The 57,671-nt window shown below is 64.1% G+C and carries 44 protein-coding genes (1 of these 44 only partly in view); 22 read left to right on the top strand and 22 right to left on the bottom strand.

Annotated features, from left to right (window positions below; genetic code table 11):
- From IEX85_RS19175 to IEX85_RS19150, 6 genes are all read left to right on the top strand, one after another.
- Positions 1-1,303, top strand: partial view of an AMP-binding protein gene (locus IEX85_RS19175; protein ID WP_188862237.1) — the 3' portion only. The gene continues 122 nt to the left of window position 1, outside the view; the window shows 1,303 of its 1,425 coding nt (coding positions 123-1,425); its start codon lies off the left edge, out of view; it ends in the stop codon at positions 1,301-1,303.
- Complete coding sequence (locus tag IEX85_RS19170) at positions 1,282-1,938, top strand: iron-containing redox enzyme family protein (protein ID WP_188862236.1); 657 nt, start codon at positions 1,282-1,284, stop codon at positions 1,936-1,938. The genes IEX85_RS19175 and IEX85_RS19170 overlap by 22 nt, the downstream gene beginning before the upstream one ends.
- Positions 1,935-2,705, top strand: a complete 771-nt coding sequence (locus IEX85_RS19165) for an SDR family oxidoreductase (protein ID WP_188862235.1) — start codon at positions 1,935-1,937, stop codon at positions 2,703-2,705. The genes IEX85_RS19170 and IEX85_RS19165 overlap by 4 nt, the downstream gene beginning before the upstream one ends.
- Entirely contained in the window at positions 2,702-3,337 is a 636-nt protein-coding gene (locus IEX85_RS19160) for a tetratricopeptide repeat protein (protein ID WP_188862234.1), read from the top strand. Before IEX85_RS19165 ends, IEX85_RS19160 begins: the two co-directional genes overlap by 4 nt.
- A gap of 150 nt (positions 3,338-3,487) precedes the next feature.
- Positions 3,488-5,884 carry a Lon protease family protein gene (locus IEX85_RS19155; protein ID WP_188862233.1) on the top strand — a complete coding sequence of 799 codons (2,397 nt, stop codon included), beginning with the start codon at positions 3,488-3,490 and terminating at the stop codon, positions 5,882-5,884.
- Positions 5,881-6,630, top strand: a complete 750-nt coding sequence (locus tag IEX85_RS19150; RefSeq protein ID WP_188862232.1) for a hypothetical protein — start codon at positions 5,881-5,883, stop codon at positions 6,628-6,630. Before IEX85_RS19155 ends, IEX85_RS19150 begins: the two co-directional genes overlap by 4 nt.
- Positions 6,631-6,751: 121 nt before the next feature.
- On the opposite strand, the gene IEX85_RS19145 is transcribed toward IEX85_RS19150, so the two are convergent.
- From IEX85_RS19145 to IEX85_RS19125, 5 genes are all read right to left on the bottom strand, one after another.
- The gene (locus IEX85_RS19145; protein ID WP_188862231.1) at positions 6,752-7,183 is read right to left on the bottom strand and encodes a hypothetical protein; all 432 of its coding nucleotides are present in this window, start codon (positions 7,181-7,183) and stop codon (positions 6,752-6,754) included.
- 88 nt (positions 7,184-7,271) lie between these two features.
- Entirely contained in the window at positions 7,272-8,306 is a 1,035-nt protein-coding gene (locus tag IEX85_RS19140; protein ID WP_188862230.1) for a M14 family metallopeptidase, read from the bottom strand.
- Positions 8,303-9,793 (bottom strand): glutamate-cysteine ligase family protein, encoded by a 1,491-nt coding sequence (locus IEX85_RS19135; RefSeq protein ID WP_188862229.1) that lies wholly within the window; start codon positions 9,791-9,793, stop codon positions 8,303-8,305. The genes IEX85_RS19140 and IEX85_RS19135 overlap by 4 nt, the downstream gene beginning before the upstream one ends.
- Before the next feature lie 174 nt (positions 9,794-9,967).
- Positions 9,968-10,555: a CBS domain-containing protein gene (locus tag IEX85_RS19130; protein WP_188862228.1), complete on the bottom strand. Its 588-nt coding sequence runs from the start codon at positions 10,553-10,555 to the stop codon at positions 9,968-9,970.
- 61 nt (positions 10,556-10,616) lie between these two features.
- On the bottom strand, positions 10,617-10,976 hold the full coding sequence (locus IEX85_RS19125) for a hypothetical protein (RefSeq protein WP_188862227.1): 360 nt from the start codon (positions 10,974-10,976) through the stop codon (positions 10,617-10,619).
- A gap of 203 nt (positions 10,977-11,179) precedes the next feature.
- On the opposite strand from IEX85_RS19125, the gene IEX85_RS19120 reads away from it, so the two are divergent.
- Entirely contained in the window at positions 11,180-12,472 is a 1,293-nt protein-coding gene (locus tag IEX85_RS19120) for a DEAD/DEAH box helicase (protein WP_188862226.1), read from the top strand.
- A gap of 122 nt (positions 12,473-12,594) precedes the next feature.
- Here IEX85_RS19120 and IEX85_RS19115 read toward each other — a convergent pair whose 3' ends face one another.
- The 7 genes from IEX85_RS19115 to IEX85_RS19085 form a co-directional block, all read right to left on the bottom strand.
- Positions 12,595-13,119: a DUF3750 domain-containing protein gene (locus IEX85_RS19115; RefSeq protein WP_188862225.1), complete on the bottom strand. Its 525-nt coding sequence runs from the start codon at positions 13,117-13,119 to the stop codon at positions 12,595-12,597.
- Positions 13,120-13,587: 468 nt separating this feature from the next.
- Positions 13,588-14,766 carry an acetyl-CoA C-acyltransferase FadA gene (gene fadA / locus IEX85_RS19110; protein ID WP_188862224.1) on the bottom strand — a complete coding sequence of 393 codons (1,179 nt, stop codon included), beginning with the start codon at positions 14,764-14,766 and terminating at the stop codon, positions 13,588-13,590.
- Between the two features lie 17 nt (positions 14,767-14,783).
- The gene (gene fadB / locus IEX85_RS19105; protein ID WP_188862223.1) at positions 14,784-16,931 is read right to left on the bottom strand and encodes a fatty acid oxidation complex subunit alpha FadB; all 2,148 of its coding nucleotides are present in this window, start codon (positions 16,929-16,931) and stop codon (positions 14,784-14,786) included.
- A gap of 277 nt (positions 16,932-17,208) precedes the next feature.
- Entirely contained in the window at positions 17,209-17,955 is a 747-nt protein-coding gene (locus tag IEX85_RS19100; RefSeq protein ID WP_188862222.1) for an enoyl-CoA hydratase, read from the bottom strand.
- Between the two features lie 88 nt (positions 17,956-18,043).
- Positions 18,044-18,601, bottom strand: a complete 558-nt coding sequence (locus IEX85_RS19095; protein WP_188862221.1) for a DUF2889 domain-containing protein — start codon at positions 18,599-18,601, stop codon at positions 18,044-18,046.
- A gap of 19 nt (positions 18,602-18,620) precedes the next feature.
- Complete coding sequence (locus tag IEX85_RS19090) at positions 18,621-20,276, bottom strand: AMP-binding protein (RefSeq protein ID WP_188862220.1); 1,656 nt, start codon at positions 20,274-20,276, stop codon at positions 18,621-18,623.
- Between the two features lie 162 nt (positions 20,277-20,438).
- The gene (locus tag IEX85_RS19085; protein ID WP_188862219.1) at positions 20,439-22,238 is read right to left on the bottom strand and encodes an acyl-CoA dehydrogenase C-terminal domain-containing protein; all 1,800 of its coding nucleotides are present in this window, start codon (positions 22,236-22,238) and stop codon (positions 20,439-20,441) included.
- A gap of 493 nt (positions 22,239-22,731) precedes the next feature.
- Between IEX85_RS19085 and IEX85_RS19080 the strand changes: the two genes are divergently transcribed.
- The 5 genes from IEX85_RS19080 to IEX85_RS19060 all read left to right on the top strand — a co-directional run bounded on the left by IEX85_RS19080 (position 22,732) and on the right by IEX85_RS19060 (position 27,624).
- Entirely contained in the window at positions 22,732-23,853 is a 1,122-nt protein-coding gene (locus IEX85_RS19080) for a branched-chain amino acid ABC transporter substrate-binding protein (RefSeq protein ID WP_188862218.1), read from the top strand.
- 124 nt (positions 23,854-23,977) lie between these two features.
- A complete protein-coding gene (livH, locus tag IEX85_RS19075; protein WP_188862217.1) occupies positions 23,978-24,904 on the top strand; it encodes a high-affinity branched-chain amino acid ABC transporter permease LivH in 927 nt (308 codons plus the stop codon).
- Positions 24,904-26,157: a high-affinity branched-chain amino acid ABC transporter permease LivM gene (locus tag IEX85_RS19070; protein ID WP_308425667.1), complete on the top strand. Its 1,254-nt coding sequence runs from the start codon at positions 24,904-24,906 to the stop codon at positions 26,155-26,157. Before livH ends, IEX85_RS19070 begins: the two co-directional genes overlap by 1 nt.
- Positions 26,154-26,921 carry a high-affinity branched-chain amino acid ABC transporter ATP-binding protein LivG gene (livG, locus tag IEX85_RS19065; RefSeq protein ID WP_188862216.1) on the top strand — a complete coding sequence of 256 codons (768 nt, stop codon included), beginning with the start codon at positions 26,154-26,156 and terminating at the stop codon, positions 26,919-26,921. Before IEX85_RS19070 ends, livG begins: the two co-directional genes overlap by 4 nt.
- Before the next feature lies 1 nt (position 26,922).
- Positions 26,923-27,624: an ABC transporter ATP-binding protein gene (locus IEX85_RS19060; RefSeq protein WP_188862215.1), complete on the top strand. Its 702-nt coding sequence runs from the start codon at positions 26,923-26,925 to the stop codon at positions 27,622-27,624.
- A gap of 246 nt (positions 27,625-27,870) precedes the next feature.
- On the opposite strand, the gene IEX85_RS19055 is transcribed toward IEX85_RS19060, so the two are convergent.
- Entirely contained in the window at positions 27,871-28,254 is a 384-nt protein-coding gene (locus IEX85_RS19055) for a DoxX family protein (protein WP_188862214.1), read from the bottom strand.
- 225 nt (positions 28,255-28,479) lie between these two features.
- Positions 28,480-31,992, bottom strand: coding sequence for a S8 family serine peptidase (locus IEX85_RS19050; protein WP_188862213.1), 3,513 nt, complete (start codon positions 31,990-31,992; stop codon positions 28,480-28,482).
- 603 nt (positions 31,993-32,595) lie between these two features.
- Between IEX85_RS19050 and IEX85_RS19045 the strand changes: the two genes are divergently transcribed.
- The 4 genes from IEX85_RS19045 to IEX85_RS19030 all read left to right on the top strand — a co-directional run bounded on the left by IEX85_RS19045 (position 32,596) and on the right by IEX85_RS19030 (position 38,031).
- Positions 32,596-32,967: a response regulator transcription factor gene (locus IEX85_RS19045; RefSeq protein WP_188862212.1), complete on the top strand. Its 372-nt coding sequence runs from the start codon at positions 32,596-32,598 to the stop codon at positions 32,965-32,967.
- Positions 32,951-35,005: a 3'-5' exonuclease gene (locus IEX85_RS19040; RefSeq protein ID WP_308425666.1), complete on the top strand. Its 2,055-nt coding sequence runs from the start codon at positions 32,951-32,953 to the stop codon at positions 35,003-35,005. The genes IEX85_RS19045 and IEX85_RS19040 overlap by 17 nt, the downstream gene beginning before the upstream one ends.
- Positions 35,002-35,202: a hypothetical protein gene (locus IEX85_RS19035; RefSeq protein ID WP_188862211.1), complete on the top strand. Its 201-nt coding sequence runs from the start codon at positions 35,002-35,004 to the stop codon at positions 35,200-35,202. Before IEX85_RS19040 ends, IEX85_RS19035 begins: the two co-directional genes overlap by 4 nt.
- 63 nt (positions 35,203-35,265) lie before the next feature.
- Complete coding sequence (locus tag IEX85_RS19030) at positions 35,266-38,031, top strand: sensor histidine kinase (RefSeq protein WP_188862210.1); 2,766 nt, start codon at positions 35,266-35,268, stop codon at positions 38,029-38,031.
- A gap of 308 nt (positions 38,032-38,339) precedes the next feature.
- Here IEX85_RS19030 and IEX85_RS19025 read toward each other — a convergent pair whose 3' ends face one another.
- Both IEX85_RS19025 and IEX85_RS19020 read right to left on the bottom strand, forming a co-directional pair.
- On the bottom strand, positions 38,340-39,488 hold the full coding sequence (locus tag IEX85_RS19025) for a DUF294 nucleotidyltransferase-like domain-containing protein (RefSeq protein WP_188862209.1): 1,149 nt from the start codon (positions 39,486-39,488) through the stop codon (positions 38,340-38,342).
- Between the two features lie 197 nt (positions 39,489-39,685).
- Complete coding sequence (locus IEX85_RS19020) at positions 39,686-40,423, bottom strand: Mut7-C RNAse domain-containing protein (RefSeq protein WP_188862208.1); 738 nt, start codon at positions 40,421-40,423, stop codon at positions 39,686-39,688.
- A gap of 200 nt (positions 40,424-40,623) precedes the next feature.
- Here IEX85_RS19020 and IEX85_RS19015 point away from each other — a divergent pair, with 200 nt between their 5' ends.
- Positions 40,624-41,190: a hypothetical protein gene (locus IEX85_RS19015; RefSeq protein ID WP_188862207.1), complete on the top strand. Its 567-nt coding sequence runs from the start codon at positions 40,624-40,626 to the stop codon at positions 41,188-41,190.
- 8 nt (positions 41,191-41,198) lie between these two features.
- Here IEX85_RS19015 and IEX85_RS19010 read toward each other — a convergent pair whose 3' ends face one another.
- The 4 genes from IEX85_RS19010 to IEX85_RS18995 form a co-directional block, all read right to left on the bottom strand.
- A complete protein-coding gene (locus IEX85_RS19010; protein ID WP_188862206.1) occupies positions 41,199-41,714 on the bottom strand; it encodes a DUF4124 domain-containing protein in 516 nt (171 codons plus the stop codon).
- Positions 41,715-42,024: 310 nt separating this feature from the next.
- Complete coding sequence (locus tag IEX85_RS19005) at positions 42,025-42,231, bottom strand: cold-shock protein (RefSeq protein WP_188862205.1); 207 nt, start codon at positions 42,229-42,231, stop codon at positions 42,025-42,027.
- A gap of 417 nt (positions 42,232-42,648) precedes the next feature.
- A complete protein-coding gene (locus IEX85_RS19000) occupies positions 42,649-46,383 on the bottom strand; it encodes a translocation/assembly module TamB domain-containing protein (protein ID WP_188862204.1) in 3,735 nt (1,244 codons plus the stop codon).
- Between the two features lie 23 nt (positions 46,384-46,406).
- A complete protein-coding gene (locus IEX85_RS18995; protein WP_229722015.1) occupies positions 46,407-48,155 on the bottom strand; it encodes an autotransporter assembly complex protein TamA in 1,749 nt (582 codons plus the stop codon).
- 185 nt (positions 48,156-48,340) lie between these two features.
- Here IEX85_RS18995 and IEX85_RS18990 point away from each other — a divergent pair, with 185 nt between their 5' ends.
- From IEX85_RS18990 to IEX85_RS18980, 3 genes are all read left to right on the top strand, one after another.
- Positions 48,341-49,720, top strand: coding sequence for a sigma-54 interaction domain-containing protein (locus IEX85_RS18990; RefSeq protein WP_229722014.1), 1,380 nt, complete (start codon positions 48,341-48,343; stop codon positions 49,718-49,720).
- Between the two features lie 552 nt (positions 49,721-50,272).
- Positions 50,273-50,776 (top strand): SixA phosphatase family protein, encoded by a 504-nt coding sequence (locus IEX85_RS18985; protein ID WP_188862202.1) that lies wholly within the window; start codon positions 50,273-50,275, stop codon positions 50,774-50,776.
- A gap of 120 nt (positions 50,777-50,896) precedes the next feature.
- A complete protein-coding gene (locus tag IEX85_RS18980; RefSeq protein WP_188862201.1) occupies positions 50,897-51,859 on the top strand; it encodes an AEC family transporter in 963 nt (320 codons plus the stop codon).
- A gap of 194 nt (positions 51,860-52,053) precedes the next feature.
- Here IEX85_RS18980 and IEX85_RS18975 read toward each other — a convergent pair whose 3' ends face one another.
- Positions 52,054-52,986, bottom strand: coding sequence for a LysR family transcriptional regulator (locus IEX85_RS18975; protein WP_188862200.1), 933 nt, complete (start codon positions 52,984-52,986; stop codon positions 52,054-52,056).
- Positions 52,987-53,087: 101 nt separating this feature from the next.
- Between IEX85_RS18975 and metE the strand changes: the two genes are divergently transcribed.
- Positions 53,088-55,364: a 5-methyltetrahydropteroyltriglutamate--homocysteine S-methyltransferase gene (gene metE / locus IEX85_RS18970; protein WP_188862199.1), complete on the top strand. Its 2,277-nt coding sequence runs from the start codon at positions 53,088-53,090 to the stop codon at positions 55,362-55,364.
- Between the two features lie 131 nt (positions 55,365-55,495).
- Positions 55,496-56,569, top strand: coding sequence for an SO_0444 family Cu/Zn efflux transporter (locus tag IEX85_RS18965; protein WP_188862198.1), 1,074 nt, complete (start codon positions 55,496-55,498; stop codon positions 56,567-56,569).
- A gap of 118 nt (positions 56,570-56,687) precedes the next feature.
- Here the strand turns inward: IEX85_RS18965 and IEX85_RS18960 are convergent, their stop codons facing one another.
- Positions 56,688-57,617, bottom strand: a complete 930-nt coding sequence (locus IEX85_RS18960; RefSeq protein ID WP_188862197.1) for a LysR family transcriptional regulator — start codon at positions 57,615-57,617, stop codon at positions 56,688-56,690.
- Positions 57,618-57,671: the final 54 nt, after the last annotated feature.

Raw genomic sequence — 57,671 nt, 5'->3', positions numbered from 1 at the left:
ACGCCAGGGCGTGCGTCGCCTCGGCATTTTGCTCGACAACGGCGCGGACTGGGCAATCGCCGACCTGGCAGCGCTTCAGGCCGGAATAGCGGCGGTACCGATACCCGGATTTTTCACCCCCGCTCAGCGCCGGCACCTGACAGAAGACGCCGCACTCGATGCCATCCTGGCGGCCGCCCCCCTGCCCGGACTTACCGCAGGCAACCGTACCGCCTGCGGCTATCTGCATCGCCTGACGCCGCCAGCATCGGTATCACTGCCGGAAGGAACCGCGAAGATCACCTACACCTCCGGCACCACCGGTGAACCCAAGGGCGTCTGCCTGTCGCAGGACAATATGCTGGCCGTCGCCCGGGCCCTGCAGACTGCGACCACGCCGCTTAAGGTCCGCCGCCATCTCTGCCTTCTGCCGCTGGCGGTGCTGCTCGAGAACATCGCAGGCCTCTATGTTCCCTGGCTGTCGGGCGCCTGCGTCACCCTGCTACCGATGTCCGACCTCGGAATCCGGGGCGCTGCAGGCGCGGATCCAGCGGCGATGCTGGGGACACTGACGCAATGGCAGCCGCACAGCCTGATTCTGGTACCGGCACTGCTGCCGGTGATTCTGGCCGGCCGGCAACAGGGGCTGCCGGACAGCTACCGTTGCCTGGCACTCGGCGGCGGCCGGACGGCGGCATCGCTGCAGCAGCGTGCGCGGGCGCTCAGGTTGCCTCTGTACGAGGGCTACGGCCTGTCGGAAGCGGCTTCGGTCGTGGCCTTCAATCACCCGGGCGCGGAGCGCCCGGGCAGCGTCGGACGCCCCCTGCCCCACGTCGAGGTCAGTATCGGCCCCAACGGTGACGTCCGGGTACGGGGCAACCGCTTTCTCGGCTACCTTGGCGAGGCCGCCCCTGAGGATGACGGCTGGCTCGATACCGGCGATCGCGGCCATATCGACGCCGACGGCTATCTCGTGATCGACGGCCGGCGCAAGAACACCATCGTCACTGCGATGGGGCGCAACCTGGCCCCCGAGTGGCTGGAGGCAGAGCTGTGCGATCTGCCGGATGTCGATCAGGCCTTCGTCTACGGCGATGAGAGCATCGGCATTCAGGCACTGGTCGTAAGCCGCCAGCAGGACCCGCGTGCCCTGCAACGGGCACTGGATGACCGACTGCCGGATTACGCGCGCCTCACGAACCTGCATATCACCACCAGACCCTTTACCCGCGAGCGCGGCGAGCTGACGGCCAACGGCCGCCTGCGCCGCGCCGTTCTGACTCGCCGTATCAAGGAGGCATCATGGGATTTTTCGACCGCCTGAAGCTGGAAACCGAAACAGAGCGCCAGTACCTGCTCGGTGCCCCGGCGATCGTGGCCTGCATGCAGGGAGAGGTGACGCGCGAGCGCTACCTCGCCTTTCTGCACAACGCCTATCATCACGTGCGCCACACGGTGCCGCTGATGATGGCCTGTGGCGCACGGCTGCGGGATGACCAGGAATGGCTGTGCCAGGCGCTGACCGAGTATATCGCCGAAGAGTACGGCCACCACGAGTGGATTCTCGACGATATTGCCGCCTGCGGCGGCGACCGCGAGGCCGCCCGCCTGTCAGCGCCGAATTTCGAAACCGAAACAATGGTAGTCTGCGCCTACGACAGCGTGCAGCGCGTCAATCCACTCTGCCTGTTCGGCATGATCTGGGTCCTCGAGGGCACCTCGGTCAATCTGGCGACGCCGATGGCCGACCTGATCCGCGAAACGCTCTCTCTGCCCGCAAGCGCCTGCCGCTACCTCTACTCCCACGGCGAGCTCGATCAGGATCACCTGAAGTTTTTCGAGGATCTGATGAACCGTATCGAGGATCCGGCCGACCAGCAGGATATCCTGCATGCCGCCCGGCGCATGTACCGTCTGTACGGCGACATGTTCCGCAGCCTGCCGATGGAGGCCGCATGAAACGGATACTGCTGACCGGCGCCAGCGGCGGAATCGGTCGTGCCATCGCCGTCAGGCTTGCCAACGACGGTCACCGGTTGATACTGGTGGCCCGCGACGCCCGACGCCTGGAGGAACAGCTGTCGTTACTGCCGGGCAGCCACGAGATACTGACCCAGGATCTGGCCGCACCGGATGCCGGCATCCGGCTGGTCGAGGCACTTGGCGAACGCGTGCCTGACGTGCTGATCAACTGTGCCGGCGTGCAGGAGCTTCAGCGCTTCGACAACAGCGACTGGCTGGCGATCGAACGGCTGATGCGCATCAACCTGCTGGCACCGATGGCGATCATCCATGCCCTGGTGCCACGCCTGCATCCCGGCAGTCAGATCATCAATATCGGCTCGGTACTGGGTGAGATAGGCTACCCCGGCTATGTCGCCTACGGAGCCTCCAAGGGCGGCCTCAAGCGCTTCAGTGAGGCCCTGGGCCGCGAACTGCGGGATACCGGCATCCGTGTTTCCTGGCTTGCTCCCCGTGCCACCGATACCGCGCTCAACAGCCCCGAAGCTGTCGAGCTCAACCGAGCGCTCGGGAACAGGGTGGATGCCCCCTCGGTTGTCGCCGATGCCGTCGCCGGGCTCATCCAGTCCCCCCGAACCAGCAAGGTGCTGGGCTTTCCCGAATCACTGTTCACCCGCATCAACGCGCTGATGCCACGCCTGGTCGACGGCGCCATCGGCAAACAACTCGACACCATCAAGGCTCATTGCAAGGAGAAGTCATGAAAACCTGGTTGACAGCGGCCCTGCTGGCGCTCGCCAGCACCCCCCTGCTGGCGGCACCGCTGACGGAGTACCAGTCACGCTGGGCCGAAATCAAGTACCAACTGGAGGGCTCTCGCCAGGAAAAGGAATTCGAGGCGCTCAATGACGATATTCACCGGGAGCTGATACAGCAACCGGACGATGCCCGTTACCTGATCTGGTCCGCCATCATCGGCGCCAGCTATGCCGGCGCCCGGGGCGGGCTCGGCGCGCTCAAGTACGTCAAGGAAGCCCGCAGCGAGCTGGAACAGGCGCTGAAGCTGGACGCCGGCGCGCTGGACGGCTCGGCATACACTTCGCTGGGGTCTCTATACTACCAGGTACCGGGCTGGCCGATCGCATTCGGCAACGACAAGAAGGCCGAAGAACTGCTGCGAAAAGCGCTGGCAATCAACCCGGACGGCATAGACCCCAATTACTTCTACGCAGACTTACTGGTGAAGCAGAAGCGCTACGATGAAGCGGTCAAGTATCTGCAGAACGCCGAGCATGCACCTGACCGTCCCGGACGCTCGCTGGCTGATCGCGGTCGCCGGGAAGAAGTACGCCAGTTGCTGGAGAAAACCCGTCTCGAGCTTGGCGACGCCCGATGATAACGGCTGTGCCCGCGCCATCGCGCGAGCACAGCATTCAGCCCGGCCCCGTCACCGCGGCCAGGCGAATCAGGTGGAATTGGCGACCGCGCATTGCATGACGACCGCTGCGGGTCTACACAGTAGACAGTCAAAACTGGAGTCAGCCCCATGGCAGCCAAGCCACTCAGTGCCGAACAGCTCTACCACGCCTGCGATTTCGGTGATATGGAGTTTCAGACCACCGACGACCTGACACCCGACACTTCCGCCATTGGCCAGGAGCGCGCCGTCGATGCCATACGTTTCGGCATCGGCATCGGCCACGGCGGCTACAACCTCTTCATCAGCGGTTCCAGCGGAATCGGCAAGCACCTGCTCGTTGCCCGTATCGTCGGCGAGGAAGCCTCGAGGGGCGCGATTCCCTGCGACTGGTGTTACGTCAACAACTTCGACGAACCACACCAGCCCCGGGCGATGAAACTTCCGCGCGGCCAGGGCCACCAGCTGCGGCGCGACATGCTGCAGCTGATCGAGAACCTGCTCGCGCGGATTCCGGCGACCTTCAAGAGCGACGATTACCGCAGCCGGGTGCAGGAGCTGCAGGCGGAGTTCGAGGCGGAGGAAGAGAAAGGCTTCCAGGAGCTGGGCGAGAAGGCCCATTCTCAGCAGATCAGCCTGCTGCGCACGCCCCACGGCTATACGCTGGGACCGGTCCGCGACGGCAAGCTGCTGACGCCGGAGCAGTTCAGCAAACTGCCGCCGGAAGAGCAGGAGGCGATCAAGCAGCAGATCGAGGCACTGAACGAAGAGCTGACCGAAACCGTCAAGCAGGTGCCGAAGCTGCAGCAACGCAGCCTCGAACGCCTGCGCGACCTGGAGCGCGAGTTTACCCACCTGATCATCGACCCCGAAATCCAGCAGCTGCGCGAGCGCTACCGGGATCATCCGGCGGTGCAGCAGTTCCTCGACCAGGTGCACCAGGACCTGATCGAGAACATCGACGATTTTATGCCCGACGAAAAAAACGGCTCCCACCCGCCGTTGCACAAACTGGCGCGGTCGCCGGAATTTCGCCGTTACCGGATCAAGGTACTGGTGGGCAAAAGCTGCGAGGCGGGCGCGCCGGTGATCCTCGAGGACATGCCCAGCTACCAGAACCTGATCGGGCGTATCGAGTACAGCGCCCATTTCGGCACCCTGAGCACCGACTTCACCATGATCCAGCCCGGTGCCCTGCACCGGGCTAACGGCGGTTACCTGATCATCGATGCGCGCAAACTGCTGTCCCTGCCATTCGCCTGGGAGGGCCTCAAGCGCGCCCTGCGCAACCGTGAAATCCGCATCGACCCGCTGGAAAAGCTCTACGGCAGCGTCGCCACCCGCTCACTGGAACCCGAGCCGATACCGCTCGATGTGAAGGTGCTGCTGATCGGCGACCGTCGGCTCTACTATCTGCTCAAGGCCTACGATCCGGACTTCACCTCGCTGTTCAAGGTATACGCCGACTTCGCCGAAGAGCTGGACCGCGAATCCGAAAACCTGCGCCGTTACATCGGCCTGATCAGTGCCCTGTGTCAGGAGGAGCAGCTACGACCGCTGACCCGGGACGGCGTCGCCCGGGTGGTGGAACAGAGCTCGCGCTATGTCGACGACAGCACCCGCCTGTCTCTGCACCGCGGCCGCATCGTCGACCTGTTGCGCGAAGCCGACTACTGGTCCCGGCAACGCCACGGCGGCGCCATCGAGGCCGGCGACGTGGAACGCGCGGTGACCGCCGCGCGGCACCGCAACGGCCAGTACGCCGAGCTGATGCTGCGACAGATGGAGCGCGGCACCCTGATGGTCGATACCGACGGCAGCGTGGTCGGTCAGGGCAACGGACTGTCGGTGATTCAGATGGGCGACGAGCGCTTCGGGCGCCCCTCGAGGATCAGCGCCACCGCGCGCATCGGCAGCGGCAAAATGGTCGATATCGAGCGGGAAACCGAACTCGGTGGCGCCATTCACAGCAAGGGCGTGCTGATCCTGTCATCCTTCCTGGCCAGCCGCTTCGCCCGCAATGCGCCGCTGTCGCTCAACGCCAGCCTGGTGTTCGAACAGTCCTACGGCCCGGTCGACGGCGACAGCGCCTCGGCGCTGGAGCTCTGTGTCTTGCTGTCCGCCATCGCCGGCATCGGCCTCAGGCAGCAGTTCGCCGTCACCGGCTCCGTCAACCAGCACGGCCACATCCAGGCCATCGGCGGCGTCAACGAAAAAATAGAGGGTTTCTACGAACTCTGCGCCAGCCGCGGTCTGACCGGCGAACAGGGCGTCATCATTCCCGCTGCCAACATCGAGCACCTGACGCTGCAGCGGGACATCGTCGAGGCATGCGACGCCGGCCGCTTCCATGTTTATGCCGTCAGTGAGATCGATGAACTGCTGGCCCTGCTGACCGGAGAAACGGTGGGTGAAATGGATTGCGACGGCCTCTACCCGCCCCGCACCTTGAACGGTCGAGTGCAGCGCCAGCTGCAGGACTGGTACGACACCGCGCGCAAACTGAATGCCGGAGACCGGTCGTGAAACGGCTGGTGCTGACGCTGACGCCGGGCCGCGTCGATTTCGCGCGGCTGGACCCCTTTCTCAGGCTGGCCGCGGAACTCGGCGTCGAGCTGGAAGCACTGCTGATCGAGGATCAGGACCTGCGCACCGTGGCGGGCCTGCCGTTCTGCCACGAGGTCATCCGCGACAGCGCCCGCGCCAGGCCCCTGAATCAGGACAGCCTCGAGCAGGCAACCCGCGAGCTCTCCCGTGCCCTGCAGCAACACCTGCAGCGATTGACACTGCGACACCCGCTGCAATGGCAACTGCGGGTGCACCGCGGACACTGGTTCGACGGTTTCGGCGAAAGCTGGTCGCAGACCGAACTGCTGCTGCTATCCGGCCCTGCCCGGGCGCCCGCCGGCGCCCGCAACCAGACCCGCGCCGTGGCACTGCTCTGTGCCGGCAACAGCGGCTCCGCCGCCCGTGCGCTGCAGCTAGCCGCACGCCTGGCCGCGGCTCAGCGTCAGCCGCTGCTGGTACTGGCACTGCCGGACTGCCCGTACCGGCGCGCCGCCGACCTGCCCCCCCTCCCCCGGTCTTATCAGGGCACCGGTGCACAGCGCATCGAGCGGCTGGCGAACGCCGATCCTGCACTGTTGCGAGGCTGGCTACCGGGACTGGCCGATACTCTGGTGGTGCCTCAGGAGTGGATCTGGCCGGACGGTCGTCCGGCCAACGATCCGTTGCTGGAACTGCCGGGCATTCAGACACTGCTGGTGCGCTGACCGCCCCGCCAATGGCGTTTCTGCGCCCCGTCTCTGCGCCCCGTCGGGCGCTGGTTTGCACCGCTGTGGCCGGGTTGCCGACCGGCGCTTATCAAGCTGCGGTGCGGCTCCACCCATCCCGCTAACGATGCCGCTCGCCGCGAAAGAAGTCGTGGTGCCTTCCGCCATGATCGTCTCGCAGTATCCGGCGATCGGGTCTGCGCAGGGCGTCGCCTCGACGATAATCGCCGCGATAGTACCGATCCTCGCCGTGCCGGTAGCGATCGTGCCGGTGCGGCCGATGGCCATAGTTGCGGTAACCCGGGTGGTCGTACCGGCGGTACCGGGGATAATAGTCGCGGTAGTAGGGGCGCGGATAATCGTAACGATAGTAGTGCCGGGTGTAGTGCGGCCGCGTCGCCAGATAACCGAACGGCACCCCCAGATACAGGCTGTAGCCGTCACCGTGAATGGCGCCGCTGAAAAAAAATCCCACATCCACATCGGCGCGTGCCGGGCTCGCGACCGCGAGCAACAGCGCCAGCACTCCGGCACCGGTCAATCGAGCCTTCATGGGGCACCTCCTGTCGTCCGGTACCCATAGGACCGATTCAGAGCCCGGGAGTTGCACGATCATTTTTCAACCAGTTTTCATCCACGGTTCAGCTGTCGAGCATGGTATGCCCGGACTCCGGGGCGGCATAGAGCAGACAGTCGCTGCGGGCGATGACGGGGTTGTCGGTCACCATGAACAGCTTGATAGGTTGCGCGGCATAGAGGCAATGGCCAATGCAGTTGAAATAGCGCGACAGCACATCGCCACCGGACGCATCCCGCAGTCGCATGCGCGCACGCCCCTGAGGGCCGAGCCAGAACAGGAAGGTTCCGGTACCCACCCGGCCGAAATTGTAGCGCTCCAGATGCCGGGGCACCGTGATGTCCGCGTCCGGATCCGGCTCGTCTGCGAAGCGGATCCGGGTTTCGCTGTCCAGCTCCAGCCGCACCGGGTGGTGGTAGAGATCCAGGTGCAGCCCTGTCGCCGGCAGTTGCAGCACCTCATCACGGCTCAGGAACTTCTCCAGCCCCTCGACGGCAAGCCTGTCGGCCGCCGGATCGCGATTGCCGCCGCACTCGATGGTGACTGCCGGAAAGTCCGGCCGGCTGGTTTCCATCAACGCGCCGAGGCGGATATCGGTGATGATCAGCCGCCGCGTGAACAGCGTCACCAGCGCCTCGTGCGCAGGATCCTCGTGGGTTGCGACGCCAAACGCGGGGTTCATGCCGGAGGTGTTGTGAATGTCGATCAGGCACTCCGGACCGTAGCGCTCGAGCAGCTCCAGAATCTCGCCGGCGACCAGACCCGGGCGGTCGTCGAAGGGCGGACGGAAACAGCGGTTCATATCGCGCTCACCGGGCAGTTGCCGGTGGCTGAACAGCGGCTCCGTGAGCGCCGCGGCAACCGACGAAATAAAGAACAGCATACGGTAGCGCGGCCGCTCGCCCCGGCGAAGCCAGCCATGCACCGCCTTCAGCCCGGAGGGCTCGTTGCCGTGCAGCAGGGTACTGACGGCACGGCAGCGGCTGTTGTCGCGACCATCGACGACGATCAGAGTCGGATCTGCCAGCTGGCGCAGAAAGTCCTGCGGGCGGCGGGCGATGTCGGCCGCATCTGGGTTGTGCAGGATATTGAGGCTCATCGGATATCCGCCCATTCGGCCACCGGCTGATTCGCGCAGGCGTTGGCCCGATAGTATTCCAGCATGGTTCGCAACGCGCGGTGCCGGCTCAAGCGTCGCGACAACCGGGCCACCTGCTCCAGTTGCCAGGTCGAGCCGTTGCGGTTGCGCTCGAGGCGGTTGGCTATGATGCCAAGGTAATACCTGCGCTCGGCTTCACGCACTCCGACGCGGGCAAGCCCCGCCTCCGCAACCGGCAGCAGGTTGCGCGCCAGCTCCGTGACCGGCAGCTCCACCAGTCTTCGGTCACCCGGCGAGGGCCACAGCAGGCGGGCCCCGAGCCCGTGCTCGGCGGCCCGGTAAAAATTGTACGACAGCATGGGGAAGGGCAAGGCCGGCATCAGTTCGCGTATCTCGCTCTTGAAACCTTCGCCGAGCCCGATCAGGAAGGCGGCGTTGGCCATCATGTCACAGGGCGTGGGTCCCGCCGGCAGGGCCCGCATTTCGACACGCAGATGGCCGTCGGCGCTGTCATCGTAAATAACCCGGTTCCAGGACCAGACGGTACCGTGATGCAGTCGCAGCTCCCGCAAGGCCGGCAGCTCGCCATTTTGCACCTGCGCCAGCGCATCCTCGCCATCGTTGCAGATCGGCAGTATGGGCTGGTGCAACAGCACGGACTCCGCGAACAGTTCATAGGCGCCATCCCGGACCCAGCCCGTGCCGAACCCGACACGGGACGCCTTCTTGACCCCGTGACAGTCGCGGGTCGAACCGTCGATGGCATGCTTGAACAGCGGTATCCGGGTTTCCTGCCAGAGTCGCTGGCCCAGCATGAACGGCGAATTGGTGGCCAGTGCCAGTGCCACCGGCGTTGCCAGCTGAATGCCGTTATAGCTGTCGGCGAACTGGCGGGGCGACACCCGGTAGTGCAGCTGCATCGAGGTGTTGGCGCCCTCCAGCGTGACATCGCGGGCGCGCAGCGATATCGGCTCGGCGCCGTTGATACGCACCGTAAAGCGCTCGCCGCGAATACGGGCCAGTCCTTCGGTGAGCGCCTGATAGCGACGCTGCCCGGTCATCACCCGCGGTCCGAAATCGCTGCGCCTGAGGGTTGGCAGTATGCCAATCGCGATGATATGCCCCTGGTGGTGCTGCGCCGCCTGCTCCAGCTCGCCCAGCTTGCGGCTCATCTCCGCCTCGATGGCGGAGAACGGCGCGCCCCGCGCCGGCACCGGCGTCAGGTTGTATTCGAGATTGTAGCGGTTGAGTTCGAGGGTCAGCTGGGGATCGCCGACTTCGGCAAGAATCTCGCCGTTGACCGCCAGCGGGTGGCCGTTGCGATCGACGATGTACAGCTCCAGCTCGGCACCGACCGAAGCCGGTCCCTTGCCGAAGCCGCTGCGACTGAGAAGCAGCTTGAGCGCCTCGAGATTATTGTCGAGGCGCCGGTGAAAGCTGCGAAACTCCTGTTCGGTGAAGCTGGACTTTTCTATCTCGAGTCCCATCGCCGTCCTGTCCGCCGTGGAGCCGTTTCCTGGGAACTAAGGAACCTACGAATAAGACACAATTGGTATCTGCGGGCCAGAGCCTCATTGGGACTTGTTCGCGGGTTCCCTAAAGCGTAGACAGCGATGGCAGCGGACTCCAGCGCTTGAGCAAACCCGCACCGACGCGCGGGGTCAGGCGGCGCCGCCGCGACCGTAGAGCACGTCGACCACCTCGCGGAAACTGGTGGCGCGTTCGGTGATCGCCACTGGTATATGCAGCTTGCGGGCAATATCGCTGGCGGAAATGATCCCGCAAATCAGCTGCTCCTCCGGATTGACCACCAGCATGTGCTGGGAGCCGACATCCTGCAGCGTCTTCAGCACATCGCCGATGCGGCTGCCTTCGACCTGCTTGAGCGACAGTCCCGACAGTTTGCTGCGGGGTATCATGACATCGGCGATGCTCAGTTCATCGCGGCGCTGTCCGAGCTGCTGGGCGATGGTCAGCACCTTGCGGCTTTCGAGATCGGATACGCTGATAATGCCCTTGAACTGCTCTTTGTCGTCCATCACGATCACTGAGCGCACGTGGGCTTTCTTCATCATCAGCAGGGCATCGTCGATCCCGACGTCCAGTTCAAGCGCCAGCGGGCGGGTCTGATCGAACAGGGTAACGATACTGCTGGCCGGGCTGTCGAGATCGAGGATACCGCTGTCCGGGCTGGACAGCCGAACGTAGTCGACGAGCGATACCGGCTTGAGTTCATGGTAGGTTTGCATGTCATTTGCCTCCCTCCGGCAACGGCCGGAGCAATGGAAAAAGATTGACTGAACAAAAAGGTCAGGCGAATGACAAAGCGGGCGGCGCGCGGGCCGGGTGCGAATTGACGCGACGGATACTGCCGCCGTCCCGGCGTTCAGCTACCGGCAGGAAATAGGCGCAAAGACGCGGTTGGAGCAGCCTTACCAGAGGTGGGTCGTCGACATCGGTATCGAACGCCGACAGTGGATTTTCCGCACCCTCCCCAAGCGCAAGCGCGCTGGCGTCACCACTGACGAGACTGATCGCGCCGCCGGGCTTCGCGGCCTGCAGCTGCCAGCTCAGCAGGCCGACGATGAACGCCAGTGCCAATGCCCAGAACAGCGCCCTTTGACGAGCACTGCGGTGAACAATGACCTGGATTGGCGTCTCGTGGATCATGGGCACGCGGAGTCCTTGAGGTGACTGACTAACGTTTCAGTAAGTGGTGTCTGGCTCAGACGACTATTGACTGAAACGTTAATATTTACATTGCGCCTTAATCGTCCCGCGGTCAATCCCGCCGGGACGCGGGGACAAACTTCGGAGTATGTTAATATGCTACGCAATTTCTTTCTGACCACGCCCCACAGCCACAGGTTCCCATGAGCAGTTTCGACTCCCTCGGTCTTATCGAGCCGCTATGCCAGGCGCTGGCCGAGCTCGGCTATCGCAGCCCCACAGCCGTCCAGCGCGAAGCCATTCCGCTGATCCTCGCCGGCCAGGACCTGGTCGCCGAAGCCCAGACCGGCACCGGCAAGACCGCGGCGTTCGCGCTGCCACTGCTACAGCGTCTGGCCGGCGGCTCGGCTGCCGCACCGCGGGCGCTGATCCTGGTACCGACCCGGGAGCTGGCGCAGCAGGTGAGTCAGAGCCTGCAGGCCTATGGCCGCTACCTGGTGCTTCGCACCCAGGCACTGTTCGGGGGCAGCCGTACCGAAGCCCAGGTCAGAAAGCTCGAGCACGGAGCCGATATTCTGGTGGCGACCCCGGGCCGGCTGCTGGATCTGATCGGTCGCGATGTCGTCAGTCTGGCGCAGCTGCAATTACTGGTGCTCGACGAGGCCGACCGCATGCTGGACCTCGGTTTCATCGCCGATATGAAGCGCATCTGCGAACTTCGGCCGCAGGGATGTCAGACCCTGCTGTTCTCGGCGACCCTCTCGGGCGCTATCGACTCCCTGACCGCTGAACTGCTCAAACGCCCGCGCTGGGTGCGGGTCGACCGGCGCAACTCGGCGGCGAAAACGGTACAGCAGGTGGTCTACGGCGTCGACCAGCGGGATAAGGCCGACATCCTCAGTTACCTCATTCAGGGCGGGCAGTGGCAGCAGGCGCTGGTATTCACCCGCACCAAAAAGCGTGCCGACCAGGTCGCCGCCTACCTTCAGGACGAGGGGATCGATGCCGCGGCCCTGCATGGCGACAAGCCGCAGGCTGAGCGCCAGAAAGTGTTGAACGCGTTTGCAGGCGGTCGTCTGCGTATTCTCGTCGCCACCGATGTCGCCGCGCGCGGTCTGCATATCGAGTCATTGCCACGGGTGGTCAACTACGACCTGCCCCAGGTACCGGAAGCCTATGTCCATCGCATCGGCAGAACCGGCCGCGCCGGTGGCAGCGGCCAGGCGATTTCGCTGGTGGCGCCGGACGAGCGCCGGCTGTTGCAGGCGATCGAGTCGGCCATTGGCAGAGCCCTGCCGCTCAAACCCGTGCCCTTCTTCGGCCAGGATGCGGGAGAGGATGCGGCACTGGCGCAGCCGGCACGGCCCAAACCGCGGCACCGCGCCACCAAAACCGCCAAACCCAAACCGAAGCCCAGCCCCCAGGCGCCCGCCGACGACACCCGCAGCCGCGCGGTGCGCCCGTCGCTGCTATCGGGCGCCAAGCGCCGCCGCTGATCTGCAAGCGCCCGCACCTTGACTGCGCAGGGGATGTCCTCCCGCTCATTCGCTCGCGGAGCGAGCTCCTACAGCAATCGCGCAAGCGCCGACCCGGCGTCGAGCCGGCCGTCCGCCACGAATCAATCCGCCCAACCGCTGCCGATGGCGCTGAAGGGCAAATCAAGCCCGAGCTCGGGTACCTGGGTGGCGATCCAGGCCGGAAAGGTATTGCTGTTGGGCCCCGGGAATACCCGATACTCGTGTTTCCAGGGATAGACCCGGGCCGCCTGGTCGACCGCATCGATCAGCCTGTCGACACCCTCGCCACGGCGGTCGAGCAGCAACTCGGGGCGCTCGCCGAACCAGTAGCGGTCGGGATGATCCTGCTCCACACGCAGCACCGGCAGCCCCCGCCGCTGCCGCCAGCCGATAACCTCATAGACGGTGTACCCGTTGGCGTTGCTCGGTTTGGCGGCGATCCAGGTATGGATCGCGAACCAGCCGCGCCAGCCCCAGGCCGGCGCGCCGTAGACCTGCAGCACGGCCTCGGGCGTGGTGGCCGGATCGGGCGCGATACCGGCCGGTTCCCGGCTGGCACTGCGCCAGTCGCCGTTGGCACAGCCGTTCAGCAGCAGTACTGCGACAATCAGCAATCCCTTTCGCATATTCGCCCTCCGGTGTTCAGCAATAGTTGACGCTCTGGTGTCAGTAACGCAGGACTCCCCTATCTTCATCCGGGCACAGGCCAATGTAAATTACCCCGCAACGCTGCGGATGATGGGTTGCACGACGCCCTGATCTCGAGGGGCGCGGTTAGACTGCGGCATGGCGTCGTTGCACCCGTCCTACGAAGCGCCACAAAAAAAGGTTCTTCGCGGATTCGCGTGAATCCAGGGGCCAAAAGTAGGATGGGTGGAGCCGCATTGGCACACTGTTTGACGCTTTCAGCGAGGTTGACGCGGCGCAACCCATCAATGAGTCCGCTGCATGGTGCCCAAGCGGCGCCCAAGATGGGTTGGACGACTGCTACTGGGGCGTCGCTCCATCCATCCTGCGAGCGAAATGCCACAAAAAAAGCCCCGGGGAGTGCACACTCGCCGGGGCCTTGGGCAGATCTGACTGTCAGGTCACGCTCAGTTCAGACGCTCGATCACGGTGGCGATGCCCTGGCCCATGCCGATACACATGGTGGCCAGACCCAGGGTGCCGTCCTGCTGGTCGAGCACGTTCAGCAGCGTGGTGGTGATACGGGAGCCGGAGCAACCCAGCGGGTGACCCAGGGCGATGGCGCCGCCATTGAGATTGACCCGCTCTTCCATGCGGTCGGTCAGACGCAGACCGCCGAGCACCGCCAGCGCCTGGGCGGCGAAGGCTTCGTTGAGCTCGAAGTAGTCGATATCGTCGATGGACAGACCGGCGCGCTTGAGCGCCTTGTGGGTGGCCGGAACCGGACCGTACCCCATGATCGACGGCTCGCAGCCGGCGACCGCCATGCTGACGACCCTGGCGCGCGGCTTGAGACCCAGACTGTTGGCGCGGGCGGCGGACATCACCAGCATGGCGCTGGCGCCGTCGGACAGCGCCGACGAGGTACCGGCGGTGACGGTGCCGACCTTGGGTACGAATACCGGCGGCAGCTGGGACAGAGACTCGGCCGTCGTTTCCGGACGGATGACCTCGTCGTGCTCCTGCAGTACCTTGAAGCCATTGTCGTCGTGTCCCTCGACCGCGACGATCTCGTTGTCGAAGCGGCCGGCAAGGGTAGCCGCGTGGGCACGCTGGTGCGAGCGGGCGCCGAAGGCATCCTGCGCTTCGCGACCGATGCTGTTCATCTTGGCCAGCATCTCGGCGGTCACACCCATCATCATTGCCGCCTTGGCGGCCTGCTTGGACATCGCCGGGTTGATATCGACGCCGTGCGTCATCTGCACGTGCCCCATGTGCTCGACGCCACCGATCACGAAGATGTCGCCGTTGCCGGTCTGGATACCCTGAGCGGCGGTATGCAGCGCCGCCATCGAGGAGCCGCACAGACGGTTGACGGTCTGCGCGGCCACGGTCTGCGGTATACCCGCCAGCAGCGCGGCGTTACGGCCGATATTGAACCCCTGCTCCAGGGTCTGGTTGACGCAGCCCCAGATCACGTCTTCGATCTCGGCCGGATCGACCTGCGGATTGCGCTCCAGCAGGCCCTTGATCACCGCAGCGGACAGGTTTTCGGCGCGGACATTGCGAAAGACACCGTTCTTCGAGCGTCCCATCGGGGAGCGGACGCCGTCGACGATAACCACATCATTTGGTTTCAGGCTCATAGCGTATTCCTCCACTCTCAGCCGTAATAGGTTTCGCCGTTGGCGGCCATCTGCTTCATGCGCTCGGTGGGCTGGTACAGCGGACCGAGGTCAGCGTACCTGGCAGCCATCTCGCAGAAGCGATCCAGTCCCATCTCGTCGAGGTAGTAGAGCGCACCGCCACGGAACGGCGGGAAGCCGATGCCGTAAACCAGGCCCATATCGGCTTCCGCCGGCGTCGCCACGATGCCGTCTTCGAGGCAGCGCGCGGTTTCGATGCACAGCGGAATCATCATCCGGGCGATGATTTCTTCGGCGTCGAGATCCTGACGTTCACCGACGACACCGTCGAGCAGTTCGAACACGCTCTCGTCGAAGATTTTCTTCGGCTTGCCCTTGCGGTCCGGCTCGTAGGCATAGAAGCCCTTGCCGTTCTTCTGGCCCAGGCGCTCGAGCTTGAACATGCGGTCGACAACGTTTTCGCCTTCGTGCGCCATACGGTCCGGGAAGCCCTGCGCCATGACCTCGTCACCGTGGTACGCGGTGTCGATGCCGACCACGTCGAGCAGATAGGCCGGACCCATCGGCCAGCCGAAACCTTCCATCGCCTTGTCGACCTGACGGAAGTCGGCGCCGTCGCGCAGCAGCAGGCTGAAGCCGGCGAAATACGGGAACAGGATACGGTTGACCAGGAAGCCCGGGCAGTCGTTGACCACGATCGGGGTCTTGCCCATTGCCTGGGCGTAGGCCACGGTGCGCGCCACGGCTTCATCGGAGGTCTTCTCGCCACGGATGACCTCGACCAGCGGCATACGGTGCACCGGATTGAAGAAGTGCATGCCGCAGAAGTTTTCCGGCTTTTCCAGCGCGGTGGCAAGCTCGGTGATCGAGATGGTCGAGGTGTTGGACGCCAGAATGGCGCCGTCCTTCAGATGGCTCTCGGTCTCGGCCAGCACCGCCTTCTTGATCTTGGGATTCTCGACAACCGCCTCGACCACCAGGTCGACATTGCCGAAATCACCGTAGTTCAGGGTGGGGCGGATCTGGGTCAGGGTCTTCGCCATACCGGCGGCGTCGAGACGACCGCGCTTGACCTGACCGGCCAGCAGCTTGGTCGCTTCGTCCAGGCCCAGCTGCAGCGCCTGCTCGTTGATATCCTTCATCAAGATAGGCGTGCCGCGCGAGGCGGACTGGTACGCGACACCGCCACCCATGATACCGGCGCCCAGAACCGCCGCCTGCTTGACAGGTTCGGCGCCGCGGGCGTGTTTGCGGGCAGCCTTCTTGACCGCCTGATCCTTCATGAAAATGCCGACCAGCGCACGGGAGACATCGGTCTTGGCCAGTTTGGCAAAGCCCCTGGCCTCGACCTCCAGCGCCGCATCGCGGGTCAGGCCTGCGTGTTTCTGCATGGTCGCCAGCGCCGCCAGCGGTGCCGGATAATGCTTGCCGGCCTGAGCGCCGATCACACCCTTGGCCGATTCGAACGCCATCATCTGTTCGATCTGGCTCAGCGTTACCGGCTGCTGTTTTTCGGCGCGGCGCGCCTGGTAGTCGAACTTGCCGTCGATGCACTGGCGCAGCAGATCCAGGGCCGCATCGCGCAGCATTTCCGGCGCCACAACGGCATCGACAGCGCCGTCTTTCAGTGCCGCGGCGGCTTTTTTCTCGCTGCCGCCGCAAACCCACTCGTTGGCATTGTCGACGCCGATCAGGCGCGACAGGCGCACGGTGCCACCCCAGCCCGGATAGATGCCGAGTTTCACTTCCGGCAGGCCGACCTTGGCCTTGGTGCTCATGACGCGGTAGTCGGTCGCCAGGCACAGCTCGAAGCCGCCGCCCAGCGCGATACCGTTGATCGCAGCGACGGTCGGCACCGGAAGGTCCTCGACAGCGTTGAAGATTTTGGTGGTTTCGAGGATGCCGGCGACAATTTCGTCCTCGCCATTCTCGAACATACCGGTGAATTCGGTGATATCCGCGCCGACGACGAATACGTCCTTGGCGCTGGAGAAGAGCACACCCTTGACGCCATCGGCTTCCCTGACGGCGGCGACCGCGTCACGCAATTCGTTAAGCGTGGCCTGGTTGAACTTGTTGACGGATTCACCCGCCAGATCGAACACGATCTCGTACAGGCCATCGCCCGCATCGCGTACGCTGACCGCCTGTCCTGCATACAGCATAAATATGACTCCCGGCCGAAGGGGTTCGGCTTCTGTCAGCAGGCCCGAAGACCTGACTAGGGTTATTGTTGGCTGCTATGCGCCATAGTATTACCCGGCGACTCAGCAACAATGACAAAAACGTGATCTTTTAGTGGCACATTCTGTCAGCAAAAACTTTTTACCCTAAATATCAATCACTTAAAAAAGCATAAATACTGCGAATAATTGACATATCACGCAAAAACCATCACGAAACACGCCAGGGCGCAGCCGCGCCCCGGGTATTCGACCGTCTTCAGCGGGTCAGAAATGCGTCGAAAGCGGCCTTGGCTTCGGCCGATGCCAAGCGCTCGCGGAACGCATCGACTTCCTCGACCAGAATCTGCTGCAACAGGTCCTGCTGGTGCGCCCTGAGCATCTGTTTGCTCTTGACCACCGCCTGAGGCGGCAGCGCAGCCAGCTGCATCGCCCGCTCACGGGCCCGGTCCAGCACCTTGGCGGACGGCACGACTTCGTTGACCAGACCGATCTCGCGGCCCGTATCGGCGCCGAAGGACTCACCGAGCACCAGCATTTCGAACGCCCGGCGGTGCCCCGCGAGCTGCGGCAACAGCAGGCTGCTGCCCCCCTCGGGCACCAGCCCGAGCCGGACGAAGGGCAACTGCAGACGCAGGTCCTCGGCACCGTACACCAGATCACAATGCAGCAGCAGCGTGGTGCCGATGCCGATCGCATTGCCGTGTACCGCGGCAATCAGCGGTGTGGACAGCCCCGCGATGCTCTGCAGCAGACGCAGCGGGGCGCGCACGCTCTCGGCGTCACCGCCACTGGCGACGAAATCCGCGATATCGTTGCCGGCGCAGAAGCTGTCGCCGGCGCCGTGCAGCACTATGACCCGAACATCCGGATCCCTGTCGCCTTCGAGCAGCAGCTCGGTTAGCGAGATATACAGGTCGTTATCCAGGGCGTTTTTCTTGTCGGGACGATTGAGCGTCAGGGTCAGCACGCTGTCGTCGAGCTGACGGATAACCAGTTCAGACATCTTTACCACCTCTATTCATTCCGCACGCGCCCCGCCATCGGTTAGCGCTTCTTTACATTCGACCATCTCAGGCGAAATCGTTGCCCGCTCAAGAGTCGGACTTTGCGGGTTTGTAATGGTCGGGCATCACACGCCGCACCACCTCCGAGTCCTGGGCGTAGGTGTGGCAGGTATTGATCACGCCGGGATGCGCACGCTCCCCGGTTCTGGCTGCCCGCACAGGCCAGAGCATCTGCACCGCGGTCGTGGCCAGCGGCTGCAGCATTTCATTCAGGTGCGTGCATCCCTCGACGCCGCCGACCAGCTCGCGGGTCTGGCGCAGCCAGCCGCTGCCGATGCGGGTACCCTCGAGTCGCTTGAAGGCAGCGGCAATGGCCGGACAGGTACGAAACGGCGCGGCATCGATCGCTGCCTGCACCTCGTGAATCAACATGGTTTCGTCGATGGTCAGGCGCATGCTGATATCGTGGAACGGCTCGCCGGCGGCGACATAGCCATGGTCCCGGTCGTCAATATCGATATCGTGCGACTTGATATCGGTCATGCGGCCCTCGATATCCCAGAGCCCGTCATCACGCAGATAGCCCGTGCACCGCACGTTGCGCTGGTGGTACTGTTGCCGGCGCGCCGGCTTCGGTAGTGGCATCAATTCCTCCAATTTCTGCCTAGGCGGCGTGATCTTCGTCCCGCAGCTTTCGCCGCAGCACCTTACCGACATTGGACTTCGGCAGTTCGCTGGTGAACTCGACCAGCTTCGGTACCTTGTAGCGGGTCAGCCGCTCTTTGCACCAGTCACGGATCATATCGGCATCGAGCCGGTCGTTACGACTCACGACGAACAGCTTGATCGCCTCGCCGCTCTTGTCGTCCGGCACGCCGACGGCGGCGCACTCGACGACATCGGGATGCGACACCACCACGTCTTCCACCTCATTGGGATAGACATTGAAACCCGAGACAATGATCAGGTCCTTGGCGCGATCGACGATACTCAGGTAACCGTCCTCCTGCTGCACGGCGATGTCCCCGGTCATGAAGTAACCGTCGTCGGTGAAGGCCGCCCGCGTTTCGTCTTCCCGCTGCCAGTAACCGACCATCACCTGGGGCCCGCGAATGCACAGCTCTCCCGGCGTGCCGGGCGGCACGTCAGCCGCATCCGAATCGATGATGCGCACCTCGGTTTCGGCCAGCGGCTGGCCGATGGTACCGATCCGTACAGCACCTGGCGGGTTAATGGCGACCGCGGGCGAGGTTTCAGTCAGGCCATAGCCTTCCATGATTTCGCAACCGGTCACCTCGCGCCAGCAGTCAGCGGCGTCGTGCGTCAGCGCCATGCCACCGGAAATGGTGGTCTTGAGCCGGCTGAAATCGAGCCGGCGAAAGTCCTCGCGGTTACACAGCGCCACGAACAGCGTGTTGAGACCAATGAAACAGGACACCCGCAAGCGACGCAGATCGCGTACAAACGCCTTCAGGTCGCGGGGGTTTGGAATCAGCACCGTATGGCCGCCGTTTTCCATCAGAATCAGCGACAGGGTGAAGGCATAAATGTGATAAAGCGGCAACGGCGCGACCGCAGTTTCGCTCCAGCCCTTTTCCGCCCGGCTGATCAGATCGCTGCCCTGAAGCATGTTGGCGACCAGATTCCCGTGCGTCAGCACCGCCCCCTTGGACAGCCCGGTGGTGCCCCCGGTGTACTGCAGTACCGCAATGTCGGAGGTAGCGCGCGCAACGGGCCGAGGCTTCAGGCCCCTGCCGGCCTGCAACGCCTGGCGCAGACCAACGGCCTCCGGCAGGTGGTATGCCGGCTCCATCTTCTTGATGTACCTGACCACGCCGTTGAGCAGGGTGCGCTTGATGCAGCCGTGCAGATCACCGATCTGGGTCAGGATGACATGCTTCACCGGGGTATTGCCGATGATCTTTTCGGCCTTGTGCGCCATGCTCGTGAAAATCACCAGCGCCCTGGCGCCGGAGTCGCGGAACTGGTGCTCCATTTCCCGTTCCGTGTAGAGCGGATTGGTGTTGACCACCACCAGCCCCGCGCGCAGCGCGCCGAAAAGCGCCACCGGATACTGGATAATGTTGGGCAACTGAATCGCGATCCGGTCGCCGGGTTCCAGGTCGGTATTGCGCTGCAGGTAGACGGCGAAGGCATCGGCCAGACGGTCCAGCTCGCCGTAACTCAGGGTACGGCCGAAACTGCTGAAGGCCGGCCGGTCGGCATAGTCGCGGCACACCCGCGCCACAACATCCATGACCGTGGCGTAGCCTCGACCGTTAAGTGAATCGGGTATCGTATTGCCTCTCGGCTGTTCCATGTCTCGGGGCCCCTGAACGCATATTGATGATCGGAGAGCGCCACTGGGTGCAACGCTCTCTTATTCTAGTGTACCAAGGGCGGCCCGAAGGACAGCGGCGCCGGTCGAAACATTGCGTTTCGATGATCTGGCAGCCGTGACCTTCGGCGGGGTGGGACAGACTCAGAAAGCGAAGTGATCGGCGTCCAGCGCCAGCAGGTTGTCGGCACCGGAGAGCATGGTCTCGCTCAGGGTCCGGGTACGCGGCAAAATGCGCTCGAAGTAGAAGCGCGCGGTGCGCAGCTTGGCGGTATAGAAAGCCGCGTCGTCGCGGCTCTCGGCCAGCTTCGCCTGGGCGACTTTCGCCATCCGGGCCCAGAAGTAGGCGTAGACGACATAACCGGAATACATCACGTAGTCCTGCGCCGCCGCACCCACCTCATCCTTGTTGCTCATCGCCTTCATGCCGAGACTGGTGGTCAGCTCACCCCACTCCCGGTTGAGACGCGCCAGCGGAGCAACGAACTCTCGCACCGTCGGATCTGCTTCGGCCTCCTGGCAGAATGCGTGCACGATCTTGCTGAAACGCTTCAGCGACTCGCCCTGGGTTCCCAGTACCTTGCGGCCCAGCAGGTCCAGCGCCTGGATCTGGGTGGTGCCCTCGTACAGCATCGAGATGCGGCAATCGCGAACGTTCTGCTCCATGCCCCATTCGGAGATATAACCGTGACCGCCGAATACCTGCAGGCCATGGTTGGCCGCTTCGAAGCCGGTTTCGGTCATGAAGGCCTTGGCGATCGGCGTCAGGAAGGACAGCAGCGCGTCGGCCTCCTGGCGCACCTCGTCGCTGGTGCCCTGTTTCACCTGGTCGACCAGCTGAGCACAATAATGCACCAGCGCGCGGCCGCCCTCGGCAAAGGCTTTCTGGGTCAGCAGCATGTTGCGCACCGCCGGGTGCACGATGATCGGATCCGCCGCCGCATCCGGATTCTTGGCACCGGACAGCGCCCGCATCTGCAGACGGTCGCGGGCGTAGGCCAGGGAGTTCTGAAAGCCCCACTCGGTATGCCCAAGCCCCTGGATCGCGGTGAAAAGGCGGGCGGTGTTCATGAAGGTGAACATGCAGTTGAGGCCCTTGTTCGGCGGACCGATCAGGAAGCCCCTGGCACCATCGAAGTTCATCACGCAGGTAGCGTTGCCGTGGATGCCCATCTTGTGCTCGATGGAGCCGCAGCTCAGGCTGTTGGCCTCGCCGACAGCGCCCGTGGCGTCCGGCAGAAACTTGGGCACCACGAACAGTGAGATACCCTTGGTGCCGGCGGGTGCATCCGGCAGTCGCGCCAGCACGATATGGACGATGTTTTCCGCCATATCGTGATCGCCCGCGGATATGAAGATCTTGGTGCCGCTGATGCTGTAGCTGCCGTCGCCGTTGGGCTCGGCTTTGGTTCGCAGCAGGCCGAGATCGGTACCGCAGTGCGCTTCGGTCAGGCACATGGTGCCGGTCCACTCGCCGCTGACCAGCTTGGTCAGGTAGACCTCTTTCTGCTCCTCGGTGCCGTGTGCTTCGAGGGTATTCATGGCGCCGTGGCTCAGCCCCTGATACATGCCCCAGGCCCAGTTGGCGCTGCCGATCATTTCACTGAACGCGGTGCAGATAGACTCCGGAAGTCCCTGGCCGCCCCACTCGGGGTCGTGCGCCAGCGACGGCCAGCCGCCCTCGACGTACTTGGCGTAAGCCTCCTTGAAGCCCTCCGGCGTAAAGACCTTGCCATCCTCGAAGCGGCAACCCTGGGTGTCGCCGATCTGATTCAGCGGCGCCAGCTCGCGTTCCGTGAACTTGGCGCCCTCTTCGAGAATCGCGCTGATCATCTCCGGCGTGGCATCCTCCGCACCCTTCAGACTGCGGTAATGGCTTTCGGCATCCAGCATTTCACTCATCACGAAGTGAATATCACGTAGCGGTACCTTGTACTCCGGCATCTGTCTGTCCTCAATCAATAATCTGCACTATCGAACATGCCCGGCGCGCGGACATCACTTATTGTTGTTTTGCTATATAGTCCATTTCCTACAGAATCCAGCATGCGCGCCGCAACCCCAATGGCAAAATACATCATCTTTGCTGACATTTACCGGCAACCGCCGTACTTACAGGGCCTGAACAACCCATTCAAACAGAAAAACGATTAACAATAACGTTCAGACAAGCCCCCTTCGTAGCACGATACTGTCCCCCGTCGGCACAGTGTTCCCTGTCACTGCAGCCGCCGTCTCACCGCTTATGGCGAAAATACCCCCGATAACTGTTGGTGCAGATATTGCTTCAGATTTACCCGAGCAGCCGAAAGGCGCCCGCGCCGCGGCATCGCTGTCTACAATTGATTTTATTCCGCAGTACGGGTAAACGTATGCGGCGATAACGAAAAGACAGAAAATGTCTCCAAGAAACAACAATCGAACGGGAAACACTGCAATGAAACAGTTTTCAAGGACGTTGCTGAGCGTCGGCACCGCGCTGGCCATCATGGGCTCCGCGGCCGCCGTCCAGGCTGAAACACTGAAGATCGCCCTGGCAGGCCCGGCCACCGGACCGGTCGCACAGTACGGCGACATGCAGAAGATCGGTGTCATGATGGCAATCGATCAGGTCAACCAGGCCGGCGGTGTCAACGGCATGGATCTGGAAGGCGTGATCTACGACGACGCCTGCGATCCGAAGCAGGCCGTGGCCGTGGCCAACAAGATCGTCAATGACGGCATCCGGCACGTGGTCGGACACCTGTGCTCGAGCTCCACGGAGCCCGCCGCCGACATCTACGAGGAAGAAGGCGTGCTGATGATCACCGCAGCCTCCACTTCTCCGACCATCACCGAGAAAGGCCACCAGCTGGTGTTCCGCACCATCGGACTGGACAGTCTGCAGGGCCCGTTCGCCGCCCAGTACATTATCAATAGCGTCAAGCCCGAGCGCATGGCGATCATCCACGACAAGCAGCAGTACGGCGAAGGCCTGGCCACCGCGGTCAAGAACGAGGTCGAAAAAGCCGGCATCACTCCGGTAATGTTCGAAGGCGTCACTCCGGGCGACAAGGACTTCTCGGCACTGGTTGCCAAGTTGAAGAAAGAGAACGTGGACTTCGTCTACTACGGCGGCTATCACCCGGAACTGGGACTGATTCTGCGCCAGTCACGCGAGAAGGGCCTGGAAGCCCAGTTCATGGGGCCTGAAGGCGTGGGCAACCCCGATATTTCCAAGATCGCCGGTGAAGCCTCCGAAGGCCTGCTGGTGACCCTGCCGCAGAGCTTCGACCAGGATCCGGCCAACCAGGCGCTGGTGGAAGCCTTCAAGGCCAAGGGCGAAGACCCGTCCGGCCCCTTCGTGTTCCCGGCCTACTCCGCTGTCCAGGTCATGGTCGAGGCGATCAAGGGTGGCGGCGAAACCGATCCGTTCAAAATGGCCGACTACATCCGCGAAAACACCTTCGAAACCACCACAGGGACGCTGGATTTCGATGAGAAGGGAGACCTGACCGAGTTCTCCTTCGTGGTCTACAACTGGCACGCCGACGGCACCAAGACGCCGGCCGCCCAGTAATAAAAACAACAGGGTTATCCGCGGACACCTGCGGATACCACGGCGCCCATCCCCGCGATCCGGGGTCTGGGCGGCCGTCGCCCCGCCGACGGCCACCCGGGCGCCGCCTGACCTGGTTCTTTCTATGACTGAAGCGTCTCTATACCTACTCCAGCAGCTCATCAACGGGCTGACGATCGGGTCCACCTATGCCCTGATCGCCATCGGCTACACAATGGTCTACGGCATCATCGGCATGATCAATTTCGCCCACGGCGAAATCTACATGATCGGTTCCTACATTTCGTTCATCGTCATCGCCGGCCTGCTCGGCATGGGGATGGTGGCACTGCCGGTAATACTGCTGATCGCACTGATCGTTGCCGTGCTCATCGCCAGCACCTACGGCTGGACCATCGAACGCGTGGCCTACCGCCCGCTGCGTGGCTCCAACCGGCTGATCCCGCTGATTTCGGCGATCGGCATGTCCATTTTCCTGCAGAACTACGTCGTGCTTGCCCAGGGCGCACGCGACATCGCCTTGCCGCCGCAGATCTCCGGTGGCTGGAACTTCGGCGATCCGCAGCTGTTCGAGGTTTCGCTGTCCTATATGCAGCTGATCATCTGGGCCGCCACCTTCGTCTGCATGACAGCCCTGACGCTGTTTATTTCCCGTTCCCGTATCGGCCGTGCCTGTCGCGCCTGCGCCGAAGACCGCGGCATGACCAACCTGCTGGGCATCGATACCGACCGCACCATCGCCATGACCTTTATCATCGGCGCCGCGCTCGCGGCTGTGGCAGGCCTGCTGTTGGGGCTTTACTATGGCGTGGTCAACCCCTTCGTCGGCTTCATCGCCGGCCTCAAGGCCTTTACCGCCGCGGTCCTCGGCGGCATCGGTTCCATCCCCGGCGCCATGCTCGGCGGCCTGATTCTGGGCGTCACCGAGGCCCTGACGTCGGCCTACTTCCCGTCCGAATACAAGGATGTGGTGTCGTTCGGTCTGCTGGTCCTGATCCTGCTGTTCCGCCCCAGCGGCCTGCTCGGTAAACCGGAAGTGGAGAAAGTCTGATGCGACAGAATCTGTACGCAGCCGTCTTCGCCGCCGGCATTACCTTCGTTCTCACCTGCCTGATGATCGGCGTCAAGCTGACCTCCGAGGGCACCCAGCTCCAGGTCGTCGGCGCCAGCGAAGCCCAGTGGGCCTGGATCTTCGCCGGTATCGCCCTGGTGTTTTTCTCGCAACTGTTTCGCGACCAGATCAGCACCGCCACCGCCGGCATTCCGCGCCCGAACCTCGGTGCTCTGATGCCCGATCGCGAAAAGGCCGCGCGCCTCAAGCCCTGGCTGATCGCCGCCGTGGTGGTGGGCCTCTTCATCTGGCCCTTCATGGCCTCGCGCGGGGCCGTGGACCTGGCGACCCTGACGCTGATCTACGTGATGCTGGGCCTCGGCCTCAACATCGTGGTCGGCCTCGCGGGCCTGCTGGACCTCGGCTACGTCGCCTTCTATGCCGTCGGCGCCTACACCTACGCGCTGCTGTCGGCCTATTTCGGCCTGTCGTTCTGGGTCTGCCTGCCGATCGCGGCGCTGCTGGCGGCCACCTTCGGCTTCCTGCTCGGTTTCCCGGTACTGCGCCTGCGCGGCGACTACCTGGCGATCGTGACGCTGGGCTTCGGCGAGATTATCCGTATCCTGCTGAACAACATGACGGGGCTGACCGGCGGCCCGAACGGCATCTCCGGTATCGACAAGCCGACGCTGTTCGGGCTCGAGTTCAACCGCCGCGCCAGCGAAGGCTACGTCCCCTTCCACGAGTTCATGGGCATCGATTACAACAGCGGTCACAAGGTGATTTTCCTTTATCTGATCGCCGTGGTGCTGGTACTGGCCGTACTCTATGTCATCAACCGGCTGATGCGCATGCCGGTGGGACGTGCCTGGGAGGCGCTGCGCGAGGATGAGATCGCCTGCCGCTCTCTCGGCCTGAACCGTACCGTGATCAAGCTCTCGGCCTTTACCCTCGGCGCTTCGACCGCCGGTTTCGCCGGCTGCTTCTTCGCGGCACGGCAGGGCTTTATCAGCCCGGAATCCTTCATCTTCATCGAGTCGGCGATCATCCTGGCGATCGTGGTGCTCGGCGGCATGGGCTCGCAGTTCGGCGTCATCCTGGCGGCGATCGTGATGACCATTCTGCCGGAGTTCGCCCGCGAGTTTCAGGAATACCGCATGCTGCTGTTCGGACTGCTGATGGTGCTTATGATGCGCTGGCGTCCGCAGGGCCTGCTGCCCGCCAAGCGACCGCATATGGAGTTGAAGCGATGAGTCAGTTGTTGCTGGACGTTAACGGCCTGACCATGCGCTTCGGCGGCCTGGTGGCGGTCAACAACGTCAACCTGTCGGTACACAACCGTCAGATCGTATCCATTATCGGCCCCAACGGCGCCGGTAAAACCACGGTGTTCAACTGTCTGTCGGGGTTCTACATCCCGAGCGACGGCAGTGTCGTCTTCAAGGGCGAGCAGATCGCGGGCCTGAAGGACTTTCGTATCTCCCGCAAGGGGCTGGTCCGGACCTTCCAGCACGTGCGGCTGTTCTCCAACATGACCGTGATCGAGAACATGCTGGTGGCGCAGCACCGCCATCTCAATACCAACCTGCTGGCGGGCCTGCTCAAGACCACCCATTACAAGCGGCTGGAGCAGGAAGCAATGGACCGCGCCGCCTACTGGCTGGAGCAGGTCGACATGCTGGAGTTCGCCAACCGCGAAGCCGGCAACCTCGCCTACGGCCAGCAGCGGCGTCTGGAAATCGCCCGCTGCATGGTCACGCAGCCGGAACTGCTGCTGCTCGACGAGCCGGCGGCGGGCCTCAACCCGAGGGAAACCAAGCAGCTCGACGAGCTCATCGTGCAGCTGCGCGACGAGCACGAGATTTCCGTGCTGCTGATCGAACATGACATGAGTCTGGTCATGGGCATCTCCGACCATATCTACGTCATCGCCCAGGGCACCCCCCTGGCCGATGGCACACCCGAGGAGGTGAAGAACAATCCGGACGTCATCAAGGCGTACCTCGGGGAGGAATGAGATGCTGCAAATCGAAAAGGTGAACACCCACTACGGGCCCATTCAGGCGCTGCACGACGTTACCGTCGAGGTCAAAAAGGGCGAGATCGTCACCCTGATCGGCGCCAACGGCGCCGGCAAAACCACGCTGATGATGACCATCTGCGGCGATCCCAAGGCCTCTTCGGGCCGGATCGTCTTCGATGGCGAAGATATCACCGGCCTGCCGACCTCGCAGATCATGCGCAAGGGCCTCGCCATCGTGCCGGAAGGACGGCGCGTGTTTGCCCGGCTGACGGTGCAGGAAAACCTCCATATGGGGGCCTACTTCCGCACCAAGGCCGAGTACGAGGAAAGCCTCTCGCATGTGCTGGAACTCTTCCCGCGCCTTCGGGAGCGTTTCAGCCAGCGCGCCGGCACCATGTCCGGCGGCGAGCAGCAGATGCTCGCCATCGGCCGCGCCATGATGAGCAAGCCGCGCATGATTCTGCTCGACGAACCCTCGCTGGGCCTTGCGCCGATCATCATCCAGCAGATCTTCGAGATCATCGAGCAGCTGCGCAGCGAGGGCGTCACCATCTTCCTGGTGGAGCAGAACGCCAACCAGGCGCTGAAGATCGCCGACCGCGGCTACGTGCTGGAAAACGGCCGCGTCGTCATGACCGGCTCCGGCGAATCGCTGCTGACCGACGAGAACGTGCGCAAGGCGTATCTCGGCGGTTGAGGCGAGGCGTTACGCGTTACGGATGGTAGGGTGCCGGTGAGCCTGCGAACCGCACCATGGTTCGATGCGGTGCGGTTCGTTTCACTCACCGGCACCCTACCTTTCCTCGAACACCCGGCGAGTCGGAGGCAGGGCGCCCCTGAGCGAAGCAACCGTCATGGATGACGGGAAGATCGGTATTGCAGGTGCATAATACCGACGAACGACGCCGCAAAATCCGGCACGTTTCGTTAGACTCAAGGTGCCCTACCAGTTCCTGCCGATTTTGCTGTCGATGCTGAGCCCACCCGGGCCGCTGGCCGCCAGCACCAGAAAACCGCCGGCAATCGCCAGATTCTTCATAAACATTATCGACTGCATCGGCTGACTGAAGTCAGTGTGGAAAACCACGGCCGAGGCAATGCAGAACAGCGCCAGCAGCACCGCTATCGTACGGGTGCCGAGGCCGACAATGATCGCCAGCCCACCACCGAGCTCCAGCAGAATCACCAGCGGCAGCAACACACCGGGCACGCCCATCGACTCCATATAGCCCTGAGTGCCCTCGAAACCGCCGATCTTGCTCCAGCCCGCCGATACAAAGATTAGCGCCAGCAGGATGCGGCCCACCAACAGTGCAAATCCGTTCATCACCTGATCTCCGCCTTGATTTCGTGAAGTGACAGCGCGAGCAACCCGGCCCTGTCCCGATACAGCATATAGGCAGTTGCGAACGCCTGCACAAAATCGAAGGCACGACCCGCTTCATCGTTTTATCCAGGTGGATCAGTAAATAGCGGTCGCCACCCTGCCCCCACGAAAAAAGGCGGCGCCCGGAGGCACCGCCTTTTCCTTTGCTACAGCCCTTCAGAGGGATTATTTCTTGCCTTTGCCACGGCCTCCGCCCGGGCCGCCGGTGTCACCGGTACCGCCCTGTACCGTCATCAACAGCTCATCGTGGTTGTTATCCAGGTTCGGATCGGAAGTCACGCTGGAGACATCGGCCACGTTGGTGATTTCGCCGAGATTGCCCTTGGCCGTGGCCTGGATCTCGTACTCGACGCTCTCGCCAGCGGGCACCGTAGCAGTTTCGCAGGTTACCCTGTGCGTGCCCGCGTCATAGCTGCACTCTTCGGAAACGAACTCAACCACCAGCTTTTTCGCCGTCGACGGAAGTTCATCGGTCACCACCACGTTCTGCGCATCGGACGGGCCGCCGTCGCCGCAGACCTCGGGGTCGTCTACCGAACAGCCGGCCTTGTTGTGCACCGTCAGGAAGTAGATGATGGTGCCCGAAGCGTTGCCGGTCGGGAAGTTGCCGGTCTTGTCGAGCCAGAGGTCAGCCTCAGTCGCCACCGTGGTCACTGCCCCGGCGCTGTTGTTGCTTTCGTCCGGATCTGCTGTCGCCGAGGCGACCGAAGCGGTATTGCTCAGCTCAAAGCCGTCCGGCGTCGCGGCATCGACATCGACCACAACGACAATGGTGCGGCTTTCAGCCGGATCCAGGTCACCCAGCGCGCAGGTCAGCGTATCCTCTGCGGTGATTTCGCAATTGCCGCCTTCCAGCACCGAAGCACTGACAAAACCGACCCACTCGGCCGGCAGCAGGTCCGTGACCACCACATCGGCCGCCGTCGAGAGGCCCTCGTTGGTCACCACCAGCTCGTAGGTGAGCTGATTACCCGCCAGTACCGGATCCGGACTGTCGCTCTTGACGATCGAGAGATCCGCCGACGCCTGTACGGTGGTATCGTCCAGCGCAAAGTTGTTGGCGCTGTCGTCGTCGTAGGTATCCGACAGGACCCTCGCATTGTTGCTGAGCACGGTGCCATCCGGCACATCGACATGCACCCGGGTTTCCACGGTCATGGTCCTGACGGCGCCGTCGGCGAGATTGCCGAAGCTGCAGCTCGACGGCAGTGCCGCATCGCCGGGGACGCCGGTAACACAGCTTGCGCCGTCGCTACCGCTGACCAGGACAATATCCAGATCGGCGGGCACCACGTCCTCGACCACCACATTCGTCGCGGTCGAGGGCCCATGGTTGGTAACGGTGATGGTATAGGTCAGCTCCGCGCCGGCTACGACCGGGTCCGGGCTTGCTGTCTTGCTGATGCCCAGGTCCGCGACCCCAATGATCACCAGGCTGTCACTGGCACGGTTGTTGTCCTGGTTCTCGTCCAGGGTATCGCTGTTGACGACGACCTCGTCGCTGATCGTCATCGCCTCATCCTCGCTGATCGAAACAGTCACGATCGCCTGCTCGTCCTTGGCAAGATCGCCGAGGTTGCAACTGACCTGTTTCAGAGTCGCGCTGATGGCGTTGACCGAGCAGCCGGGGCTGACCGAGTCGACGGTGAACGCCGCCGAGCCGGTAAGGGTGTCCACCAGCATCACATTTTCCGCGGTACCCGGCCCCTGATTGGTCACCGTCATGGTGCAGGTACCGGTCATGCCGGCCAGCAGTTCGCCGTCCGGCTGGCAGTCCTTGGCAACCAGCAGGTCAGCCAGGGCATAGAAGGTCACCGTATCCTCGTCGGTGTTGTTGCTCAGATCGGCATCCGGCAGCACAAGGTTGCTGGTGATGTCGGCGGACGCGAAGTCGTTGATATCCTGCGCCGTATCGGCGGTCAGCTCGACCACCACCGTAACGCGGTCGCCGGCGGCCATGTCCCCGAGCTCGCAGGTCACGGTTCCGGCACCGTCCTGCGGGTTGCCTGTCGAGTCGCAGGCACCCTGGCTGGCGGTGATATCGCCGAACAGGAAGACGCCATCACTGACGTGCTCATCCACCAGTTCGACGCCGATCGCCGGCGCATCGCCGATATTGTCGACCCAGATGGTACAGGTCGCCGTTTCCCCGATCAGCAACGGCTGCTCTGGCTTGCAGTCCTTGGTGACCCGCAGGTCCGCCGGCACCAGGCTGGCCACGGCCGCCGCCAGATAGATGCGCGGTTTGACGTGCCCGGATGCTATCGGGTCCTGCCCCTCGTAGCCGTTGGGGGCTCTCATATCGGTCACCCAGACACCGGTATCCCTCAGTATCTGGGAAATCTCGGCGACGCTCAGGGTCGGGTCGATCGCCCGCAGCATGGCAAAGGCGCCGGTGACCTGCGGTGTCGCCATCGAGGTGCCACCCTTGGAGCTATAGGCGTCGTCGGGGACCGATGAGACGACACCGGCCCCGACAGCAAGGAAATCGACCGTTTCATCCATATTGTGCAGCACCTGGTCGGGGTTGGCCCCGTCCGTCACGGAACCGACGGTGACGGCAGTGCTGATGCAGCCCGGGGCGCCGAGTGCATCGGTCCAGCCGTCGTTGCCGGCGGCGATCACGGTGGCGATCTCAAGTCCCAGCAGCGTGTCGATCACGCCCTTGCGGCTGTCTCCGTCGCAGGAACTTGCGTACTCGCCGCCGCCGAGGCTCATGTTGACCGACGAAATGTTCCAGCTGCCGCTCAGCGTATTGGCGATGTAGTTCAGTGCACTGATCTGGTCCGAGGTATAAGTCCGGGTGCAGGGCTGGGCGCCAGCCGTGTCACTGTCACAGTCGGCGATGCGGGTGAACACCTGGATAGCGATGATGTTGGCATCCGGTGCCACGCCATTGAAACCCTGAAGATTGTTCGGATCATCCTCGCCTGCGGCGATGCCGGCGACATGGCTGCCGTGGTCGCAGATATTGCTACCGCCGACCGAGCAAGCGGCAATCGGAGCGCCCCCCGCCTGGGTGACTTCGGCCGCACCGGGCCCGATCTGATTGGTGCTGCCGTCGGGACACAGGCTGGTGTCGTCGCCGCTATCCGACGACCAGCAGGCCTGATGCACCACCCGACCGCTGTAAAACGGGTGGTCGGCGTCAATACCGTTGTCGAGAATAACCACCGTCTGACCGTTGCCGCCAAAGCCGGACGCCCAGGTCAGATCAGCGCCGATATGAAAGGTTGCGCTAGCGAGCAAAGGGTCACTGAGGCTATCCTCCTGGATATGCTCCACCAGCGGCGAGTTGGCTAGACGCTTGAGGGCGTTGGCGTTGACCCGGAGCGCCATGTTCGGCAACCCCTCCCACTGGGAGTAACGCTCGGCACCGGTGCCGATAAGGCTGTCGAGCAGCTCGAGCTTGCTGTTGGCGATCTCGCTGCGCTGCGCTTTGGCCCGGGGCGAACTCTTGCCACCGAGCTTGCCCTCGGGCACGAAGCCGCCGCGAACGCGAAGCGTCACGATCACTTTGACGGTTTCACCGCGATCGGCCTTGTCCATGAGCCCCTGCGGTATCGAAGTCGGCGGCTGTGCCGGTGTGTTATCGGAAAATGCAGCGGCCACCATCACCAACAGGGTGATCAGCAGCAGCTTCGTGAAGCCTCCCTCAAATCCAGTCAGTCGTAGCATAGTACGGCCCTCCTTGCGTCATTTCGGCGCCCACCCTCTACTAAGCGACAACCCCTAACATCCGGCCAACTCAGACACTGCACCGCAGGAACCTATTCCCTCCAACCGCTATGCAGCACACAGGCGAGCGACATGAACCTCTGTCTCGAGGCGTCCCATCCTCCCGCCCTAACGGGCGAGCAGATTCACAACCAAGCTTCGGCCAGCGCCCGCCCGGTGTCGAACGCAGATAAAACCTGACGCACTGGTCAGTCCAGAAGTGTAAATTTGTAAATAAAATCAAACAGTTTCGAATAGGAAACAGTCGGAAATCACGACGAAATCACGATAGCGCTATCAATATGTAAACCTTTGTGAACAGTCAAATGAGGTATTTTTGAACGTACCTTCAAAACGGTTGCAGGATCGACAGGAAGACCTCGGGAACCACGCCTCAGGTGTCGCCTTATCGGAACAGTTAAAGTGGCAGCCGATTGGCGACCGACAGAAGCCTGGACCAGCCGATTCGCCCAAAGACGACTTTCGGGTCATCGCTTCAATAACTAGACTCGATAAGGCTGATGACGTTTTTGAATGCCTCGGGAACTGGGAGTGAGGATAACAATGACAAGGGTACTGGTGGTCGACGATGAGCCAAACATCGTGCTTTCCCTCGAGTTTCTGATGCGCCAGGCCGGGTTCGACGTGACCACCGCCGGCGACGGCGAAAGCGCGCTGGAACAGGTGCAGCAGCAGCCGCCGGATCTGGTGCTGCTCGATATCAGTCTGCCGGGGTTGAGTGGCTTCGAAGTGCTGGAGCGGTTGCGCGCGCAGCCGGAGCATGCCCGCCTGCCGATCATCATGCTGACCGCGCACGGGCGTGAAGTGGAGCGGGAGAAGGGGCTGGCCCTCGGGGCCGACGATTACGTGACCAAGCCGTTCTCCACCCAGCAGCTGGTCGAGAAGGTCAAACAGCTGCTTGGATTGGCCAACTGATATGCTGGCACGCCAGAAGCTGCTCGGTTTCGGACTCCTCGCCAGCGGCGGCGCCCTCTTCGGCGGTCTGTTCCTGGGGCTCTGGATCAGCGCCGAACTGGTGCCGCCAGGTGAGAGCCACTGGGGTCTCTGGCTGCTGGCACTGGCACCGGGCCTGCTGGTCGGTTCTCTCTACCTGCTGCTGGACAGGCGCCTGTTCGCCCCGCTGCGTCACCTGCAGATCCAGCTCGCCCGCCTCGCCGCCAACCCCGATGCCCGCAGTGACTTCCCGCCCGAAGGCTGGCTGGCGCCGCTTCGGGCCGATCTCGACCGCATTCGCGACGGCTGGCGCGAGGACCGGACCCATATCGACGAAGCCGCTGCCGCCGGCGCCCGCGAAGCCGAGCGCACCAGTGCCGAGCTTGAAGCGGTGCTGCGGGCGGTCCAGACGCCGCTGCTGCTGTGCGACAGCCACCAGCGTCTGCTGCTGTTCAACGACGCCGCGGAACAGCTGTTCGCCGACAGCTCGGCCCTGGGCCTGGGGCGCCGGTTGTCGGAGCTGCTGCCCATGAGCAGCCTGCACGAAGCCCTGACGCAGCTGCCGCGCCGCGCTGCACCGCGCAAGCTGCTGCTGCCCTGGCATGGCCGCTGGCTGCGGCTGGATCTGCGCCTGGTCGGCGGCGCCTTGGGCGAAGCGCTGATCGCGATCGAGGACAGTACCGCCATTCAGGAAGCGGAACAACGCTGGCACGGCCCTCTGGCGCAGCTGCTGCCGGAACTTCGCGGCCACAGTTCCAGCCTCGTGATCAGCAGCGAGGCCCTGACCAGCGGAAAGGTCGAGCCGCTGATGCGCCAGCGACTCGAAGCGGTTTTGCGCGAGGAGAGCCTGACCCTCGGGCGCCTGATCGAAACGCTGTCCGAACAACTCGAAGGCCTGCAGAGGGACCCGGGCCGGCTTGAGGATACCTGGTCCAACGACCTCTGGAGCGCCCTGTGCGAACGCCTCGGCAGCACCGGCCCTCAGCTCGTCGCGATCGGCATTCCGGCCTGGTTGCGGGCCGACGGACCGGCGCTGCTGGAACTGCTGTTCCGGCTGCTCGGTCTGCTGCAGGAAGCGACCGGCGCGCACGACTTCGAAGCGGAGGTGCAGCTGGGCAACCAGCGGATCTACCTCGATCTCATCTGGCGCGGGCAGCCGATCGATCAGGGCCGTCTGGAACAGTGGCGCTGGCTGCCGCTGGCCGAGTCGGCGACCCACCCTGTGCTCAATGACATCCTGCGGCGCCACGACAGCGACTGCTGGTCGCTGGCCGATGCCGACGGCCATGCGCGCCTGCGCCTGCCGCTGCCGGCGGTGGCACGGGTCGGGCCGCCGCCTCCCGCACGCCCGCCGCGACCCGAGTTTCACGATTTCAGCATCGCCGATCTGCCCGCGCCCAGCGCCGAGCTGGGACGTTTGCCGCTACAACGTCTGGAGATGATCGTGTTCGATACCGAAACCACGGGCCTGGAGCTGCGCCGCGACGACTGCGTGATCAGCATCGGCGCCTGCCGTATCGTCAATGGTCGCCTGCTGGCGCGGGATGTATTCGATCAGCTGATCAACCCGGGGCGCCCCATCCCGCCCGAAAGCAGCCGCATTCACGGTCTGTATGATCCGGATGTGGCCACGGCACCGCCGGCCGAGATAGTATTGCCGCGCTTTCGCGATTTCGTCGGTCACGGTGTGCTGGTGGCGCACAATGCCGCCTTCGACCTGCTGGCGATACAGCCCGGCGCCGAGCGTGCCGGCGTGCGCTTCGAGATGCCGGTGCTGGACACCATGCTGCTGTCGCGGGCGCTGGACCCGGGACTGGAAGGTCACGGTCTCGATGCGCTGGCGGAGCGCTACCAGCTCAGCTTCGCGCCCGGCAGTCGACACACCGCCCTGGGCGATGCCCGGGTCACCGCGGAGTTGCTGCTGCAATTGCTACCCCGCCTGGAGGCCCGCGGCGTGCGCACCCTGGATGACGCCATCGCCTTCGAGACCTCGGCCATCCAAGGAAGCGCCCTGACATGATGCCCCCGCCGAAACTGCCCGGCCGCCTGACCGCCCTGGCACTGCTGGGGACGCTGCTGTTCACTCCGCCGCTGATCGGTCTGTTCGATCACCCCGGTGCCAACGGCCTGTCGTGGCTGCCGCTGTATCTGTTTGCCGTCTGGGGCCTGCTGATCCTGGCCGCCGCGCTGCTGCTGGAGTCGAGCGATGAGGACTGAGGGCGCTGTGTCTGCACTCTGTGCGCTTCGCGGCGGGGGCGCCGCTCCTGCGGGACGGCAGCGATGAAGTGGGAAGCGCTGCTGTTCGTCGTCGCGTTCGGCTACCTGGCGCTGCTGTTCGTCATCGCAGCCTGGGCCGACCGCCGGGCCGAGAAAGGCCACTCGGTGATCGGCTCGCCCCTGGTCTACACCCTGTCGATCGCTGTTTACTGCACCGCCTGGACCTTCTACGGCAGCGTCGGCCGCGCCTCCCATTACGGTCCCGCCTTTCTGAGCATCTATCTGGGACCGACACTGGCAATGCTGTTCGGATGGATGCTGCTGCGACGCATGGTGCGTATCGCGCGGGCACAACGCATCACCTCGATCGCCGACTTCATCAGCACCCGCTATGGCAAGAGTGACAGCCTGGGAGCCCTGGTCACACTGGTCGCGGTTATCGGCATCATGCCCTATATCGCGCTGCAGCTGAAAGCGATCACCTTCAGCCATGCGGTGCTGACCGCCTACCCCGCCGAGGCCCAGACCAACCTGATTGCCGCCGGCGTGCTTTCCGACAAATCCTTCTGGGTCGCGCTGGTGCTGGCGGTTTTCATCATTCTGTTCGGCACCCGCCATCTTGACGCCAGCGAGCGCCACGAGGGCATGGTCGCAGCCATCGCCTTCGAGTCCATGATCAAGCTGCTGGCGTTTCTCGCTGTCGGGCTGTTCGCGACCTTCACGCTGTTCGGCAGCCCCGGCGAGCTGCTGCAGCGCGCCGCAACCCTGCCGGAACTGGACGAAGGCTTCGGCATCGCCGCCGTACCAGGCGGCGCCGGCGGCTGGGTCGGTAGCCTGCTGCTGGCGGGACTGGCCTTTTTTACCCTGCCCCGCCAGTTCCAGGTACTGGTGATAGAGAATGTCGACGAGCGCCATATTCGTCGCGCCAGCTGGTTGTTTCCGCTGTATCTGCTGGCGATCAATCTGTTCGTGATTCCGATCGCGCTGGCGGGCCTGCTGCTTGGCAACGCGGCCGGGAATCCCGACAGTTTCGTGCTGACCATAGGGCTGGCCGCGGGGCCGGACTGGCTGCCGCTGCTGGCGTTCATCGGCGGTCTGTCGGCGGCCACCGGCATGATGATCGTCGAAACCATCGCCCTCTCGACCATGATCAGCAATCATCTGGTGATGCCGTTGCTGCTGCGCCTGCGCTGGCTGCATCTCGACAGCCGCCGCGAGCTCAGCGGCCTGATTCTGGGGGTGCGGCGCATCGCCATTATCCTGATCCTGCTGCTGGGCTACCTCTACCATGCCCTGATCGGCGAGTCCTACAGCCTGGTCACCATTGGTCTGGTGTCCTTCGCCGCCGCCGCCCAGTTCGCACCGTCTCTGCTGCTTGGGCTGTACTGGCGCGGCGCGGCGCGGCGTGGAGCCGCGGCCGGCCTGATCGGCGGCATCCTGGTCTGGGCCTACACCCTGCTGCTGCCGGGGTTCGCCCAGTCCGGCTGGCTCGACGCCCGGCTGCTCAGCGATGGGGCCTTCGGGCTGGCCTGGCTGCGACCCTATGCGCTGTTCGGACTCGAGGGCTGGGACATTTACAGCCACGCGCTGTTCTGGAGCCTGCTGGTCAATGTCGGGTTGCTGGTCGGAGTGTCGCTGTTCAGCCGCCAGAACCGCCTGGAACAGACCCAGGCCGCGCTGTTCACCGGCAACCTGCACCCCGATCTGCTACCGACATCCCTGTGGCAGGGCGAGACGCTGCGGGGCGAGCTCAGAGCGCTGCTCAACCGCTACCTCGGCGCGGTCGCCACCGCACGGCTCATTCCCCGGGGCAAGGGCGAGCCGGACGACACTCTGCCGGCGACACAGGAACAGATCTCCGCCGCCGAGCAGGCGCTGGCCGGCGCCCTCGGCGGCGCCTCTGCGCGGGTACTGATCAACTCTGTGGTGCGCGGCGAGGCGCTGGATCTCGAGGCGGTGCTGAGCATTCTGGACACCACCTCCCAGACGCTGGAATACAATCGTCGCCTGGAACAGAAGTCCCATGAGCTGGCGCGCATCGGCGCCGAGCTGCGACGGGCCAACGAGCAGCTGCGCGAACTCGACCGGCTCAAGGACGAGTTCGTCGCGATGGTGAGCCACGAACTGCGCACACCGCTGACGTCGATTCGTGCTTTCGCCGAGATCCTGCGCGACAGCCCCGACGTCGATGTCGCGCAGCGCACCCACTTTCTCGAAATCGTAGTGCGCGAGAGCGAACGGCTTTCGCGACTGATCGAGGAAATTCTCGACCTGGCACGGCTGGAGTCGGGCCGCATGCCGCTCAACCCCGAGCCACTGGACCTGGCGGGGCTTGCACGTCAGTCGACCGAGGCCGTCGGCCACCTGTGTCGCGAGCGGGGCGTCGAACTGGAGGTGGACCTGCCCGAGGACGGCGCGCCGGTGGTCGCCGACCCTGACCGGCTGCAACAGGTGATCATCAACCTGCTCGACAATGCCAGCAAGTTCGCCGCCAGACCCGACGGCCGCATCAGCCTGCACCTTGCCCCCCACAAGGGTCACTGGCAGCTGTCGGTAGAGGATAATGGCGGCGGCATCGCCGAAGAGGAATGGGAAAAGGTGTTCGAGAAGTTCCACCAGGTCGAGCAGACGGGCGACAGCAACGGCACGCGCCCCAGGGGCACAGGTCTTGGCCTGCCCATCAGTCGCGGCATCGTCGCCAACCTCGGCGGCAGGCTCTGGATCGAGAAGAGCAGGCGCCTGGGCGGCGCCCGTTTCGTGATCGAGCTGCCCGAAGCGCCGCCGCAATCCGGCCAGGACCCGGATGCCCAGTGGCTGCCGGCGTCCTGATCGCGCGTCGGTGCGGTCATCCCTGCGGAACCGGCGTGGCGCCGGCTGTTACTAACGTTTCAGGAAGTAATGTCGCACTCAGCCACACTGTCCAGGTTCGCGGCAAGGCGTGAGTCACGTCGTGTAGTTGCTCTACATAAGTGGCGAACAACGCAGTCGCGGGCCTGGACAGTGCGGCCCGGAGGGAGCCCCACAAAGCGCCTCCCGCAGCGTTGCGCCGCCTCGAAAGGGAACCACCCTGTCTTCACCGACGCGCCTTGCTGGAGGCGCTTTGTGGGGCTCTGAGACTGACTTTACTTCCTGAAACGTTAGTAACTATCCCCCCCGGCAGCCTGGGCCCGGGCGCGACGCTGCAGGTCGCGAATCGCCATCAGATCATGGCGCAGAGCCGCCCGTGTCGCCCCATCCAGACGGCCGAGATCGATCCAGTTGTCGGGCCCCCGGCCCGCCGCGACGCTGTCGAGCTGCGCCTGAAGCAGCAGCGCCTGCAGCCGGTTCAGTGCGGCGGTCAGGGTCCGCGCGCGTTCGTGATCCAGCACCTCCCGCTCCGCCAGGGACTGCAGCCGGGAGCGGGTGTCGACCGCCGGCAGACGATGCAGCAGCGCCAGCAGCCGTACCGCGCCCTGCAACGGCAGCATGCCCTGGCGTTTGAGATTCAGCGCCCGGGCATGGGGGGCGTCCTTGTCATTGCCGCGCAGGCGGTCGAAACGGTCCAGCGCCACCGGCGCCTCGTCCTGCAGCTCGGCCATCTCGTGCAGAAAGAGCCCGGCCCGCGGCATCAGATCCAGCACCTGCTCGCGCAGGGTACGCGCCAGAGCGGCCTCGCCGTACACCGGCATGAAGTCGAGCAGGATGTTGGACAGCTGCACCAGCTTGACGGCACGACGGCCGGTCCAGAGCCGCATCTGCTCCAGCCACTCGCTGCGGCGCTTGCGCCAGGACGGCCAGCGCGCCATCACGTGGCCGTTACACAACGGAATGCCGTAGCCGTTCAGACGCTCGGTAAAGCGTTCCGCCAGAGACTGAAACCAGGTGTCGATCGCGCTGTGCTGCGCATCGGCATAGTCGTCGATGATCAGGGCATTGTCCTGATCCGGCCCCAGCAGGCTTTCATGACGCGCGCCGGAGCCGAGACTGAGTACGCAGAAGGCGCAGGGCGGCGCGCCCCAGCCCTGCTCGGTCATTTCCTCGAGCGCCGCCCGGATCGCGTGCCGGTACAGCCAGTCGTTGTGATCGCTGAGCAGCTGCCCGATGCGCCAGGCCGGCAGGTCCAGCTGCAGCAGCGCCTGCACCAGCCGCGGCTGCCAGTCCTTGCTTCGCGCCGGCTCCGGCCGCTCGCCGAGCTCGGCAAAGGCGTCCCGCAGCGGCGCCAGCAGCTCGGGCCAGCTGCGCCAGTCAGGCCAGTCGTCGCCGACGAACAGCTGACGCCAGGACGAGGGTCTTACCGGATAGGGCATCGGCTTTCCTCCATGAGTCCTTCGCATGCATTGTAGGCGGTATGAAAGAGGCCGGCCTGCCACCTGCCGCGCACCAGTTACAACCAACCGACGGGCACCGCAATCGCTGCGGCGTCGAGAAATGAAAACCTCATTGCGGTCTCTCCAGCAGCTATTTCCGGTTGCGACTGCCCGGCACCGGCCGGCCAGCGGGACGCTCAGACGCCAAGCCGGTCGATATACCGGCGCAGCCGCTCGTAATGGCTGCCCTGCCAGTAGATCTGATCGCAGCAGCTGCAGCGGAAAAAGTCCCGAAACTCGAGGTACAGGCGCGGCGGCACACGGCGGCGGACCTCTGACTCCGGCAGTCGCTCGATCAGGCCGTTGCAGCGGGAGCAGCGGCTGAAGGGGTTCAGCCAGGGCCAGGGCTCGAAGCGGGCGAGAAACTCGTGCAACTGCCGGTCGGGACTCGTGGCCCGCATATAGTAGCCATGCGTCACCTCCGGCTGCTGCAGCAGGCCCCGGTCGCGCGTGAGGATCGTTCGTCCCTGCAGCCGCGCCAGCCGGATAATCGGCCGGTCGTCCATATGGTTGCGGTACCAGGTATCGAGTCCCAGCAGCCGCAAACGCCGGGCGAGACGCCCCAGGTGCACATCGAGGATGAAACGCGGACGCTGCAGCGGCCTGGCACGCAGCAAAACCAGCGAAGGATCGTCGAGATCGCCGGTATCGGGATAGAGATGAATGCGATCGCCGTTACGGATATTGCGGGACAAAGGGACCGAATCGCCATTGATCAGCGCCAGATCCACCTCCGGGTGTGGAACCCGTAGCGGTATCAGCAGCTGCTGCAGGCTCATTACCTGTTTGAGCCGGTGCGTGAACGGACGGTGGCGGCGAGACGGCGGCAGCAGCTCGTTGAGCCGCCCGTGGCACTGACACTGGACTTCGATCATCGGCAACCTCTCATACAAGCGTAGCCGATAAGCAAGCGCGACAGGATACAGGGGTTGCGGCTTGCCGGTTGCCCCCCGGCGTACGATATGCTTCTATGCTCCATGCTCGGCGCCAACCCGGCGCTTTACCGGCTGCTGAAATTCGATCGGCGTTGCCGGATGCTGCCTTAAGAACAGGCTCAGCCACTCGAGAGTTGATGATGGACCAACAAATAAGTCTCAGCATGGGCGGCGATCTTGCCAATCTCCACGGACTTGGATGGATCGCGACAGACCTCAACCAGTTGATCGTCCTGTCGGACCTGCTGGAGTCGGGCCAGGAAGACGTCGCAGCACACTTCTTCGGCAATGACGCCCGGCCGTTCAATCGCTACAAGACCTTCGCCTCGGCGCCGCAGCGCCGTCCCTCGCAGGTCAGCCAGCGCGACGATGGCACTCTGGAGCTGGTCATCTCCGAACTCGGCGTTGCCGCCGCGATACTGATACCGCTGGTGCAAAGTGCAATAGAACGTCAGTTCGAGGGAGCGGAACAGCCGCTGCAGTTTCAGCTCGGCACCCGCGATCCAGGCCTCAAGCGGGTCATGCAGGCCTACGACCGCGGCGATTTCGGCAGCGGTGCAGAAGGCCTCAACACGCTGATGTTCGTGCTGAAGGAACTGAACCACGAGGTGCCTTACCTGGCGACATCGGCCCCGGTCATCGAGCATGCGGTACGCAAATACTCTCGCCGCATCGCCCGCACGCTGCGCAAGAGCCAGCCCCAGTAAGCCGGAACCTATTCGAGTCCGGCTTTGGCGCGCAGCTTCTCGTTGAGCGTGGGCGGCGTTCCGCGCTCGTAGTTTTTCGCCGCTTCGTTGCGTTCGTCGATCTGCTCGACCCGCTCGGACTTGTTGTAGCCTTCGATCTGCTGCGAACGGTTTTGCAGACTGTCCTCGCGCTGGTGGCTCTGGCGCCGGTTTTCGGGGGACTCCGGTGCGGCCACGTCGCTGTCGTCCACGGCCGCTTCAGTGCCACGACGCAGGCCCTCGGTACATTCGGCATCGCCGCTGTAACCGGGCGCGCACTCGGGGGGCTGCCCCGCCACGGCCTCCGAGGCCGCTGGCGCCGGCCTTGGCATCTTCACCACCGACATGTTGGAAAACTTCACGGGCTCCGCACCCACGCCGTCCGGCGGCACATCGCTGAAGTGCCATTTGCCGCTGGCATCCTTCCAGCGATAAACCTGCTCAGCCGATACCAAGGTGCCGCAGACGAGCAACAGCATCGCCACCAGCGTAACCGCATTTTTCATCTTCAGCCTCCGCCAATCCCCGCTGCAGTTGAGTATAGACCGGCGTTGCCGGCGTCTGACTGAAATTGAGACTGCATCTTGGGCAACTGGGTTCAGGACCTGGGGAAAGCGAAGCCAAGTGACCGGGCAGTTTAGCCCCGACAATTTCCGGCTTAATAAAATACCCACGACAGAAAGATTAATTTTTAACGACAACCTCCGTCGATAAAACGCAAAAAGGGCAGCCCTTGCGGGGCTGCCCTTTTTTCGGTTCGGTGCTGCGCGAATCGGTCGACGATGACGACCGATTCGACCTGCAGCTATAAAACCGTTACAGAACTACGATGTTCTCGGCCTGCAGGCCCTTCTGGCCCTGGGTCACGGTGAACTCGACGCGCTGACCTTCGGTCAGGGACTTGAAGCCGTCGCCGACGATGGCCTTGAAGTGAGCGAAGACATCGGGACCCGATTCCTGCTCGATGAAACCAAAGCCTTTCTCGTCGTTGAACCACTTAACGGTGCCGGTAGTAGTAGACATAGTCGTTACCTATTTATTCAGATGTAATGAGTTGCCTTTTCGCAAAGGCGGTCTGGCTGGAATTGCTGCGATAACTTATGAATAACAGGACGAGTTACTACTAAGCGAACATCGTAATGGTGTGCATAAATATAAGGCGAGATTTCAACCTGGAAGCAATTGTATAGATTTCATCCAAAAGGTCAATCAATATATAAAAGTATTTTCCCAACGGGTTCTTTATCATTGCCGGGACACCCCGGCATGCGCCCGGGGTGCGCACCCTGTCTTCGACCGCCCCGGGCGGTAATCCCCGATATCCAGCCGCAACGAAACATCGGCCGTTGCAGAGGCCCGTGGCGCGGCGTCCCGGCACCGGGCCCCGATGTCTCACCCACTCGTGCAGCGGGCCCCCGTGCAGAAGCCCTGCATCCCGGGTCAACGCTCGAAACTGTAGAACAGATCCGCGCCGCTGCCCTCGGTTCCGGTGTTCGATTCGAACGACAGCTGCTTGGTCAGCAGATAGCGCATGATGAACTCGTTGGTCGGTTCAGCCAGTCCCACACCGTATTTGATGTACAGTCGCGGCGACAGATACTTGCCGATATACAGCGAGGTTTCCTGCAGCGTATCGCCCCCACCAAGGCTGATTTCATCGACGTTTAGCGCACCGCTGACTTTCTCGCCGATTGCATCGCCCCCGGACCGGCCCAGCGCCAGCGCCAGTTTCATCAGCATCGCCTGCTCGCCTTCGGATGCCGCCCCCGGCGCCCGGCCGAACACCAGGTAAGACAAACGTGCATTATCGGGCATCACCGGATCCGAGAACAGCTCGAACGTCGGCGCCCGCAGCGAACCCGCGACCTGGGCGCCGACCTCGACATCCTCGACCTCGCGCTGAACCCGAAGATTCAGCCCCGGGTTGTCCACGGGGCCGCCGGTGTAAACGAAGCTGCCGCGTTCGATGTTGAGGTCCTGACCGTAGAGTTGGTACTCGCCCGTCGCCACACCGATATTGCCGGTGGCGCGGGTAACCCGGCGCTCGTCCTCGCGCAGCACCATGCTGCCGGTCAGGCGGCCGTTGAAACCAAAGGCGTCGACCCAGACCTTCTCGCCCATGGTGACCCGGAGGTCGAGATCCAGCGCCGGGCCCGGTCGCGTCGCCTCTGCCCTGCCCTCGGCATCGACGATGACCGCATCCGACGACACCGAAACCGCACTGACACTGAGTTTCGGCGGCTTGATCAGGGCCTCGGGCACCACCAGTTCCCCGCCGACCGCAATGCGCTGCTGCGCAATCTCGATCCGCATATCGGGCGATACGAAAACCTCGATTTCCGGGGTACCGACCGCCTGAAAACGGTCCCCCTGAATGGCGATTCGCCCGGTGGATGTCAACGGCTGCAGCTCGCCCGAGAGGCTCAGGTTGCCGCCACCCGAGACGGCGCTGCCGCTGAGCAGCATGCGGTCGGCCCGGGCCGGGTCGTCGCGCAGCTCCAGCTGCAACAGCTCCAGCGCAATACCCGCCGCCGGCACTTCGACGTGACCGTCGTCGAGCGCCAGGGCGCCATTGATGCGAGGCTGTTGCAGACTGCCGCCCAGGCGGATATCGCCATCGAGACGGCCGCTGCCAACCCTGATCGCCGGCACCAGCGCCGAAACGAAGGCCAGGTCTTCCATCGCCATCTGCAAACGGCCGTCGAGACTCCCAGCGCCCTGAAGATCGGCAAGCGAGACCGTCGCGTCGAGACGCCCGTCGACATCATCCATCGCCAGCACCAGCCGGGCGTTGGCGTTGTTCCGACTGCCAGCGGCCTCGACGCGGGCCTCGTTCAGGTCGAAGGCCAGATCCTGCTCCGGCAACGACAGGCGGGTCTCGTCCAGTGTCAGACGCGCCTGGTACTGCAGCGCGCCGGCCGCGCCGAGGCGGGCGCTGGCGTCGGCATTGACGAAACCCTCGAGCTCGGTGCCCGGTGGTATCCAGGGCGACAGCAGCGCCAGCGGCAGTCGTTCCAGACGCACATTGCCCGCACTGTCGCCGGCCGCCTGCCAGAGACCGTCGACGCAAAGCCGCCCATCGGCGCCCTGAGCCTCGAGACAGAGGGTTTCACTGCCCGCCCGGTCGGCGCCGAGATTCAGCTCGGCAGGTGCTTGTAGCGCCCAGTCACCCGCCAGCGGCTGCTGCAGCTCCAGCTGCATCAGCCGGCCGCGCCACTGCTGACCGAAGAGTCCGCCTTCCAGTCGCATATCCAGTTTTGCGACCTGCGAATCCAGCGCCAGCGTCAGGCTGTGATTCTGCTGCGCGCCGCCGCCGGTCAGCGAAAGGCTGTCGATGGACTGACCGCCGGCGGAAAGTCGCTGTGCCTGCAGTTCGACGCGGGCCGGACTTTTCCAGCCCAGATCGAGCGCCAGAGTGCCGGAAAGCTGCTCGAGACGGTTGGCCTGGAACGCCAGCGCCTCGGCGCTGATATCGGCCGCCAGCGCCGGTGCCGCGCGAGGTCCGCTGAGCGTGCCGCTGGCGCTCAAACGGCCACCGGCGTCCGGCAGCAGCGCCGCCAGATCCTCGGCCACCAGCCGCCAGTCCAGCGCCAGGGTTTCACCGGCCTTGCCGCTGGCATCGATGCCGGCGTTACCCCAGCCAAGATGCAGGGTTTCGATGGCCAGATCAGCTCCCTGCAGCCGCACCCGGCCACGACCGCTCAGAGGCTGCCCGCGCAGCTGCCCGCTCAGCGACTCGATGGTCGCCTGCAGGCTGGGCACACCCGCCTCCAGTCCACCTTCCGTGGCAAGAGCGAAACCCAGGGCCCCGGGCCAGTCCGCCCAATGCCGACCGGGATCGATGTTCTCGGCTGTCGCCCGCAATCGCCAGGCCGGCTGCGGTGCCCAGCCTGCGCTGCCGTCGACGGCCAGTTGCCCGCCCAGAGTCTCGAGACGCAGCGCCAGCTCGTTGAACCCTTCCAGACTTCCCTGCCCCTGCAGGTTCAGCTTCGCCGCGGGCACCTGCTCGCCGGCCAGCTCGGCCGCGACTTCCAGGCGGTAGTCGTTTAGCGGCCCCGTCAGCCGCACCTGTCCTCGCTCGCTGGCGTACTGCTGCGGCAGACCCTTGGGCAGCGGATAACGCAGGCCTCGCCAGTCGAGCTTGAGATCCAGTTCCGGCGTGCCCTGCAGCGCCGATACCAGGCCCTCGAGGCGGATCTCGGCGCCGCTGTCCGGCAGCCTTATCAGGGTATCGGCGAGCCTCACCCGATCGAGCCCGGCATCGAGCGCCGCGCGCAGCTCGACCGTCCCGGCCTCGGGCACGCTGCCATCGAGCGCCAGGGTGCCGGTCGCCGACTCCAGATCGCCACTCAGATCGATCCTTCCGGCAACGACCTGCCCGGCGAGCTGCGGCGCGAACGGCGCCGGATCGAAGCGCGCCAGGGTCAGCGCCAGCTGCCAGTTCGGCACATCCAGCGGCTGGCTGATGCGAGCCTCGAGATCGAGATCCGCCAGCCCGCGCACCTGCTGCGTCAGGGTCAGTTCCGAGCGCAGGTCACCCTGCAGAACGCCCCGGCCGCTCACCTCGCCTGACTCGGGAAGCTTCAGCTGCCAGTCGAGGCTGAATGCGAGCGGGTAGTCGTCACCGGCATCGATATCACCGTTGAGCCGCGCGCCGCCCTGGGGCGCGCTGACATCGAGTCTGTCGAGCACCAGCTTGCGATCCTCGGTGTGCAGCGCCAGGTCGAAACTGTCGATCAATACCGGCTGCGCGCCGGCCGGCTGAATGCGCAACTGCCGGCCGTAAACGGATTCGACCCGCAGCTGCAGCGGCAGCGGTATGCTCTCCGGCAGCTGGAACGGCTCGGATGGCTCCTGTGGCACGTCGCTGCCCGGCGGAAGCTGCAGATCCAGCGACTCGACACCCAGGGCATCGAGTTGCAGACGGCCCTGCAGCAGCGCCGCCGGCGTCCAGGCGAACTCGGCCCGTCCCAGCTGCGCGCTCAGCTGCAGCTGGCGATACGAGACCCCTTCAAGTTCGAGCCGGCCGAACAGCCGCCCGCGAAGCTGGCGATACTCGAGTTCGCCCGGCAGCAGCGGCTGCAGTTGACGCACCAGCCAGGCGGTGCCGGTTTCGGTGAAGCCGATTGCGGCGACTCCTCCGAGCAGCAGCAGGAACAGCACTACGAGCGCCAACAGTATTCTTAGGATCCAGCGCATCACAGGTCGGGCCCCAGGGTGAAGTGAATGCGGAAGCCGTCATCGTCCAGCGGCACTGCAAGATCGAGCCGGATAGGGCCGATCGGCGAGAGGTAGCGCACGCCGAGGCCGGCGCCGTTTTTCAGCGCCTCCGTCGCCGAATCGATGGCGTTGCCGGTATCGTAAAAGGCCGCGACGCGCCAGCTGTCAGCGACCAGGTAGTCGACCTCGGCGCTGGCCACCAGCAGGTTGCGACCACCGACGACATCGCCATTGTCGCCTTCAGGTCCCAGTTCCTTGTAGCCGTAGCCGCGCACACTGCTGTCGCCACCGGCGAAGAAGCGGTGCGAGGACGGCATGATGTCGAAGTTTTCCATCGCCGTTGCGCCGACATCCGCACGCGAAAGCAGACGCAGCCGGTCGGTCAGCGTCAGCACGTGCTTGGCGCTCACCAGTCCCTGGACGAAATCGGCGTCCGACAGCAGGGCGTCGGACGCCGCCTTCAGCTCCAGGGAGAACCGGTAGCCGCGACTGGGGTTGAGCGGGTTGTCGGTGTGCGTGGTGCTCCAGCTGGCGCCGGGAATCAGGAAATTGGTCTCGCTCTGCTCGCCGTCGAGCACGAACCTTTCCTGCTCCCAGTCGAGCGCCAGTATCTGCTGCCAGGCGCCGAGCTGCTTCTGCCAGAAACCGCCGATCGCGGTCAGTTCGCTGTCGGTGGTATCGGTCTGTTCGGACTCCCAGCTGGCGCGCACGCCATATTTGTCGGTATAGGGCACCTCGCCCGGTATGTTGTACTGCAGCACCACCGTCGAATCGACCTCGGACAGCCGCAGCAGCGCGTCCCAGCTGTGCCCGTAACGGTTGACCCAACGCCGGTGCTGTCTGGCGCTCATGCGTGCGCCGGTGTCGGTACCGTAGCCGACACCGAACTTGTAGGCGGTGCGCTTGTTGGGCTCGAGGGCAACATCGACGGGCACGACATGGTCGACGGCCTCATCCCACAGCGGCTGCACCTCGACCCGGCTGAAATACTCGCTTTCGACCAGATAACGCTGCAGATCCAAAAGCCGTGTGGAGGTAACCGGATCGCCCGTCTGGAAGGGCTGATAACGCTGCAGCAGCGAGGTTTCCACCGGCGATTCGCCAAAGCGCACCTCGCCGATGCGATAACGCGGCCCGGAGTCGAGCCGCAGCTCGATATCGGCCTGACGGCGCTGCGGATCGATACGCAGCTGCTGACGACCGAAGTCGGCCTCGTAGTAGCCCCTCTCCGCGGCCAGAGAGCGCATGCGGCTCTTGTGAGCCTCGTAGGCGGCATGCTCGAGAACAGCACCCGGTACCAGGGTCTCGGAGCTCTCCAGCGCTTTCATCACCGGATCCGACTGCGCCTCGCCCGTCACGTTCAGGTCGACCGCGTCCAGACGCACCGGCTCGCCCGGATCGACACGATAGCGCGCGACCCACTGCTCCGGCGTCTTCGTGAGTTCCGACTCGACCCTCGGCTGATAGTAGCCGTACGGCTGCAGTGCCGCCTCGATCTGCTCCTGCGCCTGTCGGTGCAGATACTGCAGCCGGCTGCTCATCGGCGCCGGCTCGCCACTGAGCCGCTCGATCGCCAGATGCGCGCGAATATTCTGTTCCAGCGAAGCCGGCAGCTCGCCTTGGATCGCTTCGACTTCGACCGCGACGGTTGCCGCCTCCTCCGCACTGGCCGCAAGCGGCAGCAGTAATAACGTGATCAGCCATCCCGGGCTGTGGGTCTTGAACACCTTGATACCTTTTTCGGCTTGTCCGGTTCTCGAGGCGACCGCCATTTCACCGCGGCGGCCGTACTGAACAATGCTGCAAAGCTTAAGCTTTTACGCCGGCCGGGTCATCCGGGATCATGTCCGCAATCAGCGGGATCTGGTATTGTTTCGAAACGCAGTGAGGCCCGCCGGGAGCAGAAGGAGCCATGCAAGATACCCACAAGCTGCTGAGCCAGATGCTTGACGGCGGTGATCCGAGCAGTCATCTGTTCGAACTGCTGTCCAGCCTCTGCCAGGGTGCGGTGGCGGTGGACCCCGACTGCCGGGTGCTCTGGATGAGCGACCAGTACCGCGAGCTGATCGGCGTACCGCCGGGGCGCGAAGTCATCGGCCGCCCGGTCGAAGAGATCCTGCCCACCACCGGACTGCCGCGGGTCGTACGCAGCGGCAAGCCCAACTTCGTCGACCTGATGCAGATCAACGGCCGCTGGTGCCTGGTAACGCGGTTGCCGCTGAAAAAGCCTGGCGGTGAGGTGTTTGGCGCCATTGGCTTCGTTTTTTACGACGACCTCGACAGCATCCAGCCGCTGTTCGACAAATTCGCGCGCCTGCGCAAGCGCCTCGAATCGGAAAACCTGCTGCGTCCGTCGCGCTATGCCCTCGACGATATCATCGGCCAGTCCGCCGTCATGCAGCAGCTGCGACGCCAGGCGCTGCGCGCCGCCCAGCTCGATACCACCCTGCTGTTGCTGGGCGAGACCGGTACCGGCAAGGAGCTGCTGGCCCAGGGCATCCACAACGCCTCGCCCCGGGCCGGCGCCCCCTTCGTCGGCATCAATATGGCAGCCTTGCCCGAATCGCTGGTCGAGGCCGAGCTGTTCGGCGCCGCCCCCGGCGCCTATACCGGCGCCGACCGACAGGGGCGCAAAGGCAAGGTGCAGCTGGCCCACGGCGGCACCCTGTTTCTCGACGAGATTGCCGAGATGCCTCTGCCGATGCAGGCCAAACTGCTGCGGGTGCTGCAGGAGCGGGAAGTCGAGGCGCTCGGCTCCAACCGGCTGGAACAGGTCGATGTCCGCGTCATCGCCGCCACCGCCAAGGACCTTCGGGGCCTGGTCGAACAGGGCGAGTTCCGCGCCGACCTCTACTATCGCCTCAACGTACTGCCGATCCGCCTGCCGCCGCTGCGCGAGCGCCACGGCGATATCGCGCTGATCAGCGACCGGCTGCTGTCACGCATTCAGCAGCAGGCCAACCTGCCCGCGCTGCCGCTGTCTGCGGCAGCACGCGACTGGCTGGAGCAGTATGACTGGCCCGGCAATGTCCGCGAGCTACACAACCGGCTGGAGCGGGCCTGCGTCATGGCCGAGGGCCAGGCCATCGAACCGGCGGACCTCGGCGCCGCCGACGACCTGCCGCGCCAGACTCCGCGCCCACGTCAGCTCGGCGAGATCCGTCAGCAGACCGAATGGGAAGCACTGCAGGAAGCCATCCGGCTGAGCGGCGGCAACAAGAGCCAGGCCGCCCGCCGCCTGGGCATTTCCCGCGCGACCCTGTACGAGCATCTGAAGAAATACCGCCCCTGAGAGGGTGTTGAGAATCGTTTTCGGGGCCGCCGAAGCAAGCGGAACGCCGCCCGGCGGAGCGCCGCCCGAACGCAGATACCGGTGAAGAATCCGCAGCTGTACGGCTGGCGCCACGCCAGGCATCGCTTCCCCCGTCCCGTAACGCAGAACCGCCCACCACAGGTCCCGACAGACAGAATCGACAGCCCTGTCTGAAAAGTCATACAGATGACCTCGACCTGCACTTAGCCGCTTAAAACAACCTGTTGTTTTTATTGCTTTTATAAAAAGTGGTCTACACTTTGCTGCAGTGCAGCATAAGTAGTGCGGCATACATCTGCAGCATAGATAGGCTCAGAAGCCTGATGCAGCTCAACTGCTACCGGTTTGGGGACCGGGCACCTGCCGAGTGACGTCCGTCACTCGCATCTCCTGCGGGCTTGTCACCCGCGTTTTTGGGGCGGACCTGTGTCCGCCCCTGTTTTTTCGGCAATCGCCAGCCGCTGGCGTCGCTGGCAATTCCGGGACTTTCGACCAATACTGCTACGAAATCACGCGACCCGGGCCTTGCCCATGAAAAAGCTCACGCTGATACGGCACGCCAAATCCAGCTGGGATGATCCGTCGCTGGATGATTTCGACCGCCCGCTCAACCGGCGCGGCGAGCGCGATTTGCCGGCAATGGCGCAGCGGGTACGCGGCTTCGGCCTGGTGCCCGACCGGCTGCTGACCAGCGGCGCGGCCCGCGCGCTCAGCACGGCAGAAGCTCTGGCCGATACCCTGGAACTGGACAGCCGGCAGTTGCTGATCCTGCCGGAGCTCTACGAATCCTGCTACCAGACCCTGCTGCATCAGTTGCAGCAGCAGAACGACCACTGGCACCATCTGATGGTCGTGGGGCACAATCCCGGGCTGGAGAATCTCGGCTACTACCTGACCCATGAACGGCTGACCAAATTCCCCACTGCAGCCGTGATGCACATCCACCTCAGTGTCACCGACTGGTGCGAACTGGCAGAGTCCTGCGGTACCCTCGAACTGTTCGACTATCCGAAGAAGCATACGAAATCGTTATAGAAGCATCACCTGATCTTATTACCTGCTTATACTACAACTGCGGTAGACTCCGGGACCTGCTAACTGGCCCCAGCCGGCCCTGGTCGCAGCTTCCCTAATTTTTCACACCCGGAGTTCGCCTTGGATCTGTATCTTCAATCGCTGCAGTTCACCGCCGGGGTCGTCGTTCCGATCTTCTTCATCGTCCTGCTCGGATATATTCTTCAGCGCACGCGTCTGATCGACGATGCCTTTATCAATACCGCCTCCCGGCTGGTATTCATGGTGGCGCTGCCGACGCTGGTGTTCATGTCGATCGCCAGCACCGATTTCCAGGCGGTGTTCAACCCTGCGCAGCTGGGTTTCGTGTTCGTCGGCGTGCTGTTCAGCTTCTCGGCCACCTGGTGGCTGGCGGCGCGCTGGATCAAGGCACCGGAGGACATAGGCGCCTTCGTCCAGGGGGCGTTTCGCAGCAACTACGGCATCATCGGGCTGGCGCTGAGCTACAACCTCTTCGGCAACTCCGGCCTCAGCCAGGCCTCGATGCTGCTGGCGCTGGTGATTCCTACCTTCAACGTACTGTCGGTCATCGCCCTGACGGTGCCCATGCAGGGCCGCGACGGCGGCGACATCAGCATCCGCCAGATCACCGCCGCCATCATCCGCAACCCGCTGATTATCGCGGTGCTGCTGGCGCTGCCGTTTTCCTACTTTGGCCTGCACCTGCCGAAGACTCTCGACACCACCGGCCACTACTTCGCCAACCTGACCCTGCCGCTGGCGCTGCTGACCATCGGCGGCACCCTGGACCTCAAGAGCCTGAAACGCAGCTCTGGCATGGCGTTCTGGGCCTGCGCCATCAAGTTGCTGCTGATGCCTCTGGCCATGACCCTGGCGGCAGCCCTGCTGGGATTCTCCGGCCAGGACCTGGCGATGCTGTTCGTGCTGTTCGGCTGCCCCACCGCCGCCGCCGCCTTCGTCATGGCCCGCGCCATGGGCGCCAACGCACGGCTCTCGGCCAATATCATCCTGATCACCACGCTGGGGTCCATCCTGACTCTCAGCAGCGGCATTTTCGCGCTGCGTCTGCTGGCTGTGATCTGATGCCAAACCGAAGAACGTCGTAACGCTCCGGGCCCCTGATGGAGAAACCCTGAACCTCCTGTCGGTGCTTTCGCAGGAACCTCCGGTGCGAATAACCAGGCACCCCGCGGATCGCAGCGACAACGGGAGCGGCATGCTCGGCGGATGGCCAGCCAATGCCAGTCGCCACCGGAAGGCCAACCCATACGATCAGCTCAGTCAGCGACAGAATACGCCTCCTGACCCACCTCACCACAGACGCGCCCCGCAGTGTTTGCGGCCAGTTCCACAAAGGCCCGCAGATACTCGACCTGCTCGTCGCCGTCGCGCACGCCGAGGAAAATCTGCTTGGCAATACCGGACGCCCCCAGACGCAGCGGCCTGACCGGCATCTTGACGGCATATTCCTCGACCAGCCAGCGCGGCAAGGCCGCCACACCCCGCCCCGCCGCCACCATCTGCAGCATGATATCGGTCGCCTCGACGATTTTGTGCTTTTTCGGGCGGCACTGAGCGGGTAGCAGGAAGTCGGCGTACACATCCAGTCGCTCGAGCTCCACCGGATAGGTGAACAGCACCTCTTCGGCCAGGTCCGCGGGCTCGGCGAAGACCCTGGCAGCCAGGGGATGGTCGGCCGCCACCACCAGCACCTGTTCGTAATCGAACACCGGCACGAAACTGACGCCGGGCCGGTGAAGCGGGTCGGGAGTCACCAGGATATCGATGTCGTAGTTGAACAGCGCCGCCATGCCGCCGAACTGGAACTGCTGCTTGACGTCCAGGTCCACCGCCGGCCAGCGCTCGAGGTAGGGTTCGACGACCTTCAGCAGCCAGCGGTAACAGGGATGGCACTCCATGCCGATGCGCAGATGCCCTTTCTCGCCACGGGCAATACGCCGGACCACCTCGTCGGCATATTCCAGTTGCGGCAGCAACCGCCTGGCAACCGCGAGCAGGTACTCGCCCGCCTGGGTCAGACGCAACGCCCGCCCCTCGCGGGTCCAGACCGCGGTGCCGGCCTGCTGCTCGAGTTTCTTGATCGCGTGGCTCAGCGCGGACTGCGTCAGGTGCAGCTTGTCCGCTGCAGCCGTCAGCGAGCCCTGTCGCTCCACTTCCCTCAGTATCACCAGATGTGCGCGCTCCAGCATCGATCAACCCATGAACATTAATAATCGAACGATGAAACTTTACCATTATTTTTCATGGATTAGCCTTCCTACAATGGCGCCACATCAACCGGAGGCTGAACATGACAACGACACACAACCTTGGTTTCCCCCGTATCGGCGCCAATCGGGAACTGAAATTCGCCCTCGAGTCCTACTGGAGAGGCGAGTCCGATGCCCAGGCGTTGACGACGCTCGCCGGCGGACTTCGCCGCCGTCACTGGCAGCAACAGCGCCGGCTCGACCTGGTGCCGGTCGGCGATTTCTCGCTGTACGACCAGGTGCTGGACATGAGCTTCACCCTGGGTGTCGTTCCCGAGCGGGTCGCCGGACAGTCCGGCTCCGAACTGGACAGCTACTTTCGCCTCGCGCGCGGTCGCGCATCCCGGGATAGCGGATGCCACTGCGTCCAGGCCGGCGAAATGACCAAGTGGTTCGATACCAACTACCACTACATCGTGCCGGAGTTCGACGCCGACACCGCCTTCTCCCTGAACCCTGACCGTCTGCTGCGGCAACTCGCCGAAGCCCTGGAATCCGGCGTCAACGCCAAACCGGTGATCATCGGCCCGGTCACCTACCTCCACCTCGGCAAGTGCAAGGACGGATCGGATCCCCTGGCGCTGCTGCCACGATTGCTGCCGGTCTACGCACAGCTGCTGGAGTGTCTCGCGGCGCAGGGTGCGGACTGGGTTCAGATCGACGAGCCGGTGCTGGTCACGGAGCTCGACACGGCCTGGCAGGATGCCTTCCGTCAGGCCTATGCGGAACTGGCAGGCGCTCGGGTCCAACTGCTGCTGACCACCTATTTCGGCCGGCTCGGGGACAACCTTCCGCTGGCAGCCGGGCTACCGGTTGCAGGCATCCACCTCGATGCGGTCAATGCCCATGCCGAGGTCGCGGCGCTTGCCGCGGCGCTGCCGGCCGACCGCGTGCTTTCGCTCGGCGTGATCAACGGCCGCAATATCTGGAAAACCGATCTCAACGCCACCCTGGACTGGCTGGAGCCCGTCGCCCGGGATCTCGGCGAGCGCCTCTGGCTGGCCCCCTCCTGCTCTCTGCTGCACGTGCCGGTGGACCTGGACATCGAGGACAGGCTGGATCCGGAGGTCCGCTCCTGGCTGGCGTTCGCACTGCAAAAGCTCGACGAGCTTGAGCTCCTGGCCACAGCACTGACAGAAGGACGCGCGGCCGTACAGGCGCAACTGAAGACCAACGCCGAAGCCCTTGCCGGACGCCGCCGCTCATCGCGGGTCCGGAACCCGGCGGTCCGGGCTGCAGTCGGCACTATCGATGCGGATTTCGGACGCCGCCGCAGCGCCTATCCGCAGCGGGCGCAGCTGCAGGCCGACCGGCTGCAGCTACCACCCTACCCCACCACCACCATCGGCTCCTTTCCGCAGACGGCCGAGATTCGCCGGGCACGCCAGCAGTTCCGAGCGGGCGAACTCGCGGCGGACGCCTATCAAGAGGCAATGCAACGGGAGATCGCGCACGCTGTCCACGAGCAGGAAGCACTGGGGCTCGACGTTCTGGTGCACGGAGAGGCCGAACGCAATGACATGGTGGAGTATTTTGGCGAACAGCTGGACGGCTTTGTCTTCAGCCGCTTTGGCTGGGTGCAGTCCTACGGCTCGCGCTGCGTCAAGCCGCCGATCCTGTTCGGCGACATCAGCCGCCCGCAGCCGATGACCGTCGACTGGACCCGGTACGCCCAGTCGCTGACCGACAAGCCGATGAAAGGCATGCTGACAGGCCCCGTCACCATCCTCAACTGGTCCTTCGTGCGCGACGATCAGCCACGCAGCGAAAGCGCCCTGCAGCTCGCCCTGGCGATCCGGCAGGAGGTGCTCGATCTCGAGCAGGCAGGCGTTGGCATCATCCAGATCGACGAGGCGGCGTTGCGTGAAGGGCTGCCGCTGCGGCGCGCCGAGTGGACGCAGTACCTGGACTGGGCGATCGAGGCTTTCCGGATCTGCGCCAACGGGGTCCGGGACGAAACCCAGATCCACACCCATATGTGTTACTCGCAGTTCAACGATATCATCGAGGCGATCGCGCGGATGGATGCCGACGTCATCACTATCGAGACCTCGCGCTCCGACCTGCAACTGCTCGGCGCCTTCGACCGCTTCGACTACCCAAACGCCATCGGCCCCGGCGTGTACGACATCCACTCGCCTAACATCCCGGGTGTCGAGCAGATGGTGCAGCTGATACGAAGCGCCGCCGAACGCATACCGGCGCAGCGCCTGTGGGTGAACCCGGACTGCGGTCTGAAAACCCGCCGCTGGGAGGAAGTGATTCCGGCACTGCGCAACCTGGTCGAGGCGGCACGGACACTGCGCGCGCCGTCTTGACCGCCCGCTGACCCAAAGGGGCTCCGGCAACGGTGCCGGAGCCCCATCGGCAAACGGTCAGTACGGTCGATACTGCAACCCTTGAGCCGCTCGTTTATGCTGTAGTTCAAAGCCCCAAGCCGAGCGCCGCAATGCTGACCGACTTTCTGCACAACCTGCTCGATCTCTACCTCGACACCGCCTTCTGGCTGCTGGCGGGTCTGATGCTGGCCGGCGTGATCAAGCGCTGGATACCGCAGGCGCTGGTACGCCGCTGGCTGGACGGCAAGGGGCCCGGCACCGTGGTGCGGGCCTCGCTGATCGGTGCACCGCTGCCGCTCTGTTCCTGCGGCGTGCTCCCGGCCGCCATCGGGCTGCGCCGCGCCGGCGCCTCCAAACCCTCGACGGTCTCCTTCCTGATTGCCACACCCGAAACCGGCGTCGACTCGGTCGCGCTTTCCTACGCCCTGCTGGGACCGGTTCTGGCGGTGATCAGGCCCGTGGCGGCCGTTATCAGCGCCATCTTCAGCGGCCTGCTGGTACTGGGTCTGGACGACAAGCGGGATGAAACGCCCGCTCAGACAGCGTCCCCGGCCAGCTGCTGCAGCAAAAGCCACGATAGCTGCCATACCGGTCAGACCGACGGACATACGACGGATACCGGGGAAAGCTTTATCGACAGCCTGAGCGACCTGGTCGACGATATCTCGGCGTGGCTGGCCTTCGGGCTGGTGCTGGCGGCGCTGGTCAGCACCCTGGTCGAGCCGTCGGCACTGCTGGAGGTGGGCGACAGCGTCTGGACGCTGCTGCTGATGCTGCTGGTCGGTCTGCCACTCTATATCTGCGCCACCGCCTCGACGCCGCTGGCCGCCGCCATGCTGGCCGCGGGGCTCTCCCCCGGCGCTGTGCTGGTGTTCATGCTGGCAGGCCCGGCAACCAATATCGCGTCGCTCGGCGTACTTGGCCGGGAACTTGGCGCGCGCACCGTGGCACTTTACCTGGCCGGCATCTGCTCGAGTGCACTGCTGCTCGGCTTCGCCACCAACCTGCTGCTCGGCGGCGGTCAGTACCCGCTGCCGCTGCAGACGCCGGCAGACTCCGCCGGCGGCGTTATCTTTACCGCCGTGCAGTGGATCTCGGGGCTGCTGTTGCTGCTGCTGGCAATACGCCCGCTGCGGCGCCGCCTGCTGCCGGCCGAAACTGAAAAAAGCTGTTGTGACTCCTGAAAGGTGATGGTGCGGTTCACTCCGTTCACCAGCACCCTACTTCAGCGCGGCCTCCTGTAGGGTGCCGCTGAGCGAAGCGATGCGCACCGCAACGCCACTCAGAGCGGGTACCGAGCGCTTACCTCAGGCTTTCGGCCAGCAACTCGGCGTAGGGATTGTGTTCGCGCAGAGCCTCGACAAACCACTGCAGCGCGCGCCCGCGGTTGCTGCTGTGCCAGGCTATGTAGTGACTGTGGTCAGTACGCACCAGCTCCACCGCTATTTCCCTGAGCTCGCCGCTAGCCAGGTATGGGGCGGCGCGAAAGCGCGGCAGGTAGCCGATTCCGAGACCCGCCAGGTGTGCTTTCAGCTTGGCATCCATGTCCGGAACGAACAGTCGCGACTGGCTCTCCACCAGGCCGTAGGTCAGCGCCGGCAGGCGCTTAGAACTGTCGGGAATGACCACCGAGGTAAAACGGCGCAGCACGTCACGCTTGACCGGCTGCTCCAGCGCGCAAACCGGGTGGTCCGGTGCCGCCACGTAGCAGAAGGCGCCCTCGGGCATCAGCGGTAGCGGCAGGGTATCGTAGCTGCGACCTTGCGGCGGCAGCCCCGGCGCGCCGATCACCAGGTCCGCCCGTCCCTCGTGCAGGCAGTCCCAGGTACCGGCGAGGGTTTCGTAGCGCAGCGCCAGGTGAATATCCGGCTGCACCTTCTGAAAACGCCGCAGCAGCGGAAAAATCAGCTCGATCGGAAAGATACCGTTGATGGCGATGGTCAGCTGCGCCTCCCAACCGTGCGCCATGCGCTGCGCCATCTCGGCCAGCGACTCGGTCGCCTCGAGAATCTGGCGCCCGTGCTGCAGCAGCATGCGTCCGACCGGCGTCAGCACCATGCGCCGCCCCTGCTTCTCGAACACCTTGATATCGTGCTCTTCCTCCAGTCGCTGCACCGTATAGGTAATGGCCGAGGGCACCCGGTACAGGGCTTCGGCCGCAGCGGCGAAGCTGCCGTGGCGATCGATGGCGTCCAGCACCTTGAGGGCTTCGAGGGAAATCTGAGCGGGCATACGTCATCCTGAGATAGAATCGGACACATCAGATTCTAACCGACAGCAACCCGC

Origin of the sequence: Marinobacterium nitratireducens (assembly GCF_014645375.1) — a bacterium.
Taxonomy (GTDB): domain Bacteria; phylum Pseudomonadota; class Gammaproteobacteria; order Pseudomonadales; family Balneatricaceae; genus Marinobacterium_A; species Marinobacterium_A nitratireducens.
Note: the sequence above shows the minus strand (reverse complement) of the source record. Positions and strands in the feature narration are given on the sequence as shown.

Coding starts and splice junctions, on each gene's coding strand:
- IEX85_RS19135 (WP_188862229.1), bottom strand. CDS start 9,793: ATGGGACTCGAGATAGAAAAGTCCAGCTTCACCGAACAGGAGTTTCGC.
- IEX85_RS19160 (WP_188862234.1), top strand. CDS start 2,702: ATGAAAACCTGGTTGACAGCGGCCCTGCTGGCGCTCGCCAGCACCCCC.
- IEX85_RS19010 (WP_188862206.1), bottom strand. CDS start 41,714: ATGAAAAATGCGGTTACGCTGGTGGCGATGCTGTTGCTCGTCTGCGGC.
- IEX85_RS19050 (WP_188862213.1), bottom strand. CDS start 31,992: ATGCTACGACTGACTGGATTTGAGGGAGGCTTCACGAAGCTGCTGCTG.
- fadA (WP_188862224.1), bottom strand. CDS start 14,766: ATGAGCCTGAAACCAAATGATGTGGTTATCGTCGACGGCGTCCGCTCC.
- IEX85_RS19170 (WP_188862236.1), top strand. CDS start 1,282: ATGGGATTTTTCGACCGCCTGAAGCTGGAAACCGAAACAGAGCGCCAG.
- IEX85_RS19155 (WP_188862233.1), top strand. CDS start 3,488: ATGGCAGCCAAGCCACTCAGTGCCGAACAGCTCTACCACGCCTGCGAT.
- livG (WP_188862216.1), top strand. CDS start 26,154: ATGAGTCAGTTGTTGCTGGACGTTAACGGCCTGACCATGCGCTTCGGC.
- IEX85_RS18975 (WP_188862200.1), bottom strand. CDS start 52,986: ATGCTGGAGCGCGCACATCTGGTGATACTGAGGGAAGTGGAGCGACAG.
- IEX85_RS19035 (WP_188862211.1), top strand. CDS start 35,002: ATGATGCCCCCGCCGAAACTGCCCGGCCGCCTGACCGCCCTGGCACTG.
- IEX85_RS19130 (WP_188862228.1), bottom strand. CDS start 10,555: ATGCAAACCTACCATGAACTCAAGCCGGTATCGCTCGTCGACTACGTT.
- IEX85_RS19090 (WP_188862220.1), bottom strand. CDS start 20,276: ATGGAACAGCCGAGAGGCAATACGATACCCGATTCACTTAACGGTCGA.
- IEX85_RS18960 (WP_188862197.1), bottom strand. CDS start 57,617: ATGCCCGCTCAGATTTCCCTCGAAGCCCTCAAGGTGCTGGACGCCATC.
- IEX85_RS19125 (WP_188862227.1), bottom strand. CDS start 10,976: ATGATCCACGAGACGCCAATCCAGGTCATTGTTCACCGCAGTGCTCGT.
- IEX85_RS19140 (WP_188862230.1), bottom strand. CDS start 8,306: ATGAGCCTCAATATCCTGCACAACCCAGATGCGGCCGACATCGCCCGC.
- livH (WP_188862217.1), top strand. CDS start 23,978: ATGACTGAAGCGTCTCTATACCTACTCCAGCAGCTCATCAACGGGCTG.
- IEX85_RS18990 (WP_229722014.1), top strand. CDS start 48,341: ATGCAAGATACCCACAAGCTGCTGAGCCAGATGCTTGACGGCGGTGAT.
- IEX85_RS19100 (WP_188862222.1), bottom strand. CDS start 17,955: ATGTCTGAACTGGTTATCCGTCAGCTCGACGACAGCGTGCTGACCCTG.
- IEX85_RS19020 (WP_188862208.1), bottom strand. CDS start 40,423: ATGATCGAAGTCCAGTGTCAGTGCCACGGGCGGCTCAACGAGCTGCTG.
- IEX85_RS19120 (WP_188862226.1), top strand. CDS start 11,180: ATGAGCAGTTTCGACTCCCTCGGTCTTATCGAGCCGCTATGCCAGGCG.
- IEX85_RS19080 (WP_188862218.1), top strand. CDS start 22,732: ATGAAACAGTTTTCAAGGACGTTGCTGAGCGTCGGCACCGCGCTGGCC.
- IEX85_RS19085 (WP_188862219.1), bottom strand. CDS start 22,238: ATGCCGGAGTACAAGGTACCGCTACGTGATATTCACTTCGTGATGAGT.
- metE (WP_188862199.1), top strand. CDS start 53,088: ATGACAACGACACACAACCTTGGTTTCCCCCGTATCGGCGCCAATCGG.
- IEX85_RS19045 (WP_188862212.1), top strand. CDS start 32,596: ATGACAAGGGTACTGGTGGTCGACGATGAGCCAAACATCGTGCTTTCC.
- IEX85_RS19055 (WP_188862214.1), bottom strand. CDS start 28,254: ATGAACGGATTTGCACTGTTGGTGGGCCGCATCCTGCTGGCGCTAATC.
- IEX85_RS19070 (WP_308425667.1), top strand. CDS start 24,904: ATGCGACAGAATCTGTACGCAGCCGTCTTCGCCGCCGGCATTACCTTC.
- IEX85_RS19165 (WP_188862235.1), top strand. CDS start 1,935: ATGAAACGGATACTGCTGACCGGCGCCAGCGGCGGAATCGGTCGTGCC.
- fadB (WP_188862223.1), bottom strand. CDS start 16,931: ATGCTGTATGCAGGACAGGCGGTCAGCGTACGCGATGCGGGCGATGGC.
- IEX85_RS19030 (WP_188862210.1), top strand. CDS start 35,266: ATGAAGTGGGAAGCGCTGCTGTTCGTCGTCGCGTTCGGCTACCTGGCG.
- IEX85_RS19115 (WP_188862225.1), bottom strand. CDS start 13,119: ATGCGAAAGGGATTGCTGATTGTCGCAGTACTGCTGCTGAACGGCTGT.
- IEX85_RS19060 (WP_188862215.1), top strand. CDS start 26,923: ATGCTGCAAATCGAAAAGGTGAACACCCACTACGGGCCCATTCAGGCG.
- IEX85_RS18985 (WP_188862202.1), top strand. CDS start 50,273: ATGAAAAAGCTCACGCTGATACGGCACGCCAAATCCAGCTGGGATGAT.
- IEX85_RS19005 (WP_188862205.1), bottom strand. CDS start 42,231: ATGTCTACTACTACCGGCACCGTTAAGTGGTTCAACGACGAGAAAGGC.
- IEX85_RS19015 (WP_188862207.1), top strand. CDS start 40,624: ATGGACCAACAAATAAGTCTCAGCATGGGCGGCGATCTTGCCAATCTC.
- IEX85_RS19025 (WP_188862209.1), bottom strand. CDS start 39,488: ATGCCCTATCCGGTAAGACCCTCGTCCTGGCGTCAGCTGTTCGTCGGC.
- IEX85_RS18965 (WP_188862198.1), top strand. CDS start 55,496: ATGCTGACCGACTTTCTGCACAACCTGCTCGATCTCTACCTCGACACC.
- IEX85_RS19095 (WP_188862221.1), bottom strand. CDS start 18,601: ATGCCACTACCGAAGCCGGCGCGCCGGCAACAGTACCACCAGCGCAAC.
- IEX85_RS19145 (WP_188862231.1), bottom strand. CDS start 7,183: ATGAAGGCTCGATTGACCGGTGCCGGAGTGCTGGCGCTGTTGCTCGCG.